Source organism: Pseudoalteromonas sp. SCSIO 43201 (assembly GCF_023716725.1).
Lineage (GTDB): Bacteria > Pseudomonadota > Gammaproteobacteria > Enterobacterales > Alteromonadaceae > Pseudoalteromonas > Pseudoalteromonas peptidolytica.
Genome location: NZ_CP072684.1, coordinates 173015 through 230685 on the forward strand (window position 1 = coordinate 173015; position 57671 = coordinate 230685).

The following is a 57671-nucleotide window of genomic DNA, read 5'->3' on the forward strand; positions in this document are numbered from 1 at the left end:
GAATACTCAGCCAATTTGCCGGTACAACCAACATTAATAAAGCGATTATTTGTAGACCAAGACCAATATTCATTGTTCGGTTCAACCCGATCCGAGCGCCGAGCCAGCCCCCCACCAGATTGGTGATAACGCCGAAAATCTCGTAAAACAAAAACAGCATCGCAATTTCCAACGGGTTGTAGCCTAGCTTATGAAAATGCAGTACCACTAACATTCTTAAAGCACCGTCGGTGAGCGTGAATGTCCAGTAATTGCCGGTAACTATCAAATACTGTCTAATATCTTGAGGTAAGGAACGTAACGTCATCGTATTTATTTACCCAGTGAAAGCCCAACCTTTAAAACCAACTCGGCAGTACGATTTGCATAGCCCCACTCGTTGTCATACCACACGTACAACTTAACCTGTGTACCGTTTACAACCATAGTGGATAACGCATCAACAATACTTGAGCGTGGATCCGTTTTATAATCAATAGAAACTAAAGGCCTTGGCTCATATCCAAGGATCCCTTCAAGATGAGTCTGTGCAGCTTCTTTCATCCACTGATTGATTTCCTCAACAGAAGTGGGGCTTTTTACCTCAAAAACACAATCGGTTAATGAGGCATTTGCCAGTGGGATACGTACCGCATGACCATTGAGTTTCCCTTTTAGCTCAGGGAATATATGTGTAATCGCTGTCGCGGAACCAGTCGTAGTTGGAATGAGGCTCATGCCACATGCTCTTGCTCTGCGCAGATCTTTATGCGGTGCATCTAAGATAGTTTGGGTGTTGGTAATGTCATGGATCGTAGTCATTGAGCCATGCTTAATACCTATTTTGTCTTGTAGTACTTTAACAACAGGTGCTAAACAGTTTGTAGTACAAGATGCTGCAGTCACGATTTCATGTGGCTTTTCATCATAAAGATGGTCGTTCACACCCATCACTATGTTTAGTACCCCATCTTCTTTTACTGGTGCAGTAACGACAACCCTTTTAACACCCTGATCTAAATATTGTTGTAGTAGAGCTTTGGTTTTCATTTTACCAGAGGCTTCTATAACGACATCGCATTGTGACCAGTCAGTATCAGCAATGTCTTTATTTTGGGTTACTGATAACTGATGACCAGCTATTATGATATGGTCATCTTGATGAGAAACTGCGTGTTCCCACTTGCCATGTACCGAGTCAAACTCCAATAAATGGGCAAGAGTCTCGGCGTTGCCCGCAGGATCGTTGATTTGTACAAACTCAAGCTCAGGCCAATCGAAACTTGCTCGAAGCGCTAAGCGCCCCATACGCCCAAAGCCATTAATTCCAACTTTAATTGTCATACGTACTCCTACTATGAAAGTTAATAAATTTAATACTAAATTATTCGCAACATGCAGCAGCCTGACTAGGGCGTTCACCCATTGAAGACAGTCGCTTTAATTCCAATGCAATATAGTTAGGTTGATGCAGAACTGTCGTGTTTATAACAGCCTGCATCCACTCTGGAAGCGTTGGGTTGATTGAGTAAAAAACCCACTTTTTGTATTTCCGGTCACACAATATTCCAGCTTTTTTCAGTTGTGATAAATGCCTTGATACTTTAGGTTGACTTTCTTGCTCTAGCGCAATCATCAACTCACAAACACACAACTCGCCCTCAACGTTCAGCATGGCAAGCGTCTTCAAGCGAATGTCATCCGCTAAGCACTTATAAAATAGCAAAGGTGAGATTTCATCTGGCCTTATTTTTTTTTGATCCAGTAATGCAGTTACTTGTTCGTTTATTTCGAATAGCGTTTGTTGAAGGGCATTTGCACTATGTCGAGCTGAGGGACTGGCTATTTCCCACGGCAAGATGTGTTGACCTTGTAATTGGTGTTCACATTCGGCACGCACTTCATCACAAAGGGTGACCACAACATCAAAATGCTCGCCCTGGTAGGTATCAAGATGCTTACTATAGAGGCTGTCAGTTTTTATGCCTTTGTGCTGCAAAAGCGCTAGCACTTCGGGCTTTATCTCACTCGGTTTAGTGCCAGCACTAAAGGCTTGTACATCAGCGCCACCATGAAAGTTCGCGATTGCTTGGGCGATAATTGAGCGCGTCGCATTTCCCGAACATAAAAAAAGTATCTTCATAAATACATAACAATTTAATTATATAACAAAATTATTATATGATAAAAGTGCAGTGTCAAGCTCAGATTTTTAGTAACGGTGAGGTCGCTCTATGGTTCTTGCCAAAGCCTTAAATTTACAATTTAAAATCAGTAGTTTAAAAATTTTAGAGGAAATGTTTTCTGATACCTTTTCACGTGTGCCGAGCTGATTTAGGAAGACCAGAAGCTTTATGGAACTCATAAATTTGAACACGGCGTGACAGCGTATAGTTTAGGTGAGTCTTGAAGTATTACCTTTGGTCTGACTAGAAATTGCAAGACAGTGCGCTATTTAACCAATGATTATTCGTTGTTTCCAACATCATTTTTTGTGGTACCGCAATAGGTAAGGTTGTAGGATTAATGCCTGCTACCCTACCTATATGCTGTTTTAAAAGTGATTTTAGACCAGCTTCACTGAGGTTGTTAAATGCTGCTATTAACTCGGCTTTTTCTCTTTTTGATAGTTTAGCTGCCGTGAAAATAACGTCATAAAAACGCTCGATCCACAGTGAATAGGCTGATTGAGCGGCATTTTTGTGCTTTTGCACAAGCGCTAACACGCGAGGAGACACACGCTCGTACATCTCTTTTTCACCCCGTAATATATATACAAACAGCAAGTTAAGACCGGTATTTAGTTCACTACTTTCTCTTCCTGCTAGCTGATGCCTAGCATAGGCTAACTTAAAATAGTTAACCGCATCCTCAAAGTGACTTGTTTTAAGTGCCAATACCCCGAGGTTGTTTTCGATAATCCCCATCGCGCGCTGATTTTTAATACGAGTGCCTATAGCCAAAGAGCGCACAAAATAGTCTTTTGCCGAGATGTTATCGCCGTAATTATAGGCAATCACCGCGAGGGCATTCAGCGTTTTAATTTTTTCTTTCGCGGACCGTGCACTTTTTAGCGCGCACAGTAATAGGTGCTCAGATTGGCGGATATAACCACCTTTTCTTAGCCATACACTGGCATCATAAGTAAGTGAAAATCGATGCTCGCTGAAATACGTATTTTGCGGGTTCTGAAACAATACAGCTAATGCGCGCTGCGCCTGCTCTAACTGACCAAGTGATAACGCTATCGATACGCCTAAATGATGGAAATGAGCGGTATGGGCTGGAGTAAAATCCTCTAATTCAATAGCTTGATGTAGTTTATGTGCTTTGTGTGGATCGGACTCTAAAAAATAATTAACCGTATCAAGGCGATATTGAGCGTTGTCGTGTTCACCCCAAACAGCTGCAACGAAGAACAATGTAGGCAATATGACAAAAAGATTACAAATTAGATTACGCATAACAACAAAAAATATTTTATTCATACAAAATACTACATGAAGTAAATAAGATTCGTACCGTAAAATTTGTAACACTTTATTCTAAAGCCTATTGACTTTTGCTGTTTAATTTTCATTTTTCGGAATGGCTTAAGGCGCTTTGCAGGAGCCCTAAGTCTTTACTTTTTAAATCACATAAAGTGACTTTGTTACGCAGGCTCTGATTTGTCTAAATACCAATTAAACCGCAGCAAAACCAACTTCAAAAATAAACTGACTCTAGTTGTGTTTACACAATCAAAAATTTAACTTGTCGCGATTGTTCAATATCGCATTTGCTAGTGAGATTTTTCAGGCGGTTATCATCAAACATATTTGGAAAGAAAAAAGGCCGCAGCGGCGGCCAAACACATCATGGGTAAAACAATGAAGGGATGTATCTGTGAATACGGGAGTTATTTTATGCGAAATATTGTAAATTAAAATCACATTATAATGATTGTTATCATCGCTTTTTTCGAACATTCATTGTATGATCCAGCTCGTGATACACTCTTATATCAATACTTAAAAAATAACACCTATGACTTTACTTTGGACTATCACCTTACTTTGGGCTTTTTCCTTTTCACTTATCGGTGTCTATTTGGCAGGAAATGTAGACCCGTGGTTTAGCGCTTTATCAAGAACGGTGTTAGCAGCACTGGTTTTTCTGCCATTTTTGCGGCCTACATCAGTTACTAAAACGCTAATGCTAAAATTGATGGCCATTGGTGCTGTACAGATTGGCTTAATGTATAGCTTTTATTATCACTCATTTTTATATCTCAGTGTGCCAGAGGTGCTGCTATTTACTGTGATGACCCCCGTTTACATTACACTTCTTAATGATTTACTCAACAAGTCGTTTAATCGTACTTTTTTAACTTCAGCGCTTATCGCAATGTTCGGTGCAATTACTGTTCGATTTACAGAGCTAACGAGTGACTATTTTTTTGGTTTATTATTGGTACAAGGTGCAAACCTTTGTTTTGCTATAGGACAAGTCAGTTATAAGCGCTTGAGTGCACAACACTCGCTAATTCATCGCCAAAGTTTCGGCTTTTTCTTCATCGGTGCATCTTGTGTCTTAGCTCTTGGCCTTGTTTTATTTGGTAATTTACAACAGCTACCCACTACTGGCCAACAGTGGGGGATTTTGATTTACTTAGGCCTCATTGCTTCGGGTATAGGATATTTTGTGTGGAATGTGGGATTAACCCGCGTATCTGTCGGCGAGTTAGCTGTGATGAATAACGCCCTTATCCCTGCGGGAATTTTAGTCAACTTACTTATCTGGAACAAAGAAGCCGATCTCATTCGACTTGGGATCGGGAGTCTAATTATATTTGCTGCGCTAGTGCATAGCAAACGAGCCAGTTCAGGTTAATTTTGAGATACGTTAACTGCGGCTTACACTACAGTCACTTTTTATCACTGAGGCTCTTTCATAAACGGTTTGAGCAGAATCGGCTTTGCTAAACTCAATGCTAATTTGGTGTCCTTCTTCAAATTTGGGCTCAAAATAATCACTTTGGCAAACATAGTTGCGTGCTATGTTACTGTAATATGACTGTAATTCTGCCGACTCCGCAAATTTAGGCTCCAGCCCGCTAACGGCAATACGCACAGTAAAACGCTTTGCCGACTCAGAGACATCTATTAACTCTAACTGCTCTGAGCCGTATGGTTGTAGCTGCTTTACATCGTTACTTACAGTTAGTGCAAATTGATATTTTGAATACCCATAGAATCCCGCAACTAAAATCAATGCAACCAGTAATAGTAGTTTTTTAAAGCTAGAAGAAATTGTTTTCATTTTTATATTCCATGGACCTTGACGTAACTTTCACAACTATACACAGCGCCAAGTAACAATCTCAATGAGAATATGACCTAAAGTGTAACCATCTATGTTATTTAATTAACCTGAGGCTTGGATAAATAACTTACAAACTCTTCACGCCATAGGTATTTTTTAAAAAGTTCGTTAGTATCGGGGTATCAATACATGGTTACCCACTCAAATCAAAACATCATGAAAAAATCTTACAGTTATTTCCACTTTGGGCTATCGCAGCAGCAATGATTGCATACCTTTACCCTGCCTTCTTGATCCCATTTAAAAGTACAATTATTCCTCTACTTATGTTTATTATGCTCACTATGGGGTTGACCCTTACCGCAAAAGATTTTTTGCGTGTTCTCGATAACAAAAAAGCGATTATCGTGGCGGTCTGCCTACAATTTACAGTGATGCCGAGTGTTGCCTACTTTATTGCAACCACAATGAGCTTAGAAACCGACTTATTAATTGGTATGATTTTAGTGGGCACAGTTGCTGGCGGTACGGCAAGTAATGTTTTGTGTTATCTCGCCAAAGGAGATGTCGCGTTATCGATTTCTATGACAGCAACGAGTACGTTACTCGGCGTGCTTTTAACACCATTACTCACTACGGTAATGATAGGCCAAGTGGTTGATATTCAATTTTCTGATATGTTCATGAGCCTGCTAAAAATTGTGCTAGTTCCAGTGGCTGTTGGCGTTGCCTTCAATACTTTATTCGCAAAGCCATTGGCGCATTCTGTGATCAATACAACCCCAATTTTACCTTTACTGTCCATGCTCTCCATCATTTTTATTATTGCAGTGATTGTTTCTCTTAATCAACCTAAGCTTGAAAGCATCGGACTCGTTGTGCTGGTCGCTGTGAGCTTACACAATATCACAGGATTACTTTTGGGTTATTTCATTCCAAAAAGACTCGGTTTTGAAGAAAAAGTATGCCGTACAATGGCTTTTGAAGTGGGGATGCAAAACTCAGGGCTTGCCGTCGCACTTGCCATGAAATTCTTTACTCCTGCGGCGGCTGTGGCTGGTACCCTATTTTCAATTTGGCATAATATCAGTGGCTCAATATTAGCAGGAATATGGCGGCGAAGCGCCACCAGCTCATCTGATGACAACATAGCCTAGTATCAAATACTGGGCTTTTTATAATTGTTTATAGAAGTGAATTTTGCTATCTGATACGCCATTGATCTGTTCACATTTTACAACTTGGTAGTCACGACTTATTAGCATTAATAGCATGTTTTTAAAAAGGTTTCTCGACTTTACTCTGATGGCGCTATAGCCTTGTGCCTTACACCAAGCCTCTTGCATCACCAATAGCTGTTTCGCAATACCATTACCACGATATTCAGGAACAACCGCGCCTAACCAGCTATAAAACTCATTGTTTGGTAGTTCGTGACCTAACTTATACCCTACAGGCTTACCTTGGTCATACGCCACCAGCAATAAATGTTGTTTATCTCGCAGCTTATCTACGACTTCCTCACGCTTTCTTGGCGTTGCAAATTCAGGAATTTGGTTCTCTATCGCAAGGAGGTCATCTACCAAGCCAATTTTATATTCTAGGTTCATATTAATGTCTGTGTAATTGAAAAAGCGTCGTTACATATCACTTCAGCATATACGCCGTTAATAAGCGTTAAATTCGGTGCTTGATGGCCGATATCGACATCATATAGCACGGGGAAGTCACAATCAGCAAATACATATTGCAAGGCATCTACGTGCGTCCAGTCGCTATCTTTTGCTAGCGGCTCGGGGTTACGACCAATTAAGACCCCTGCAACTTTCGAAAACCAGCCCCGTAGTTTAATACTTTGTAGCGCACGATAGTAAGCAGCAGGCGGCATTTCGCCGTTTTCAAAGTATAAAATTATTGATTCGTTGGGATGTTCCTGTAAAAAAGTGTCCAAATCAAAATATTCAGTGCCTGCCAATAACATGTGAATATCTAAACAACCCCCTAATAATCTACCAGCAAACCGCTTGCTGCCTTCGCGGTTCGCTAAAGTACGCCACTGAGTCGTGGTAGACAAGTTAAATCCAGCATCGGGAAAGTCAACAAAATTGAGTGGCTCAGCCTCATGGTGAGTAGAGGGAAACTGTGTGAAGGAGTTATTAGGCGTGCACCTCAAATGGTCAAAAAGCCCTACCGTCAGCGGGTCTTGCTGGTGGCCATTTAACTGCATAAGGTTAGTCCCATGAACACTTGCCCAACCTAGTTTGCAAGTTACGGCACTAAGCAAAGTGCTGACGTCAGAGAAACCGATGATCCACTTTGGCCTAGCTTGTGCTAACTGCTCCCAATCAAGTTGGCTCAAAACATCCATCGCAATTGCCCCGCCCCATGGCGGCATAATCGCGTCTATTGTGTCATCGAGTAAGTATCCCATAAGTTCACTAACACGGGTTTTGGCATCAGCGCTTACATAGTTGTGGTTATCTCGCAGGCATTCACCAACCACGAGATCGAAACCTTGTTGCGTTAGATAACCCAAAGCATTGTCTAATCTCGCGTGCATAGAGGCAGGGACACCTGCAGAGAATGCCGTAATCGCAATTTTACTGCCCACTTTTAACGGTTTAGGATACTTCATCATGATTCCTTCTTTTACTCCATTGTACCCGATCTATTTCTATTTTAATCTGAACTCGTTATAAAGAAGTTAGTTAATCGCCTAACATACCTATGAGCAAAAGCATAATATCGCTCTAGTCTGAAGTTACTTCTTACTACAAGTCAAATTTGTGCATAAATAGCTAGCCTAGCCATGGTCAGCAAATAATAGTGAATGTCAGTGTTGATGCAAAAACTTTGTGGAGCTTCATTAATTGAGGTAACTGAGGAATAGTAAATTGCGAGTCATTCCTCCCTTCGTTCATTGACACTTGAATCGTCCGAAACCGTTTTTTCCACTTTGGTCAGTTCATTAGATGAAACATTCTACAAACCATCAACTTCCTTAGAATCCACCTGCTGACTCTATAGTACTTGGTTTGGCTGAAAATTTGCGTTTAAAAAGCAGTGAAAAACAAGTGTACGTAAAGAGGTTCCAGCGCCAGGAAATAGCCCACCCTTGCTTTTCATTATATACTTCAGCATGTTAACTACGTTCAATAGCTAACCCTGCCTTTAGCGGTGGGTTAGCTATTTTATGAAACGAAGTGAAACCAAGCCAACGGTTACCTGTTCGGCTTTGAGTCTTGGAATTTAAGGTTGCAATAGCATCTTGCTCCATTGCCCATCCGCATTTTTGTATAGCTCACGCAGATGTAAGCGGTTTTCTTTAAATGTCAAAAACTCAATTGATAAAGGCTTTATTATGTAACCACCCCAATTTTTTGGTTTTGGTACGATGTTACCTGCCATTTGTTCTTTTATATCATCAAATTTTGATATTAATTCTAATTCTGAAGATAGAGGTTTACTCTGGTTAAAACACATTGTGGTCAATTGAGCATCCCTTGAACGCGTTTGCCAATATTTAATTGCTTCTTCTTCAGATATTTGTTGCGCAACGCCAACGGCTCGTATTTGAATGCCAATATGATCCCACCATAAAGCTAAAGAAACTTTTGGATCCCTGCGAATATCGTTTCCTTTATTTGAATCAAGATATGTGCAAAATACCAAGCCACATTTACTTACCGATTTTAAATCGACAAAACGACTTTCAGGAAATCCGTCTTCATTTATTGTTGAAACGCAGACTGCACTTTTTTGCTTGAGCGGCGTATCCAAAAGCGCCTGCTCCCATAAGGTATTAAACTTATCTATTGGATCATCCATTTACAACATTCTCCCTTAGGTATAGCGCCTCACTAACCAGCGCAGCTTTTTGCGTCCGGCACCGAAAGCGCGAAGTTAATCGACTTATTATATCTATTCACTAAACTGGACTTGATAGTCAATAAAAAGAGTTACCTGCTTATCATCCTTTTGCCTTACGATCACAGGGTTCTCAAGGCCTGATATAGATACCTTATAGCCTGTTCCTAAGGCTTCCTTTGTTGTGTTAATCTCTAATTTTATTTTTTCAAGTAAAGATGCCCTATATTCACTAGGCGAGCTTATGGCCAGTGAAGTATTGCCCAGCCTTAAGCTAGTGTCTTCAGGCCTTTTGATACGATTTATGAAGGAGTATATATCTTGAGTGGCTGAGTAGACATCCTTTCCTTTGCGTAACTTAGAAAGTATATAAAAGCTAGAGCCTGCACTCCTACCATAGGATTTAGATATAGAGAAAGATGATTTTTCTTGAGGCGAAAGCGAAATAACACCTTGTTGAAAATCTATTCCTTCAGATTTTGATGCCGCTGAGCGTATAGAGTTCTGCAGGCTTTTAATAAGTTTTGCTCTCTCAGAAGGATACTTCGCATCGCTTGACAGGGTCACAGACATCGCTATGTATTCGGCTTCAATATCAATGGAGCCGTTTACTGGAACATCGCCTGTATCGTATGCGATTACAATAGCTGAAAAATCAGCATACGCATTGAATGCAAATAATGATAATACTAAAGTAGCTACTTTTAACATAGTAATTCCTTTTAAGGTGTAACGCCTAAATAACAAGCAAAAAATTTTGGCTAGAATAAGCGACGAAGGAACAAAAGCCAACTGTATTTCGTCCTTATTTAACAGCTTGTTACATGAACATTAAAATCATAATGGCTAAATTTGTGAAAATTTAAGATCTAAATTGATAATTCAACCGTATTGGATCATGAAAAAATGGTTGATAAGGTGAGCATATTATGAAGATGTTTACACTGAGATTATATGAGTGCTACACATATTTTTTTGATTCAAAGAAAAACCCTCTCAGGCATATTCCTGACCCTGTCAGTAGATTCTACATAATGACAATATTAGCGGGTATGTGGAGCTTTTCTTTTGCTATCTATTTTGGAAGTATAATATATTTTGGAATTAGCTTAGCAGCTCATGTAATACTGTTACTGATGTTTTTTTTCACCATGGCAGTGTTTTATGACGCTGAAAAAAATAAGTCTTCATGGCTGTTAAAACTTCGAAGAGGCAATAATTGAGTGTTAACTACCAGACGTTTAAAAATTTCGTTCAATTGGCTAGTAGAGCTTGGCTAAAGCTTGTGAGCCGGGTTTATTAGTTAATGCTTTGATGGTTTTTGACAGTATGGGTTGCACGTAAAAACTAAGATTTCTAGTGGTAAGACCAATACCTGATGTGACAACGTCATAGCAGAGTTGGGTAATCGAACGATGTCAATACCAAAGAAAGGCAGCCGATTCACAGTTCTGCAACCTTGATCCTAGGCGTTTTGGGTAGGCCTAAAAGTACATTGTCACCGAAGGCTGTGTTAAAAGAACGGTGCTCCTAAATCACTCAGGAGTTATGCTTCGCATCCAGCGTAAAAAAGCCTAACCGACAACGCTTACATTATTAATATCCGCTAACCGTGAAGACGTCCCCTTGTTACTAAACCACTTCATATCGTTTATAAAGGTCATCACAATAAGGCCACATTTTTTCCATATAGATACTCATATAGAGTTTCGAATGAGCGTGCGTCGTTATTCTTTAGGTTTAACCAAAACTCATGCTTTGGATAGCGTTTGTAAAACGCCTAGAACTTGGGAATCGCAAGAAACCAAAGACACCCACTGTTAATTTGTGCCTTTTTTAAAAGTCGTCTACGCTCTAACTCTGTACTCAAGGCGCCGTGATTGGGTTGAAGAAAAGCTCCTGATATTGTCTGCCGTCTTTTGTATCGACGTCTGTGCGTATGCGGTGATGAGCAATCACACTCACATTGTATTGCATGTTGATGATAAAAAGGCAAAGCGCTTATCTGACAAAGCCATTGTGATACGCTGGCACAAGCTGTTTAAAGGTAACTGGGTAACGTGGAAGTTTATTGAGGAGGAGCCTCTAAGCGAGTCAGAGCAGTTGATGTTCAGTGAATATATTGCCAAGTACAGACAAAGATTGACAGATATTAGTTGGTTTATGCGGATACTCAACGAGCATATTGCCCGCAGAGCAAATAAAGAGGATGAATGTACAGGCCGATTTTGGGAAGGCAGATTCAAATCTCAACCCTTGCTAGGCGAAGCTGCATTAGCTGCTTGTATGGCATAAGTCGACTTAACCCCCATTCGAGCCAAATTAGCCCCAACCCCTGAGACCTCTGATTTTACCAGTATCAAAAAGCGCATCGACCATGCTAGGCAGGGGAAACAACCAAACAGCCTATTGCGATTTGCGGGAAGCCCCCGGAAGCACATGCCAAAAGGGCTGCCTTTTGAACTCAAGTCTTACTTAGCATTAGTAGAGCTTACGGGTAAATGTATTCGCACCGATAAAAAAGGCGCTATCTTAGAGTCTCAACCAATTTTGTCTCGACTCAATATCGAACCTGATAATTGGATGAAACTCACAACCCAATTTTCTCGTATTTTCCATGGTGCTGTTGGTCGAGAGCAAGTACTCACCGCTTACTGTGAAACACTTAAAAAACGACGGCGCACAAATCTAGCCAATTGTGAACGCTTGTTGGTCTAACGAAATAAAACTTTTCGCGATAACCCCGCAAGCTGCGCGAAACGCAGTCTCCCCCATGCCGTGTGCGATACGCTGATTTTGGCGTCGAGAAATACGTAAACGCCAATAATTAGCTTATTTTAGGAGCATTTTTGATATGGGTGGCGAACACTTTTTTGCAATTCGAAGTCGAAACTGCCGTAACTATGGTGAATAGATAACAGTGGATGTCTGTATTGTTTTTGTAAATCAAACCGTAACACCTTTAATGTTGAGAAGCGTTAAAACATTAGCTTCAGCGGCATTTTTAGTAACTAATAGTAAATGCATTAAAAATGAACCAAGAACCATAGGTGCAGCCATATAGGCACATGAAGGTAATCAAATTCGAAATTTATAATTTAAATCTTAACTCAATGTAACTCCGAGTTATATAACTGCCTTGTTAGAAATAATTTACAGCAATGAAAAACCTTTAGGCGCTAAAGGTTTATTAAATTTGTATAAATTGACGTAAATAATAGCTGGCTTTTCTTGACCTTCGTATGTCAGTTGGTAGCGATCTAATAAACCACCGCCAAAAGGCATGGATTTATCTTCAAATGCACAGCAACTCCCAAGCCGTGTCACTTTTACTTTTTCACCGTTCGGACCTATTAGCCCTTCAAAATATTCTATGTGTGCACTCGCATTTTTAGTACCACGTAAAAAACTGCCCAATTCTATTGGCTTTTTCTCTGTGTAGCCGTATTCAGGATCATTTGACGTTAAGTTAAAGCTATCCGTCGAAATAGATTCTTTAGGTGTAGTGTTACATCCGAAAATTAATAAAGTGAAAAAGACCACTAAGACTTTCTTCATTGCAGATACTCCATTTTATTTCTAACGCCCCAATAAGGAGCTGATAATGCTTGGATAAACTTGTGTAGTGGAACTGAGCCAAGCGTTAGCAGTCCCATACTTAATTAACTTATTTAGTCTTACTTGCTACCTAAATACTTAGCGTGAGCTTTTTCATTATCATCAGTATTGATAAGTAAGTAGTCGTATCCAGGAGACCCCCTATCGGATGTTGCAACTGTGATTTCTGAAATAGGAAGCCATAGCATTGCATCAATTTGCTCTAAAGGCTCTATTTCTCAAATAGAGCCGCCTTCTAGAATTATTAATTTTCCACTATCAATATTTTCTTGTATCCAATGACCGCTGCTTCCTCCCACATACTCAGACTTAGTATTTTCTTTCGGTTTGGAGCTTTCAGTTAATGAAGTACCATTTTTAGCTCATGTTATTTGCCCATTATCAGTGATTACTAGGACATCTTTATTTTTGATATTGTCTAATATACCGCAAAATTTCCAGACTCTCCGTCAAATATGGAGCCTGTGTTGGAAAGTGAATAAAACAGACGAGTTAACACCATATAACTTATTAAAGCTTTAGTTCAACATTATCCAAAGATTGTACATTTGTAGAGTGTTCAACATTCAATAGTGACACATCACCAGATGTATTATACGAATTCATCTTAACCACAGAATATATGAACTTTTTTTCATTCTCTAAAAAATTAATAATATGTCTATTAGATACGCCATATAAACTCATATCAACATCAACAAACTTATTAGCACTAATAATTACATTTGAAACATGCTTTCCAGAAATTAACTCCCCCGCAATATCTGAAACAATACGGATACCTCCTCTTGATTTGAATGCTGTATTTTTTATAAAAGACAACCCATTCCAGTCTATTGCTTCATTAACATTACTGATCGAGTTTGGGAATACATTGAGAATAAATTTATTAACGTTTGAAAAGGAATTATCCTTGATAACAACGTTAGAATAATAATTAATCTCCATTGCAGAACCATGTATGAAATTAAATATATTACCTTCTACTAATGCATTAGATACACCTTTACGTGATGATAGTTTCAACCCTCCTTTCATTTCATAGAATAAGTTATTTTTAAAGATTATATCCCTCGTTCCTCCAAAATCCTTACTCCATGGATGTGTAGTTGTAACTTGAGTTACATTATAGAAAACATTACCTTCAGCACGAAAATTTTTAGAATTAATTTGCTCTCCAGAATAATGACTCCTGGATGAGGTTATACGTAATGCCGCATCACCAAAATTATAGAAATTACTATTTTCAACTGACGAACCCGACGTACCAGAGAATAACACACCCTGCTCTCCCCAGACAATATTGGTAGTGTTTTCATTAATATATTTAGCATCTGTCAAACCATAAAATGAAACACCATCAATTGATACATTATCTGAATCAATGACTGACAATATGTATTCACCATTAAATGAGTTACACTTTCTAATTTTAACCTCACCCACACCAATTATTTTAATGTCATTTTTATTCTTAATATACGCCGTAGAACAAACATCATAATCTCCAGGTTCTATCTCTATGGTAGACCCAGATTCCGCTCGCTCAATCATACTAAGAAAATCATTACCCCCAGAGTGAGCGCTCACAGAAAAAGAAATAAATATTACGAATAAAAATTTCATCCCAAGCATTTAAACACCTTATATATAACAACGTAAAAATAAAAACATACCATTTCAACGGCTTAAAAAACCTTTGAAAACACAATAAAAACTTATTAAACTCGACAAGCTTGAACAATTAAAAATTAGTAAAATGCAATACAAAAATATCTTAGATAAAAATATAACGCCTCGTTTATCCGGCGCAAAATTGTTGGCTAAAATTAGCGAAGAATGAGCGAAAGCCAACTGTTTTGCGTCCACTTTGAGCTACTTGTTAGCAATTATTTACTCCGAACCATCAAAGCCACCAGACCATTCACCAGCTAGTTCGTATTCGATAACACCTAAATCTTGTTGATGGTTTAAAACCTCAATGAATTCTTCATAATCACGAGTCGGCGTGACATTTAATGCATATAAATCATCATTCCATTTTTCAGAGCCTATACCTTCTCCTTTAAATTGTTTAAGTCTAGAAAAGTTACTATCCCCTGACTGCTCGTCTACAAAGAAAACTCTAATCGTGTGATGATTGCTAGATTCCACTTTTTCTATCACTTGTAAAACTCCCTCCTCATCTTCTTTGACAAGTACTACATCATCAAAGTTAACACCATAAGCAAAAATGGGTATATTTTTAAGCTGATATGTATTTTCGGAGATTTTATCTGCCCATAATGATTCACCACCATATCCAGAAGGATGGTCATCTAAAGGAAATCTAATTTTATGCGTAATGAGACTATTCATAATGATTGCTAACGCCTTAATAAACAGCGCAAAGTAGCAGGCTAAAATTAGCGACGAAGGAGCGCAAGCCTGCTGTTTTGCGTCTTTGGTTAAAGCGTTTGTTAGCAATTTATATTTTATATCTCAATGAAGTGGATGCGTGTTAATCAGGGTGTTGCATTTTTCGCAACGGTGACCTTTTACAAAAATAATACGTGTTAAAATGTTATCAACAATTTCGGTATCTGATTCCAAGTATCCCTTACCATTACAGTTTTTTACGGTACATCTAACAGGGACAAACTTTAAAAAACAATATAGCCCGATAACGCTGACAAAGGCGGGTATCAGTATGTTGTATATAATGAACTCACCTAAACTATTTGTTGTAGAATATATACCTAAAAATCTTGGGCTCAGCCAGATACCTAAAACAATCAAAATTGATAATACTTTATGGATGCTTCTATGCATAAAATTTCCTTTGAGCTAGAAAAATAGCTAACGCCTTAATAAACGGCGGAAAATAGCAGACTAAACTAAGCTAAGAATGAGCGCAAGCCTGCTGTTTTGCGTCCACTGTTTAATTAATTTGTTAACTTTCAATTACTGAAACTATGAATCTTTTCAATACTTACACCATTAACTTGCTCTTGGGTTAGCAAGTGCTCTTTATCTATAAAAGTAAACGTAGGTCTCTGAGTTTCGTTTCCTAGCTGAACTTGAACAGTTAGACTTAACGTATTTTCATAACTAGGTATTTTATTAGCAACCACTCCGAGAAATGAAGGTCTAGAGCTATTGTCATTCTCATAATTATCTACATACTCAAAAAAGTTTTGTTCTGAAACTTCCACCCAAACACCCCAGCCATAACTTTTTTCAGAATCTATAACTGGAATATAAGCAACGCCCCTAAGGAGATAGCGCTCATCAAGTCTGCATAAATCAGAATCTATTTGCGTGCGGTTATTCTTTTCAGCTTCAGGTAATGCCCAAGCTTCGTCTGGCATTTTGTAGCTTTTATCAAAAGAAATATCCCCTATATATTTACCACAACATCCACACTTCAATTTGTTCTCCTGAAAGCTAACGGGCTAATAAAGCTTGGCTATAATTGGTGAGGCACGAACCAAGCCAAGCTTTATTAGTTGATGCGTTTGTTAGCTGTTTTGGAAGCCATAACCAAATTTAACGAAGCCTTTTAAAATTAACAAAGCTAAGACCACATATAGTAAACCAGTTATAACACCTATTGGTATAGTAACAATAAGCATTACAGGTAAGAATTCAAAAGCAGCACCAATACCACTATTAAAACCATAAGGGACAAAAACACCTATAAACAAAACCAATAAAAACACTAGCGGTGTTGCCACAATATAATTTGTAATGTTCCCTGTGGGCTTAAACCAAATATAAGTCGCATAAACAGCCCCAAATGGGACGTAATACCAAATCCAAATATCTTGAAAGTGACTTAGCCCAATCGGATAAAATATGATTGGTAGTAAGAAAACAATACTCAAATACAGTGCTTTATTCATAAAACAGCTAACGCCTTAATAAACGGCGAAAAATAGCAGGCTAAACTAAGCGAAGAATGAACGCAAGCCTGCTGTTTTACGTCCACGGTTTAATTAACTTGTTATATGCCAAATGTACAAAACAAACAAAGTAAAATAAAAAGTGGTAGCAAGAAAGATATAGGCCTTTGGACTATTGTGCCTGATAACTTTCGAATGCCACGTACTTTTGTTCGATTAATAAAATTGAAAACATGTTCGGCACAAAACAATACAAACACGCCACCAAAACTTAATGCATAAAGTGCCTTACCAGATAATAAAAACCAACTAAAACCAAATAAAAGTAGAAATCCGACAAACGGAATTAATTTCTTCTCAAGAAGTTTGCTGATGATAAATTCCCTTAGGCATATAGACATAATGACTCCCACACGGTGCTAGCCTCCGCATTTTCGTGGGTTAGCTTAAAGCCAGAGCCATAATTAGTTTGTCAAATAACTAAATAGCAGAGGCTAGCATGACTAAACATAACATACTTTTCATTGGCTTAGATACTCATAAAGAGTTCATTGAAGTTGCTTATATTGAAGACAACCGAGGCGCACAACCCATTCATTTCGGTCGTATTTCTTCAGCTAAAGTCACCATTAAAAAGCTTATCAGGCAATTTGAATCTAAATACCCTAACACTACGCTCCATTTCGTTTATAAAGCTGGTCCCTGTGGTTACTGGATTTACCGCTTAATTACTTCTCTTGGACATTGCTGTTACGTAGTTGCCCCATCGCTTGTTCCTAAAAAACCTGGCGAGCGTATAAAAACTGACAAACGTGATGCACTTAAACTGGCTAAATTACTTAAGTCTGAAGACTTAACCCCTATTTATGTACCTGAGCCGGAAGATGAAGCTATTCGTAATTTATCTCGTGCTCGAGAAGTTGCGATGAAAGATTTAAAAGATGCAAAGTACTAGCTAAAAGCACTGCTTCTTCGAAACAATATCAACTATGCAGGCACGGCAAACTGGTCTCTCAAACACTTACGTTGGCTCACAGAACTAGTATTGCCACATCCTGCACAACAAATCGTTTTACAAGAGTTTATTCAAACTATAAACGAGCGAACTGCACGATTGGAGCGACTTGACAATGAGCTCTCTCATCATGTTTATCAATGGCGTTACTACCCTGTAGTTAAATCAATCCAAGCTATGCGCGGCGTTCGCTTACTCGTGGCCGCTGGTATTGTCGCTGAGCTTGGTGATTTAACCCGCTTCGACCATCCGCGAAAACTCATGAGTTATCTTGGGCTCGTTCCGAGTGAACACTCGAGTGGTGGTAAAAGGCATATTGGCGCAATTACTAAATGTGGCAATGGTCGTGCAAGGCGCTTATTAGTCGAAGGTGCTCACAGTTACCGTCATGCAGCCAACATATCGACCGAGTTACAAAAACGACAAGAGGGTTTACCAAAGTAGATTGTTGATATCGCATGGAAAGCACAATTAAGGCTCTGTAAACGTTATAAAAAGCTCATAAATAAAGGCAAGCATTACAACCTCGTTGTCACCGCCATTGCCCGTGAAATGATCGCTTATATCTGGGCAATCGCAAAACAGATTGTACTCTCGCCGATAAATCCTAAGTTAAGATTATCAAGAGTACCAGCTTAAAATGAACGAATTAGAGTTAATGTATTGGGTCAAGCATCGGGTGTGGCACAACCACCGACGGCGTTAGGATGGCAATGCTGCTAACACAGCATTGAACCACGAACATAGACTGAAAACAGGTGCCACCGATAATCGGCATAGGTCGAGTTAAGTAAGGTCTGCTCTGCTCATGAAAATGAGTAACCAACGAATACCAGCAAGAAAACCGACGAAATTACTTGCTTCACCCTATACATTAACTCTCTCTAATTCGAGTTTAGAAATTATGGCTTAAAGTTAAGCAAGGATCAGTGTGTTTAACTTGACAGTGGAAGTCATACCAACGCCTTAATAAACGGCGAAAAATAGTAGGCTAAAATTAGCGACGAAGGAGCGCAAGCCTACTGTTTTACGCCCATTGTTTGATTAACTTGTTATGTTTCAGTCTCACTGATTTCTTTCTTAACCGAGTCAATATCAACGTGCTTTGCGACCACGGGCCACTGTTTTATGGTTAAATCAAGGTACATAGACAAGCCATATAGGATTCCAGAAAATGATGCTAATGCAGGTAAATACAAACCACGTAATTCTTGAAAATACAAAAGAAAACTAACAAAGAATCCAATCCATGCAACGACAGCTAAAAGCCGACTCTTTTTAATTAGTTTGGATTCATGCTCTTGGGGATGTTCAATTGCAAACTCAATAGACTTTAATGATTTCACTTTTCTAGAATTATCCACAAATTTTCCTTGAAACATAACGCTTGCCGTAAACGGCACAAAATAGCAGGCTAAAATTAGCGACGAAGGAGCGCAAGCCTGCTGTTTTGTGTCCTCTGTTTAATTAACTTGTTAGTATTCATTTGTTCAACTGGTTCAAAGATTTTGTAAAACAATGATGAAGTTGAGAGCTGATATTATTATTTTTATCTATGTAATCGCTGATCATGTCAAAGAAGTCTAATGTATCTTCTATATCGAATGGTCTTACATAAGTTTTGGTGATAGCCCTATGCTCAATTTCATTAAGCCACTTCACGCGATTCAGAATTTCATTCTGTGGCAGAGTCTTATCACAAATTGTAACCCTTATAGAAACTGTCAAAGAGTGAGCCAACCAACGGTAAAAGTCACACCTTTCTTGCTCATTTAAATTTTCTATTCTGGGAATATATTGGTGAAATTTAATGTCAATCTCCATTGAATACTAACGCCTTACTAATGGGCGCATAAATGCTTGGCTAAAATTAGCGACGAAGGAGCGAAAGCCAACTGTTTTGCGTCCACTTTGAGCTACTTGTTATAAGCCTTTACTTTGATCTTTATACTTAGTTTCTAGTAGAGAGATTCTGTTGTTAGTTTTTTTAACGGCATATGCTGCGTAGTGATATAAAATAAAAAAAGCTGCAATTCCAACAAGTATTGCTGTCAGTGAAGGAGGTAAAGCAATAGATAACGTAAGAGCTATTAAACCGATTACCAAAACTATACACATAGTATGTGAGAACCCAAATAGCTTTTTATTTTTTAACGCTAATACCTTTAAGTGTTCGTCAATATTCATTAGTTACTTCCTATCTATAATGAAATTTTCACCAATATGCTTTTCTAATCCGTAAGCTCAATTGGCTTATAACTTCAGCTTAAACCGCAGACAACGCAACAACCAAGTTACCGCATTGCGCCTTAAACACTCAACTTACCGCAAACCAAAACTGCCACGCGTTGGCTGTCGGTTTGAAGCTTTTGTTAGCGTCGGTTTAAAGCCATCAATGTTTCAACTTCAGACAAATACCATGTAGCTTCTTGTCGTTCCAATAATCTATCGCTATGTGTTGATATATTTCTGAAACTTACTACTTTTTGAACATTCACTCTTTCGCCATTCGGCTTTCTGGTTCTAAGTAAGCCTTTCTTTAACAGCACATTTAGGACTACTCCAAGACTTTGCCTTTTCAAAGGTTTCTTTTTGAAATATCCATAACCAAGTAGCTTAACTGATAGATCCTTCGAGTACTTTTCTAACTGTACCGACGCTGTAACAACAGCTTCATTAAAATGACCATCACCAATAAGCAATCTAGCACGATTAAGAGGACAAATAGTTACAGCAGACTTTCGTAACACTCCCAATATCTTTGATACAGTGGCTTCAAGCCCATCGCTAAAGTCAGCCGCGAGCAAATCACCTAAGGTCGGTGAGAATTTAATTACTTCATGTTTCGCAACGTTGTGCCAGATTGGGAGAATGATTTTACCTTCTTCGATCTGCCTTGCTTTTAGACCCTTAAATTCCTCTTTCGTCCATTTTTTATTCATAAAATGTTGACTAATAACAACAGCAGCAAATGAGGACTCGGCAAGTCCTTGGTCGATTGATTCAGAGAGACTGTCACCCAGTGTCAGAGAAAACTCATCATACCAAACATCTACCCCATGATTCCTTAGAGATATAGCTAAAGGGCGAGCTACTAACTCTTTATCTTCACTAGCATGACTAATAAATAGATCCGGCACCTTCAAATCCTCCTATCATTAAGACGCTAACGCCGCATTAAGGTGTGAGCGGCGCTTGGCTATACTTGAGCGAAGCGAAACTGCCAAGCGTTGCGAATCACTCTTAAATGCTTTGTTAGCTATCTTCTCCCAGTAAACGAGGACTAAATGTTGGGTACACCACACTTAAGTCATTTAGTATTTCATTTACCAAAACACACGCATCTTGAAGAGTATCGGGCAGTGTCGACTCCTTAGGGTATCTATGTAAGCGGTGCAGTGGGTTACCACATGTATGAAAGCAAACCTCCCTGATAGCCCCCCAAGTCCCGTGCGAATATGTAGATGACCAAGAGTAAAATTGGTCATAAGAAGACTTTAAACCTGCCTTATCACTCAATTTTCTGAGATCAGAACCACTCCAACTACCAAGTTCTATATTGATGAACTCTTCCCACAAGTCTTCGCCTGCAATAGACTCTAGTGTTTCGGTATTAATAAATTTTGGTGGCTCTACAAGCTCATCAAACTTCAGCGCGTTGAGTTTGGCTTGACCAGCCCCGTAGGTTCTCCATTTGGTCCAAAGCTGATCGTCATTTTTTTGAATCAAATATCTAAGACTGATATGAGTTTCTAAAATGGTTCTCAGCCCTAACCTTGCAAGAATTCCAGTGCCAACTCCAACCGAGACTATCTCACTCAATATCGATAGCGCATAAAATGCTGTACCAAAAACGCCGTCGTGCTTAGCGTCGACTCCAGTTGTAGAGTGAGTTTTTTCCCAGTGTGTTTCCAACTCTCCCCTAAGCTTATGGATGTCATCTAAATCACAACAACGTTCTTGGGAGTTAGTGCTACTCTCGGGAACTAATTCTAAACATGGAGTGTTTTCCCATGACTCAGCCCAAAAATCGTTTGACCATGTTAAATCTTGCTCGACCAGCGGATTAATAGCCATTTCACACGAACGGATGGATGGGCGAACACTTCGCTGGTCTCCCTCGTAAGGGTAGTTAATCCAAGGTTCAACCATTTCTCTTGGTGCATGAAACTTGCCTCCTACAACCATTAACATTAACTTGAGCCAACGGCAATCCGTAGCCTCTTGAGATTGATGAGGTAAGCACATACCAATTGCAGTCATTAGAATATTAAGTTCTGGCTCACTTGGTGGTAAAAACTTCAGCCAAGAATCTTTAGCTGGCAAGTTATTAAATAACTTTAAAACAGTTAAGGCTGACGCTGTTTTGACATTCGACGTTAGAAAGTCCAAAAACTCATCCCGTAGCTCTTCATCTAACTTTGAGATCCCTGTAATAGAGAGATCTGATAGTTTCTCTTTTTCTGAATGCTCTGAAACAAATTTGATAATCCTCCTAAACTCAGCGATTGCCAAATCTTGGTCTTGAATAACGCGGATAATCGCAGCCCACAACATTTCTGGGAGACGCTCATTGGACCAAGAAGAGAACGTCATTTTGTCCCCTAATTGGGCAAAACCTGGCTGTAGCTCAGAACCTACTTTTTTGTGGTCGAGCAAAGCCGTTCTATTCTTACCACTTTTTGAAGGCTTCTTTTTTCGTGTTTTTTTATTTCCTGCCATAACCCACCTAATATTGAAGATTAATCACCCAGATAGCTAACGCCTTAATAAACGGCGGAAAATAGCAAGCTAAACTAAGCGAAGAATGAGCGCAAGCCTGTTGTTTTGCGTCCATTGTTTAATTAACTTGTTATATTTCCAATGAACTAACCTTGGAAATCCCAAGGTATTTCTTTTTTAAATAATTCTATAGAAGCTTCAACAACCTCTAGTGGTATATCTTTGTTATAACTTGTCACTTCACGCGACTTTTTTGTGTCATCACGAAATATCTCAAGTATCAACTTACCCTTGAAGTAAATCTCAACTCCTATTCCGTCTCGACCGTTACTGACATCACTTGCAATCGTGACCTCATACTCATTGTTAAGAATCACGACAGACTCCAAAGGAAATATAACGCCCGCATAAGGCGCCCATTACACGCTTGCTAGTCTTTTTCGGCCTTGTGCCGACCCAGCAAGCGTGTAATGGGTCGGCTTTAATGCGATTGTTAGGTGGTTGATTGCTTTTTCAACCAACGCTTTGCTAGTGCGAAGGCTCTGTGCCTATTTGCTTGAGAATAATGCTTATTTGACGAAAACTCTTCTAAAGTAATGGCAATTTCACTGTCTATTTCCACGCCAGACTCAATCCAGTCCATGGCCTGAGGTGCCCAGCCATCTGTTGGCCAATGAAGAGCAGCCAAAAGAACTGACTTGTATGAATATTTATTCGTGTCCAAATGCTCTTTTGGCTCGATTAGTTGAGACACTAATTCGCTTGGATTCACGTATGACACCTAACGCCCGCATAACGGGCTAATAAAGCTTGGCTATAATTGGTGAGGCACGAACCAAGCCAAGCTTTATTAGTCCATGCGTTGATGCGTTTGTTATGTATTTATAAAAATACAGCTATTAATACAACTATCAAGGGAATTCCCGTTATTAATGCAAGTAACCAAATGTTTGAGGAAAGGTTGTTAATTTTTTCGTTTAGGTTGTCAATTTGTTCATGAATATTATCTTGGCAAATACGTTCGTTAGACATCGAAGACGCCGAAGCTATTAAATTAACACCTAAGGAGATCAACACAACATTTACCAAAATGGAGCATATGACTAGCATTGTTTTGAAATCATTTAGTTCTTTTTCGCTAGACTCTTTTATAGGCTCACATGCTTTAAGTTGCGCGGTATTAATATTTGGATTTGCGATTTTTGTGTAAATATAATTCAATTGGCACGTTTCATACTCTTTTTCATATTTACCTACGGTATCCAATAAAGTCATAAGAAGGGGCGCAATTAAAATGCAATATATTATTAACCCCCCACCGTTTATCAGTAACTTATTCCGGGTGGGGGTTTTGAGAGAAATTGAAGTGTGCCCCATTAAAAGAGCTGGAATGACAACAGTAAAAACGGCATACATAGCAGCATTTAGTGCACCAGACTCAAAAGGAAATAAGTATGTAGAAATGAACTCAACCATGAGCTAGAAACTCCGAAAATACATAACGCCCGCATAAGGCGCCCATTACACGCTTGCTAGTCTTTTTCGGCCTTGTGCCGACCCAGCAAGCGTGTAATGGGTCGGCTTTAATGCGATTGTTAGGTGGTTGATTGCTTTTTCAACCAACGCTTTGCTAGTGCGAAGGCTCTGTGCCTATTTGCTTGAGAATAATGCTTATTTGACGAAAACTCTTCTAAAGTAATGGCAATTTCACTGTCTATTTCCACGCCAGACTCAATCCAGTCCATGGCCTGAGGTGCCCAGCCATCTGTTGGCCAATGAAGAGCAGCCAAAAGAACTGACTTGTATGAATATTTATTCGTGTCCAAATGCTCTTTTGGCTCGATTAGTTGAGACACTAATTCGCTTGGATTCACGTATGACACCTAACAATTTAATATCGAGCGATTGGGTCGTTTGTCTGCCATAATCTGTCTCGCTTTTGTCCTCTGACCATTAATATCAAATTCAGAAAGTATTTACCAGCATTGAAGTTACGCTGTATTGCTCTGAACATATACACGGCAAGATCGACCCAATGGGTCGTTTTCTTGACTATAGGAGAAACGCAACAATACTGTATATAAACACAGTCATTTTGAGGCTGGCTCAATGAGAACGCGTTCACCATTTCTAAACCACATCGCTGAGTTTATGCTGACTAAGCAATATTCGCTTAGAACAGTTGATACATATCTTAAATGGATTTCTTCCTATATTCATTTTCATGATAAGCGTCACCCAGCTTCAATGGGTGATAACGAGGTTGTCCAATATCTCGACTACCTTGTTCTTAAATGTAATGTGTCGCCTAAAACACAAGCGACAGCGTTAAATGCATTATCTTTTCTGTATAAACAAATAATTAAACAGGATTTGTGTCCTAATCTAACGTTTGTCAGAAGCAAACGCCAATCTAAGTTGCCAATTGTTATGACCCCTGAGGAGGTTAAACGTCTCATGTCGTTTTTAAGTAAACGATATTATTTAATTTCAGGTTTAATGTATGGTAGCGGCTTACGTGTAATGGAAGCTGTGCAACTCCGAGTTCAGGATATTGACTTTGACTACAAGTGCATTCGGATCTGGAATGGGAAAGGAAATAAACATCGGGTGGTTACACTCGCCACAGAGCTTATACCTTTGCTAAGAAATCAAATTGCTCAGGCTGATGAATACTTAAAATTAGATTCCCAGAATGAACATTATGCTGGAGTTTGGATGCCAAATGCACTAGCAAGAAAATATCCTAACGCCAACAAATCAATTGCTTGGCAGTATCTATTTCCCTCATATAAGTTAAGTGCTGACCCTGAAACTGGCGAGATCCGCCGACATCATTTTCATCAAACAGGAGTAAGAAAAGCGGTTAAAGAGGCAGCCAAAAAAGCACAAATAACAAAGCCTATAACGCCCCACACTTTTAGACATTCATTTGCTACTCATTTACTACAAAGTGGTGCAGATATCAGAACCGTGCAAGCTCAACTTGGTCATTCCGATGTGAAGACAACGCAAATATATACCCATGTTTTACAGCAAGGCGCAAACGGTGTAGTTAGCCCTTTGAGCAAAATTTTCTAGCTTGTTTTGGGGCATAAATAAGTTAGTGGAACGTGCGCTTCGTGGAACAAAAGTAACGTTGATGACCGTCTTTTATTCGCTCAAAACGCCTGTTAGGTAAAATCTAATCCCGTTCTTTTTAAATGGTGAGATTCGGGTATGGGCTACTACGTTTTATACCTGGTAAAAAGTGCAAATCCTGCTAAACAATAATGATCACAGCAATCAAGTCGCGCCGGTTACTGGCATATCCGAATCAAAGCCAACACTGGTAAACAGGCTATCTAGTTCAAGCTCAAAATCTTTGCGATTCAAATCCAAAGATTTTAGTGTTGTCCCACCAAGTACGGTTTCTTGGCCTCTTTCTAATCGTGCATGTAAACTTGCTATTACCGTACGGATGCGATCTCTATCTTGCTGTGCTAGCGCTTTTTGACTTTCGGTTTCATGGTCGAGCTTGGCTAACATTTCCAACCGTTCCGAGAGTTCTTTATATGCCAAGAAGTCCAGCTCTAAATTTTTAAACAGTAGTAACTGAGATTGATCTTTACTGCCGATCGTGACTTTTATCGGGTTGACCATAATGTCCGCTAGCAGTCGTTTAAGCTCCTCAAAGGCAGCTTCATCTTGTTGTGCGAGACTTGCAAGATCAAACAAAACCTCATGCTCTGCAAACTGGAATTTCAGTGGCTCTTGCTCATTTTTATGGTTTTCTATCTCAACAGCAGGCTTAGCTTGTACCGCCTCTATCAAATTTTGTTCAAACGATGCTGTCCGTTGTATTTTTGTATTTGCATCAAATTGGTAGTCTTCACTGCTTAGAGCAATCTCAGGCGTAGCGCTAATTGTAGCCTCGCTAAGCCCAGGGGCTTGTGATCCTATAAAAAATATCTGCATGAAATAATCAAGGTTTAGTTAGCTAGATAACTAGTCTTAGCAAGCACTATTCCACCTCAATACCAACTAAAAACAGGTCAAAAGAAAAGCAATAGGTAGTTCCACGCTTGATATTTCAGATAAAAACCTAGCTTCACAGGCAATTCATTGCCACTTTGGTACGTTTTATTGCCTCAAGAGTAATGGTTGATCAAGTGACTGCTTAATCTAGCCATGCTTTGCTTCATGCTAAGTCGCGACGGCTAGTAATTTGGTACAAACCTTGCTGGATAAATATCAACCACCCAATGGATGTGTTAAGCCATGAAACTAACAAAGGAAGAGTTATTGTTTATTAATCGAACGTTGACTAGTCATCCCACTGAGCAACAACGGCCATCAGACAATATTCCAAAGCAGGCGCAGCAAACTTATGCGGAAATTAAAAAGTTACTGGCAAGTATTTCGAGTCATTCACAGTTTTGTATCGTGGCTAAAAACGACAATGAGCACGTTGAGTTTCCACTTACCAATCTATCGAGCCTGATTGATTTACTCGAGCATAATGTCGAGGCTCCGAGTATTCTCGAAGCCACACAAGCAGGCTCAGCGCGCAGTTGGCGAACTTGCCCTTCGACCCCTGTTAGATTGAGAGTCTCCTCTCAATACATGCCCTTTAATATCGTTTCTATTTCACAATCTGGTGGGCTGCTGAATACTTTTCCCTTCAAAGCAAGCGCGATCCAAGCCAATTTAGCCCGTCGGATCGCAAAACTATACCTCGGTGATCCTATTCCATTACTTGCAAAGATAAACTCCATAAAAGTGATCACTCCGCTGGAGCTTGCCATCTCTTTTACTATGGATAAAGTAGACAATAGCAGGCTCAAAGCATTTATCCTACATAACTATATACAGCGAAAAGGTTTTGATAAGACGTGAGTTAACCTCATCCAAATCGATTCCCACGTACTGTCGGACGGATACTAACTATCTAAAGTTCAGATCAGTTAACCGAGTCACGACAGCATTATCATGTAACGTTCGTAGTAATGTATAAAAATCATGGTTTAATTTAAGTTTTATCCCATCAAGCTCCGCGATGGGAACACTGGGCGTCCAAGAGTTTAGTAGTGCAAGCCCATCTAGCTGCTCTATTTCACTTAACGAAATATCAACACAGCTTTGCTTTATTCCAGCTTGTTGCGCCATTGCTTCTATGATTTGCATCATGGTGCCGTGTAACTTAGGCCCTTTCGGCCAGACTAACCCTTCCCCATCCCACCCCACAAGATTCCAAATGCTGCCTTCCAATACTCGGTTATTGTGGACAAAGATGGCATCATCAAAACCAGCGTTATGTGCTTCACGCATAAAGTAAGTCTTTGCGATTTCACCCACATGTTTAGTGTCGGCTAGTGGGCGCTGATATTCAAAAGATTTCAAACGCATAGGCCCAGTTGGACCATTATGTGCTGCGCTTGTTTTAATCATAATATTGAGTTCTGCATCTTTAGATTTTTGCGTAAATTCACCGTCCGAACTAAATACTGTGATTAAGATTGAGCTGTCCTTTGGGGCCTCTCTTATAGCGGCTTGTAACTGCTCTATCACATCACCCTCATTTAATTCCATTGAAAATAATTTTTGTGAAGCTTGCAGTAATCTTGTCATATGGAACTCGAATCCTTTCACTGCATAATCTCGCATCTGCATCGCAGTAAAATGTGCATGACCTGCAAATGCCAACTGCTCTAATACCTCTTCTTTGGCAACATTACCATTAATAAAAGTAGTAAAATTATTTTTCATTTCATTAGTCCAAATACCTCTGTGTGGTATTATTCTCGCCAAAGTAGAAGGCTTTGAAAAACGAATTGTTTTTTCAGCGTTACAAATTAAATTTGCAGAGATATTAAATGAAGTACTTAAGTGGCTCTCTCTTTCAAATCTTGGACGCGAGTTTGCGGCTCAAAAACTTTTCAAAAGTAGCTAACGAACTTGGACTCACACCTGCAGCCGTGAGCTACCAGATCAGACAATTTGAAAGTCGACTTGGTTTTTTATTATTTACGCGACACCCTGGAGGTCTCGAAGTGACCAAAGAGGGTCAGATCATTTGTCAACAAGCTTGCGAGTCGATTACACAAATGCGTTCGGTAATAGAGCAAGCAAAACGGCTCAACCAAGATGCTAAAACATTACGCATTACAGCAAGCACACGCTTTGCTACTCAACTGCTTTTACCTAATTTAGCTCGCTTGAAATCAATAACCCCTGATACAGACATTGAGATTGATATTTCAGATAAAATACGACCACTGGTACAGAGCGATTTTGATATAGCAATACGCTTTTGTGATGGTAAGCCGCAAGGCGCGGTTCGAGTAAAGAAAGTAATGAATACCAGTCTAGTCGCTGTTTGTAGCAAGGCTTTATGGCAACAACATCAAGCCTTATTAGCAAGTCCTAAAGCATTTCCACAATTTTTATTATGCTCAGTTAAGTGTCGCGTCGGTACGTTAGAGTGGCCAAGTTGGTCAACTTGGTTCGAAAGCTTGGCAAGCGTCGATTGGCACAATGCTGAGCATCTTACATTTGACGAAATGACCCAAGTGATCCAATTTATACAAGACGAAAACGCAATTGGCCTAGTCGAGCCCAAACTGGCTGAGAAAGAAATTTCCAACGGTCGATTGGTTCAGCTGAGCAAACACGAGCTCACTATTCCTGCGCCTTACGCATATTATGCTGTAATTCCTGATAGGCGCGAAAATAGTGCGCCTGTCCAAAAATGTGTTCAGTGGCTACAGGGATTGGTAAATAACTCGTATCGCGAGCAGTAAAAAGGCGCAGCCGAGTATTTTATCAATCACCGCACGCTTTGCTGTTAAATCAAATTTATCCCTTGCTGAGGCACTGGCCACCGAGACAAAAAAATACCACAAGGCGTCTATCGTAAGCACTGTGATACACATGACAAATCCGACGAATAGTGTCATTTTTTCGGGGTCTATAAACTGTGAGAAAAGTGCGACAAAGAAAATGGCAAGCTTTGGATTCAAAAAGGCAATTGCGAACCCGTCTTGAGCTGCTTTTCGGTATGAGCTAGCTCCATCAGCATTTGACACACTGAGACCCTCACTTTTACTTGTTAGGATTTTAATCCCCATCCACGCGAGGTATGCAGCCCCCCCATAAACCAAAAACTGATATATAATTGGAAATTGGTGGATCAACCCAGACAAGCCTAAAATGGCTAAACTTGCATAAATTCCCACACCAACACCATGTGAAAGGCTCGCCACAATGCCGTGTTTAGCACTATGAAATAAGCTGTAGCGCAATACAACAGCCAAGCTAGGACCCGGTGACATCGCACCGAAAGCACAAATAGCGGCCAAACTTAGCCAAGCAGTAAGTTCCATAATATTTCCGTAGAGAATTTCAAAGCGCGTAGAATAACAGAATTAAGAAAATAGATGATAGTTTACAAGTAAAAAGGAGCAGATTGCTCCTTTTTTATGTTGATTATGCAGATTGAGATTGTAGCGTTTGCTCAGCCTGCGACTGACCAATAAACCAGATGCTATTAGGCTCACCATAAAGTGCTCGAAGCCTTGTTTTATCAGCCATTTTCCAGAAAATGACACCAAAGATCGCAGCACTTAGCTCCAGAACCACTGATGACCAACCTGATGCTGGCCAAATACCTAGGCTTGGCAACATCATCGCAATAATTGAAGATAGCGGCAGTGAAAAGCATAAAATCGCGATGCTTCTTTGTGACCAAATTGCGGTTTTACTTATGCCAAAAATAAATGCAGACATTAGCGTAATAAAGAAGCAGAGATAGTAAGCCCACATATAGACTACATTTATATTTAACGCTGTCAGCGCCACCCATTTAGTCACCGCAAAAGCCGCAGCGACCCCAAGCATCGCACCCATTGCGACGCCAATAGTGAGTTTACCCATAATCTGAGTAGATTTAGATTGCTCGGCCTGCTTTTGTTTACGCCGCTTTTCGAGCCAGAGTAAGTTACCAGTGTAAAATAATACGGCTCCCAGCACGCCTAGGAAAAAATACACCCACCGTCCTATCTCGCCACCATAGCTTCCAAAATGAAGACCAAATAGTGTGGTAACTACCGCTCCCCAAATACCTTGATCGCCATTAATTACACTGCTCGTTGAGATTTCAAACGTATATGGATTCATAAACAAGAAGTCTGTTTTTGGTCCACGCATCAGATACTCATCACTTACCAGTTGCACCGAAGCTGATGGGCTTTTACTGTTTAGGCGGCTAAGTGTGATCTCTTTGATTGAGTGTTCTGGTGCATAAACTTTCGCTCTTGCCACTATTTCTTCAATGCTAGGCAAATGCGCTACGTTAAATTCAACCTTGGAGGGGGCGTCACGCGCGAAAAGCGGTTTATCGCCATATAGCTTACTTAAGCCACCATAAAGAATGTCGTGAAATGCAAATACAATGACGGTAAGCGCTATAATAATATGAAATGGTAAGCTAGTGATCCCAATTAAGTTATGAGTATCCAACCAAAAACGACTTGCCCCTTTATTATCCCTAAGTGCAAAGAAGCTTTTGACCAATGTAGGTAATAAAAATATCACCCCAGAGATCAACGCGATGAAGTACAAAATAGCAGCAATACCGAGCACATACACACCCGCTTGATCATGGCCAATTTCCCCTGCAATGCCCGCGCTTCGATGTAAATAATCAACCAAAGCAGAGAGCTCGTTGATGTAGCTCGTATGCGCCTGCAACTCTCCAGATTCATCCAATGTGCCATGCCATAGCTGTTTATCTAAGCTTAGTCCTCTTGCACTCCCTTGCTGATACCAAGTAATAGGAGATTGCCCCTCCTCAAAACTCACTTTTAGTCCATTTTGAGACTCGGGATATTGTGCTAACACACTGTGAATTAATGTATCATATTGAGTCGACTCGACTTGTGGTAATTGATGAGAAGGTGGCGTCGCCCATTTATCTATGGAGCTTGCAAACATCGTAATGGCACCAGCAAAAAAACCTATAAACAACAAAAGTCCTGTCGTGATCCCGGTCCACGTATGAACAGCCTGATAAATTCTTAGAATGTCTGCTCTTACCTTCATGCTATCCCTCTCACAAAATACAATAATACATAAACCAGTATGTTTGCTCCACCTAACCAAATTAGTGCTTGCTTTGCGCTTCGAAACATAAATACAAAGCTCAGAATTAACAGCCAAATAGGTGGTATGATCCACATATTAAACTGAGTACGCCAACTATGTTTTTCTACACTAATGGTTTGGGTAAGGCCATCACTACCAAGCCATGCAAATAACCCTACCATTCCAAAACTCAACGCAAGTCCAAATACAGCACCAGCGAATATTTTCCCCCACCAATCAGGTTGGACTTTTTCTGTCGTGGCTAACCTACTCATTATGATTTCCTGAAAAGCATCAAAATAGTCAGTGGGATAAGTGCAGTCAGCGCCATTACAGCAACTAGCCAGCTAAATAAAACAGCAGCACCAACAAATAACTGAAATGCACATGTGAAAGAGATAATCATCAAAACATAGCCTACGACCCTAGCTTTTTTGGGTAGACGTTGACTCAACAAGCGTTGGTGTTTGCTGGTGCAATAAATCAGCGTAATGGCAACAATCAAGAGAAGGACAAAAAACAAAATTACCAAAGTAAAACTCCGTTTCACATCAAAAAAGGATGAATAAAGCATGAGAATTATAGCGCGTGTTTTTATTTCAGCAACACAAAATGCAATTGATATGATAATCATTTTTGTTTAGAATAAAACCGAAAATGACAACAATCTGTGTCTCTAGCCTATTCGTAGCCTAGCGTGTAGATGTGTATATCTTGATTGCTCAGGCAATTATCTTAAGAAAACTACTATCAGGTAAGAAGGATCACCTCGGTGAATAAATACTCTCCAAATAAGTCTCTCATAGCGCTTTGTGTCTCAACCGCACTACTCTCTCCTCTTAGTTACGCCGATGATGATAAAGAAATCGAATCTATTGAAAAAATCATCGTATTAGGCGAAAAAACAGCACGTAGTCTAAAAGATACCGCTTCTTCCGTATCTGTAATTGATGAATCTCAACTCAAAGATCTAACGCACTTAAGCTTAAGTAGTGCAGTTTCTGAAATCGCCAATGTAGTTGTACTTTCAGGTGCAAAGCCAGATATTCGCGGTGTATCAGGCAATGGTTCGGCAACCGGGTTCAACGGTGTTTCTGGTGGTGCTAAAGCAAGAGTTTCAACCATTACCGACGGTGTGGCTGAGCCATTTATGGCTGATTTAACCGGTGATACGGGAATGTGGGATGTAGAACAAATCGAGGTATTTAGAGGACCACAATCTACTAGCCATGGCCGAAACAGTATCGGCGGCGCAATGTTTATAAAGACCAAAGATCCCTCTTTTGATTGGGAAGGTGCAGGTAGAGTTGCATATAGAAATAAAGATAGTTATATAGATAAGTCGATTATGCTATCTGGGCCGCTTATTGATAATGAGCTGGCATTTCGTATTACTGGTCAGCGTGTTGACGGTGAAGACTACGACAACAGCATTGAGTACAAAGATAACCCACCTAAATTTGACCTAAACGAACTCAATACAGAAAAAGCCAGATTTAAATTATTGTGGCAACCTAGTCAATTTGAGGGAGTAACGGCACTGCTTAGCCATTCAATTGCTTTTGAAAAAGGTAACACAGGCCGTACAAACTATATTGCAAAGGATCCTCGCGCTTTCATCCCAGCTTGGGAGCGTTATATGGATACCAATTCAAAAACAACTAGTTTAAAAATCAACCACAAGCTAAATCAAAACCTTGATTACGAAATTTTGATGGCAGCGATGGATTACAATTTCGGCTTTGATTCTTATGAAGCTAATCCGAATTTTGAACAAATCATGAGAATGAATGAGGACAATGTAAACGTCGAATTCAAACTCAATTACAACGCAGACCTTTTATCAGGCTTCATTGGTTTAGCATATTATGATAGAGAACAAAGTTATCATAGTGACGGCTTCGCTAACTATTTTGGCAGTGATGACAGCAAATCAAAAGCCATATATGGGGAGCTAAGCTATAAACTAAACCCTGATTTTACGATCATCACTGGGGCACGTATTGAACAAGAATCACAGTGGCGTGATATTCACTTTACTACTGCTCAGGGGGTACTAAACTCCCTACTCGATCAAGACAAAACAATTCGCTTACCTAAACTGGTTTTACAATACAATGTAAATGATAAAACCACAGCATCTTTTAGTGCTAGACGAGGGTACAATGGTGCAGGTGGCGCATTACAATGGGAAACTGGAGAGTATTATTATTACGACTCAGAAACCGTTAACACGTATGAACTGGGTCTAAGATCGGCATTGAGTAATGATGTGAATATCAGCGCTAATTTGTTTTATAACAATTACGATGGTTACCAAGCAAATGATCCTCAATATCGTATCTCCAATATGGATACTGTGATCACCTACGGTGCTGAATTCGAATTTTCCGCGATGTTAACACCTGATCTTCAGGTTCGAGGCGGCGCGGGGGTATTAAGAACCGAAATACAAGATACCAGCGTAAAATTCTCCGCATTTGATGGTAACGAGTTAAGCTCAGCGCCAGGCTTCACAGCCAATTTAGCAATTAAGTATTGGCTCACTGATGAGCTGCATGTTGGCCTTAGCACCGTTAAAGTAGATGAGTACTACGGTGAAATCGGCAATACTCAAGAGCGGATCGCAGGCGATTACACGCTGTCTCGCTTTAATATCGATTATGAAATTGACAATTGGTTGATTGCTGCCTTCGTAAATAATGTTTTTGACAAAGAAGCATACACTCTGGTTTCACCGAGCAGTCGTCGCTACGAATACGGTTATGTTGGTATTGTAGACCCTCGCAACATGGGTATTTCAGCTACTTACCGCTTTTAACTGTAAATCGACTAAATCTCAATGATATAAAGCGCAACATCATCATGTTGCGCTTTTTCTTATCTCAAATTAACCTTAGAGGAGGATAGTTAAGATAGTTTATTAAATGCGGGTCTTCTTCTTTTTGTTCGCTGTGTTTGTGTGTACAGTGTCCCAAGCAAAAACAAATGAACACATAATCAATATATGCTTTGAGCGTTGGTGGCCTTATAGTTTTTTTGACCAACACAAACAGGCGCAAGGTATTGAGGTTGAAATCATAAAAGCAGCGCTAATCGATAGCGACTACAAATTGGTTTTTCACGAACTTCCTTATCGCCGTTGCTTGGCTGGTGTTGCCAATAACACGTTCGATTTTACGCTACATGTTGATAAAGCTGATGGCTTTGCTACTTTGAATATGTCTTTCACTACATGGCAGCTTTCTCTTGCAGTCACCCGTGGCCGCTTTGCATCGCCAGATGATTTTTATCAGCTCGCGGCACCACGAGTGATGATTTCAGAAGACTATAATTATCCCGAGCAGGTCATTAACAGTCTCAAAGCTATCAATGCAGCCATTGTTGAACGCTCATTTTACGAACAAATCCATGAAGACGGCAAAATATTTTTCTCCGTACTAAATAACAATAGAGTTGATGCCGTGTTAGTTGACAAAGTGTGGGCGTTGGAGATGATCAAACACCATCAGCTCGCAGTCACATTTTTACCCAGTCCATTTCACGCTGAGCCCCAGTTTATGGGCTACAAAAGCAGCAATCAGACGCTAGCAGATTACGTAGGAGCAAAGCTCCATAGGGTAACACCTGAGCAGATCCAAACCATAAAAACAAAGTATTTAGGAAACTAGACGCGGAATACCTGTAACAAGCTTAGGCATTTTAGCTATCAACTTTTAGCTTAGTTACACGTATTACAATTTAATGAGTCAACATCATACATATGCACCAACATTCTGCTTTATATAACCTTTTTATTGCTGTGCATTTTATTTATGTTCAAATAACAAACAAATAACCACACTTCATTTGAGCCGTTCTACACTTAAGATATACGTCTTATAAGCGTTTGCTCATTGAATATGGTGCCTACTTAGAAATACAGAAACCGTACCGATAATGAGATGAAGATTATCCCAAGTGGTCGTGAGTACGTGAGAAGTATTAGTGCCAAAGCAATAGTGTTGATACCCATTTTTTCGATCTATGCGGCTTCAAGATACCCATATTTATATGGTAAATACCACTGATGTTATCGCGTGCTTCAAAAAAGAAGTCTGGACAAAAGGTAAGTGTCTTAATTTCAAGGAATGAGCTACGTCAATAACTTGAAATCAAGAGGAGCGAATAACGCGCTTCGTAGTGCGATCTGCATTTCTTTAAACGACGCTAAAAGTAGTTTGTTTATCCAAAACATGAGGAGCGACTTATGAAATCACCAAAATTATGGCTCTTTATCGCACTTCTGATTGTGCTTATTACAGGCTCAGGATACTGGTATTGGCTGGAGAGTGAGCGTCAGCAAATCTTAGGCGTTAAGGGGATTGCCAGTAGTGAAAATACAGCAATTCTGGACTTTTATCCTCATATTTCCAAAGCAGAAAGACCCAAAGATCCCTTTGAATTCCCTATTTCTGTCGGTAAAACCGGCCCAACAACCAGTTTATATTCTGGCCCTAATCAGTATCCTTTTTACTGCATGACAGTGGATTCTGGCCTCGGCCAACCAGACGTTGATAACCATGATGGTGTTGGTGTTCCAGTGCTTAGCGAGCAATCTGGTAAAATAATTGGTTACAGCAAAGACTGTACAGTTAAAACGCGACTACAATACTTTCAAATAACTGAAGATGAGCGTATTACCCCCGTAGACGCCACAGCAGATCTATCACAATCTGGGCTACTGCTGCGGGTAGAGCAAGGTACAATTAACCGCTTTATCTACACCATAGTGATGCCAATAAACGCAGAAGAAATTGGCAGCCAGCATGGTAAAGCAAAATGGAACCAACGGCTAATTTACCAATTTAATGGTGGCTCAGGTATTGGCTATCGCCAAGGGAGACAAAAAGCAACTCGGGTAATTGACAGGCAACTAGAGCAGCTAAAGCTGGGCTATGCCGTGATAAGCTCAAGTGGTAACAAAACCAGTTATACCTATAACATGTTATTAGCTGAAGATACTGCTAGACGGGTCAAAAAACAGTTCACGAGTTTATATGGCGAACCACTTTATACCGTTGGTATTGGTGGTTCTGGTGGTGGATTAGCTCAATACCTCATTGCCCAAAATAGCGATGGGATCTTAGATGGTCTAATTCCATTGTATAGTTACCCAGATATGATCACACAAACCACTTATGCCCTTGATTGTGATCTGCTAAATAACTACTTCACCTTTCGTGCTAATGACCGTAACGCATGGCGCGATTGGACCCGGCGTCGTCATATAGAAGGAATGAATGCCATTAACGACTTTCCCCAACGAGCTGGCTTTTTACAACCACTAAACCAGTTGATGTCGGGGTTCGTTCCCTCATTTCCTGATGGCAACAGTGAGTGCATTAATGGATATTTTGGCTTATCTGCTTTTATTAATAACCCAAGGCAAGGATTTTTGAGGCCTTTTTTCGCAGACTCGGTTGTAGAAAATACAAATTGGAGTTACTGGCAAGACATGGCTAACCTATTTGGTACCGACGACTCTGGAATGGGGCTGAGTACGTGGGATAATCAAGGTGTCCAGTATGGTCTGGAAGCGTTAAAAGCGCAGCAGATCACCCTAGCGGAATTTATTGATATCAATAAAAACATCGGCGCGTGGAAGCCACAAGCGCAAATGCAGCAAGAAAAGATAGCCCTGCCCTTTGGTCATAACCTACCAATTTGGTTAACACTTTGGGGGAATCACAATATCACAACACCGGATGACACCGGTGTAGCACCTCGGCACCAAGGCAGTCTGCAAGCAATGGAAAAAGCTTATCGCTCTGGCCAAGTATTTATCGGTAAAGTCAATTTACCCATTATTGATGCTCGGCATTATCTAGAAAATGAGTTAGATATGCACCATATGTCAGCTTCATTCTACACTCGATTACGAATGGAAGCTGCAAACTCAACCCCTAGCAATCAAGTGATTTGGGTAGCCCATCAATCATTTAACCCAACAAAATTGGCATTTGAGAAAATGGACGAATGGCTGCTTAACCTAAAAGAAAACCCGAGTTTATCAGTAGCAGACGCTAAACCTGCAACCCTTTTTGACACTTGCTATGACGAACACGGCAATGTTATTGCTAGCGGTGACACTGTCTTTAATGGGATCTGGAATAATCAGCCTCAAGGTACCTGCACAGCCAAATACCCGATGTTTTCTACCAGCCGAATTCAAGCTGGTGCAAGCTGGGCTGGAGATATTTTTAAATGTCATCGCATTTCGATTGACCAAGCTATCGCCAAAGGGCTATACACAGGTATCGATATCGCACCAGCGGTTCGCGAATTAAAACAGATTTACCCGGATGGTGTGTGCGATTACAGTCAACCTGACATGGGAAGACCGCAAGATCTGCATTAATGACACGTAGGAGGTATTATAGCCTGATACCTCCTTTGCTAGTTGGTGTTGTGATGCTGCTATTATTCTCATTCTTCACGTTTTGCGATACGTATACTTGAAGTAAAAAGATACTTATGTTTTTCTGCTAATTTGTAACCTTGAAGATAAAGTAGCAGGAACTTGTCTTTTTCGATAGCCTGAGGTTTGGATAATGGCATAAGCGAATGAGGTCAAGCCGCAAGGCATATAGCCGACAAGCGAGTCTCTGCTTGCTGAGTTGCCACTTAGAAAAACTCTACTGAATTTACACCGCATCAGCGCATGCAAAGACCGCTATAACTTACTAATTCTCCATATACCTCAGATATATAGTATTGCTTTTAATTACTCTCCACCATAATATGTTACTACATTGTTGCGATTCATTACTCTCAAATTTCGCACCATACTGTTGATTAAGCGCACGCGCTACCAAAACTAGAAGAAAAGAATGTCTGCTAAATACCAACCTTTGCCCACTGACTTTGACGCACTAGCCGAAGAAACTTACACAAAATTCAACAAACGAATAGCTATATATCACCAATTACACAAGTTAACTCGTCGGCTTGCTGTCATTTCCACCATGTTCATTATCCCAAGTTTTGTCTACTTTTTATCTTCGCTTGACGTATTTTCTGGTACATCTTTTGAGAACATCAGCGATATAGGCGAGACCGCTATTATAGGCTTAGCTGCAGATAGTTTCTTAGGCTTGTGGTCAGCTATTTTAATCTGTACGTTTTCACTTTTCTTCATACTTATTTTATTCAAAGCGCTAGTAACGGATAAAAATACAGAAAAAGATACATCACCAATAAAAATTATATTAAAAGATTTCTATCGAATTTATTATCTAATTACCACTCTCGCACTCACCACCCTGATATTTATCGATTTTAAAACACTGACTCCATACTACTTTATTTTAGGCTCCACCATTTTCATTGTAAGTTATTCTGTAAATCGCAAACTTGGCTATACCCGTGCTTGGTCGAGAAAAAGACTTTATATCGAGCGATTGCATGTGATTGTCGCTCGCCATAAATCAGGCGTGATCTTTAGAGATAAGGCAATGGAAGAGCTACTTAAACTAATAGAGCAATACGAGATACAAACGCATCAAGATATTGTTAACGACTATATCCGTTATGGTGACTCTGCATTAAGTTCATTGAAAGGGTTAAGGAAGTAAACCATGAGCAGAAAATATAAATTAAATTTAGATAAAAATGAGTTCAGAGATGACTATATTGCTGGCAATAATCTAGATGAGTTTTGGCAAGACGATGCAAAAAATGCGCTGCTAAGTCGGTTAAAAAATTGCTTGGGCGAAGCAAAAGAGTATCACTCATTTAGGCAAGGGAGCAGTAAAACATGGTTGTCTCATAATGCGATTTTGGTCTCGGGACAGCGCGGAACAGGCAAAACGGTATTTTTAAGAAACAGTAAAGCAATGTGGGAAAGCGCTCATTCAACTGGCGAAGATGAAAAGTCACTGTATTTTCTTGATGTCATTGACCCCACCATGTTGATTAATGAAGACACCTTCGCCAATGTTATCGTGGCGCAGATATACAGCGAAGTAGAGAAACAGCTCCTTAAACACACAGAGTTTGCATGCTCAAGTGCAAAGCAAAACGACAAAAATAAGTTTACTTATGCGTTAAAAAAACTTGCAGATTCACTAGGAAAGTCTAGCGAATTTAACGGCTATACCGGTATCGATAAAATCCAACAATATAAATCCGGTATACATATCGAGTCTTTTTTTCATCAATTTGTTGAAATAGCGATTAACATACTTGGTTGTAAAGCCTTAGTGCTACCCATCGATGATGTTGATATGGCATTGGATCGCGCGTTTGAGGTTGTCGATGACGTCCGCAGATTGTTAGGTTGTCCTTATATTATCCCTATTGTCAGTGGCGATATGCGTTTATATGAACACATGACTCACGTACATTTTGATGATAAAGCGTATAAAAAACACGTACACAACAAGGAGCTAACAAAGGAAGGGTTGGCTGTTGCAGAAGAGCTCACCACAGCATATCTAACCAAAGTCTTTCCCAATCAAATGCGTATTTCACTGCAGCCTATTAGCCGCTTAATACCTAACTTAACGATAGCCGAGCGCTCAAGTAAAGAGAGTTTCCAAGAAACAACCGTTGGTGACTACGAACAATTGTTGTTTCAGGCCTTTTACCCCTTATGTCATAATGACGAAGCGCTGCATCACTGGCCAAAACCTGAATCTTCACGGGAGCTGGTGCAACTTATCCGTTCAATTCCTCCTAGGTATATTAATAATTCACACACATCTAACCAATCAGCAAAGCCTGACCTTCATACACTTTGGAATAATTTTATTACGTGGGCTGAGCAGAAAAAAAATGGCGTTGCATTTACAAATGCCGACTCCTATCTAACACTGCTCAACCAAAATAATAGTAAAGAGTTTAATATTCAGACATTATTGGCTTTTAATCCTAGACAACAAATTAATAAAGAATTATACCCATGGGCAAAGAAAGACTTTTATCAAAATCAATTAACGGTTCTTGAGCCACTAACACAACAAGCTCGCGCTTATAGTGGCAACACATCCATTTTAGACTCAGTCTTCAAAGCTAACTCGCATACGCTAAGAAGCATGCCACCGCTGGAGTTTTACGACGAAAGAATATTTATTTCGCAAAAAGCCATAGTTAACGCGAAAGACAATCCAGAACTCAGATTAATTGAAACAGAAGACCGTGGGGTTATCGAAATACCACTACATCAATTATTGTTAGATATTTATACCCACGGTGAAGTCTACTCATCCATGGCTAATACCTATCAATTTATCTTTTTTAGCCGAGCCTTTGAGTTAATTGCTTACTCCTGTTTAAAGCCTACAGCAGAGTTAACCATACTGGAGCGCAATATAGCGGCCATACTCAACCGCGTACCGTTTTATTCAATCTTTAGTATCAATCAAACCAAGCCTGTATTTGGTTCAACCGATCAGGAATCAACAGAAGAAGAGCAGGCGCAGTTAGATGAGGACTCAGATAAAACGCTAAGTGCAAAAATACTGGCGATACAAATTGCTAACTGGCAAAAGGCACACGAAAATACGTTTAATACACTAGACAGTAAAGCTCTGGTGGCGCTGCTCTCGTATATGTTTAACAAAACCTTCACTGCTTTTGCGGTATTTAAGTACCAAAACTTACTCAAATCAGACCGCTATGACGATGAGCATTTATCTGACTTGGTTAATCGCTTTAGTTATATGTTAGTTAATTCAGCTTACACCGCTGGTATTCAGGGGGAGTCTATACCTGCAAACGTCGCAATCTCTGGTGAGTACACAACCTTCAGAGACCGGGCGAAATTTGAGAGAACGGAACGTACATTAAGTCGTAATAAATCGTTTCTAGAAAAGGAAGCTGAGGAGAGTGAGTATTCCGTACTTGCACTTAACTTCTGCCGTGCCTTAGAGCAACATCCCGTTTTATTTGCATTTACCGATACACCGCAACTGAAATTAGGTAAAACACAAAGTAATAGTGCTAACACCAAAACTACCAAAACGGCTTGGAATATAGATCCAGAGAATAACGCCGGTTCATGGAAACCCAGTAAAGGTGCAGAGAAAAGCTCATTTTCGCCAGTGAGAAGTAGTAGAGCGACAAGGGCTGATAATAAGTCAGCTGCGTCTATAGACTCAAAGAGCACTAGAGATAATCCAGAAATAGCAGCTACCAAAGAGCCTAACTTTACCCGTAATGATCAAGATAAAACTAAGCCTGTAAACCCTAAAGTTATTAAAAATAACGAAGAAATAGACCAAGCTATAAACGCGATTTTGAGAGAGTATAAAGCCGCAACAAGCGCCAAACCCAGTGTTGGAAAGCTGCGACTTTACATGCGTAATAACAAGCAAAAAATTGTATTAATTGGACTAGGGTCAGATTTTTCAACAGAGGCTATAGATAATTATGCTGCCGCCAAAGGTTTACATAATCGAAAGGGTGATATATCCGGAAGTAAATCTGAAGGTAAAGTGATCATAGCACTTCGGCGTGAAGAGTTTATCCAATGATCTGTGCATCAGATAAGTCTATTGTCGCTGCAGCTGCGTTAACATCTGATCGGTTGCTCGCTTCTCCTTCTGAGCATGGCTCATTGCTATCGAGCACCTCGACAAAGCCCATCACAGAAGCGCTCACGGCTGCGGTATCAGACTACCAAGCCTATACCCGCCACACACTTCGAAGCGATGATATTTATCATATGCTAAAGCTTAACTTTGTTTCTTTTGACAACGAAGACTATGAGCAAGTATTAAGTCACCTCAGTGACTATTATTTACAGTGGCAAGGAAATAGATTTGAAGTTAAGCCTAAAAAACTGGATCAATGGCTTGAATTATTAACGCTGCTTGACCCAAGCTGGGTAATTGCACAGGCTTATAAAGATTTATCCTCACGCCATGGCGTGAGCAAACATGATGTCATCAGCGCGATTACGCGCACTCAATGCCCTTTCGCATTATCTAATGACAGATATGACAAAGCATATGCTGACAACCATGTACATTTGGGAGGTCATGGCTATATCGGCCCTTCCCTATTGGGGTTTGCACTTTATGGCCAATGCCTAGATGACAAAATTGTGTGGCCGAGGCGAGCAGAATACACTTTGTTTGAGAGCGGCGCTTATAAAAAGCAACACCTACCAGCGTGGTGTCACCAATTAGGCACCACCTTGATTGAACACACTTTTAACTATCAGGCTTCCACTTTGCGTGAGTTTGACCCAAGCGAGGATATCGCCAAAATACACAACGTATTACCATATTTACACCAAGATAAAGCCGATCTGGTTACACAGCACTACTTTGTTGCCGCACACAATCGTTTTGCTCCATCGTCAAAACGCTGGCTACTCTTCTGTCTTGGGGTATTACACTGTGATAAAGCGCTCAGTCACCAAATCAATGCTTTTATTCGTGTTAGCGCTATCTTTCGAAACTATATGGTGGTGTCGGGTGTCGGTTTAAGTCAATTCGTTAGTCACTCTCGCTTTCAAGCTCGGAGTAAACGAGCGCTTGCGTACCAAAGTCACAGTGGGATAGATGCACTCAGTGCTGATATGCAAAACACTTATCGTGAATTTAGGACTACACCGCAAGTACTACTGGGCACTGAGCAATTCCCAGCCGATCCAGAGTCCTTAACCCAAGCACTGCGGGTACTGTACGAGTCTTCCTTAGCTGAACAGGTGCATTTTGTGTTGCACTTTACGCGCTCAGGTAATAGAGCAGATAAATACCAAGAACAAATTAGAAAGGCATTGAAAGCGCAAGTAAACATGCTGCAAGCGTTTGCATGCTCAACGACCTTTTCAAGTTACGAGATAAAAGAGTTTGGTATTGCTGACAATACTTGCCCCCTTACTTTTGACTTGCGCAAGGCCATTCGCGGCTTTGACGTAGCAGGCAATGAAAATGAGCTACCGATAGAAGTATTTGCTCCCGCACTTCGAATACTCCGCCAGGCCAAATATAGTGCCTCTGGGATATTTTCAAATCGGATGCAGAGACCTTTTTTAACCGTCCATGCTGGTGAAGACTTTAGCCACCTCCTGAGTGGACTGCGCGCAATTGATGAAGCGGTGTACTTTTGTGATTATCAAGCTGGGGATAGATTGGGACATGCGCTGGCGCTAGGTGTGCTACCTCGTAAATGGGCAAAGCGACAACGAGTTGCCTACCTCTCTATCGACGAGCATCTAGATAATCTCGTGTGGTGTTATCAAAAAGCCCTAGAAGTTGTTCAGCAAGTACCTCAATTTACAGGTGTGCTGCAACTACTTAATGAAAAGATCCAATACTGGTCAGGGTTACTTTATGATGACGAATATAGTTGTAGAGCGTTATATGAAGCGTGGAAACTACGCAGAAATTGCCCGTACGCTGTGCGCGAAACCAACTTAATGGAGCCAGGCTGGGCAGTTGACTTTGAGCAAGGTGAAGCCGTTAACAGTTCAAAAAAAGCGCTAGCGCTTTGGCAAAGCTACGTAGATAGGGACGTACTTGCACCACATCAGCAAAAATCGGTAATGATACATTGCATTCCTAAACCTGCGGAAGAGCCATTTGGCGTGGAACAAGGGGTATATTTTGATTCTATTTCTGCAGCAGAACTGGAGTTATATGAGGCTATCCAAGATTTGCAAATGGAGAAGTATGCCGCTGATGAAATCATGATTGAGGCATGTCCAACTTCAAATATTTATATTGGCCGATTCCATCATCATCATGAGCATCCCATTTTTCGCTGGGATCCACCTGAACAAGAGTGGATCAAAGCCGGTGAAAAGTATAACCGCTTTGGCCTCAGAAAGGGTTCCGTTGCGGTATGTGTGAACACAGATGACTCAGCATTAATGCCTACTACCATTCAAAATGAACACAGGATATTGCAACAAGTTGCAATTGAGCATTATCAAATAGGTGTTAATCAAACCGAAGTTTGGATTGAAAGGATCCGACAAAAAGGTATCGAGATTTTCCAAAGCAACCACTTATCCTGGTTAAAACCCTGAGCTGCCTTGGTGGAATATCAAATTCGTCTTAATACTTGGCTAATTTGAGAGAGTATTAAGACGATAGCTATATTATACCAATTTGACTTAATACTTGCTCAATTTGAAGGAGTAAATCTGACGCTAACAGTGTTAAAAATTTCTCATTTAGAACAACTAAATAGCAAAATTTTTGCCTTGCCTATATGGATGTAGGTACCTTAGCGATAGCAGGACGCGGTAGCGGAGTTATCGACAAGATTTTCTCGCCTCAAAATAGACCACTTAATTAAGCAAATTGGTATTAGATGTTTCTTGTTCGCCACTTTTTACATTGCGCACATCGCATAGACACCTCATTGATTGCAATAGTCACAAGTAGTATTTTCACCAGAGTTTCAGCTTCAAAAAAACGGCTCATTAACAAGTGGATACTGTAAAAAATGTAAAAAAATGTCTTTTACTATTGTGTACTATTTTAGAAACTATTTACAGCATGTATACTGAATACGTATTCTGACAATCAAAGGAGATGAAATGAAATACATTTATGGGTTAACAAGTTTACTGTTTATTTTGGGAACCAGTGGCTGCTCTAGTGAGTCCACTACTTCAGATATTGTCGCGACCGAAAAAATTTGGGCAGAAATTCGTCTTATCGCAGACGGTAATCGCGCGCGAGTCGTTACTGAATTTAATAAAAACAGTAGTATAGGCGCAAATATTATTCTTAGCCCCAGCGACAAAGTACAAGCCACCGTTGGTAATGAAGTAAAAGTGTTAGAGATGGATGAAGATATTTTAGATATCGACTACCAAGGATACTTTAGCCAACCGGCTAAAAATACTGAATTTAAACTTGAATTAATAAGAAGCAAAGAAAACAAAACACTAACCTCAAAAGTGGTCTTACCGGAAGAGGTGTTGTTATATTCACCGGTCGCTGCTACATATCGCAAAGATAGCCGGATAGTTGTTGAGTGGAAGCCAGTCAATGAGCCAGACACCACCCTCACCCTATCTTTTAACGCAAGTTGCACTTCCAATACAGGTGATCCTTCATCAATCAATCACTATGTAGAGTTGGATGATAATGACGGCAGCTACACTATTTTACTTGGAAGTATAGAAGGACTACATGACGATAGTTTGAACAAGAAAAAACCTTGTAAGTCACATATTACCCTATCACGCTTAAAAGAAGGCACAGTCGATAGCCAATTTAAATCTGGTAGCTCAATACATGCTATTCAAGAAAAGGGATCTGAAGAGTTAACTATCTTACTCAACTAACCTAAACTTGAAGTCACAAGCTGTATATTTATACCAATTAGCCTAAATACTTGCTCAATTTGAAGGGGTAAGTCTGACGCTAACTGCGTTTAATTCACTTCCAATAGCCAGCTATTGGAAGTGAATTCGCCTTGCCTACAGGATGTAGGTACCTTAGCAAGAGCAGGACGCGGGAGCGGTGTTTTCCCTATGGACAAGGAAAAACTAAGTTTTGCTTTAGCAACAATGAGTTGAGACATTCCTTATCCAAACCTCAGGTTCATTGGCAAGATTTTCTCGCCTAAAAATAGGTTACGTAATTAAGCCTATTGGTAATAGCTGTTTAGATTGGCCGTTTAGCAGTTCAATAAATATCGAATTGCTAAACGGCCAATAACAGTAGCGCTAAAACTGATAACTCACGCTAATCGCTACATCTTGAACATCGTTTGCTGAAATAAAGTAATGACTATAATCAACACCAAGCGTTAACTCATTCGAAAGTTGATAATGTACCCCTCCACCTAAGTAACCACTTGTACCACTGTCTTCAAAACGTGTGGAAAAGCGCTCTTCTCTCACACTGTTGATTTTGTAGTCCCAATTAAATGCACCTAAAAACATTTTTCCAACAAACTTATCTGCAAAGGTTTTTGTGTAATTAAATTGCAGCGCTGGCCCCTCTGGTAATACCGGTGCGACACGCGAAATTAGATTTTGACTTTGTTCTGGGTTGCCACTTAAGCCTTCAAACTCCACGCTTCCCTGACCGAGATCAACATAACGAAGACCAACATGCCAGTTAGGGAGCAACTCATAAAATGCCCCAATAGACCAGCTGCTACTTGTATCATCTAAACTGATAAGGCTCAGATCTGGGCTAGTTAATTCACTATCCGCAGTTGATTGTCCAACTGACGCTTCAATGTTCCAACTACCCGCTTGCACTTGAGTGCTTAACACACATGTACTACTTATCAACGCAAAGGCTGGTAATAATGATTTCCTGCGGCGGATCACTATTGCACTAATTAACAGTACCAACATACCTCCCATCGTCCCTGAAGACGTATTTTTAACGGATGTTACCTCTTTGATCGATACAGTAACACGAACTTGTCCTTCAGCTAAAGCTCCTAGCTCATCTCTTACCGTGTAGAGTATGGTATCTACACCTTCAAAGCCAGATTTTGGTGTATAGCTCAAAGTACCATCAATATTTATTGCAACCGTACCTTGACTCGCAGTGGCAGAGACAATACTTAATACTCCCCCTTCGGGATCAGCGTCGTTTGCTAATACATCTATCGTAATTTGTGTACCATATGATGTCGCCGTGTCATTCGCGGCTTGAGGTGGCTGGTTTGCAATAATTGTCACTGTTGCAGTGCTACTGCTAGAGCCTCCCTTGCCGTCGGTGATACCGTATTGAATAGTCGCGTTGCCAATGAACGTGGCAGGTGGGGTATAGCGAAGTTTGTTATCTTCTATTGTAACATCACCAAAATCGACAGATGCACTAGTAATAGAGAGTGTGTCGCTATCAGCATCAGTGTCATTTTCTAGCACGTCAATTAAGAGTGTTTGACCCGAGTAAATAGAAGCAGAGTCAGTATTGGCAATTGGCTGCGTATTATCACTAATTGGGACTGCAATACCACCTGGGTCAACAATGCTACCATTTGCTAGACCATCATCATCATTGGGACCACCGTCGGCTATTCGAAGCTGCACACACCAATCTCCTTCATTTAGCCCAGCAACCCACTCATTGCTGCCAGGGGGCGGACAAAAACCTGGTTCTCCCTCTGTTGAAAGTAGTTCATTACCGTCGCCTAACACAAAGTCTTGCCACTGACCGCCAATCAGCTTTCGATATACCGCATTTAGCGGGATTGGCTGACGTTGTGGTAGCACGATGCTGTATACATCACCTGGCTGTGGTAAACCCGTTGCAATGAAATCAAAGATCCCACCAGCGTTATTAGCTGTCGGATCAGAAGGTAACTCCTCCTCTAACAGCTGCAAACCACCTGTGTCATTTTGTGGCACTGTCGCGCCTTTACGTAGACAAACTCCAGGATCTCCCTCAACTAAGAACTGAGTCGACTCCAAGGCTTGTTCTTGAATAACATTACACTCGGTAATGGCATCCAGAAAATCAGGGATCCCATCGTCATCCTCATCAGCATAGCCTTCTTGATCATCGGGAATTAAATCGCCATCACTGTCATCCCCAGTTAACTCAGCCAAGGTAGAGACAACCTCAATAATGATATTTCGAGAAGTAGATAAACTTGGCGTGGCATTATCTTCTGCTGTCACTTTCACTTTATAGATACCAGCAGAGATATTGGTAGGGTCAAATTCAAACACAAATGGGTCACTCGAGATATCTGTTATCGGTGAGTCTGGGATCCAAGATACACTCACTTGATCATTTGGATTTGGATCTGAAGCTGTCGCTGTGATTGTGACTGAACCGCCAGATGTTGTAACTAAACTACGTTCTTCGCCACTCTGCGATACCAATGTAGTAAGGCTAGGGGCGACATTTTGCTCAACAATCGTCACAACTGATGTCGATTTAGCCCCTTTGTTTACTGAATCATCAAGACTTACAATGATTGTTTCATCGCCTTCGGCTACCCCATCGGCAAAAATATTGAAATTAATACTGGTGCTGGTGCCAGAGTTAATAACCACCTCTGCTGAGCGCAAATCATGATCTGAGCTATCAGCAGTGCCCGATACCGTATAAGGAATAGTGACAGGGTAACTCGGTGCAGGACCATTCAGATATACCGCTATTGAATGACTTCTATCTTCTGCAACTCTGCTATCTTTTTGCAATGATACAAGTGGGTTTACAGTTAAGTTTTGGCTGGCAGTCGCCACTTGACCTTGGCTATCAATAGTCTGCCAGTAAACTATATGTTTACCAGGTGCAAAAATCGGAGCGCCCCCAACCAAAGAAACTGGCAAGGCATTTCCTGCACTGTCTGTCGCAACAGCCGTTCCAAGGTTCACTTTTGTATACAAGCCTGTTGCATTAACTGTTAAATCATTAGGTGCGGTGATTTCAGGAGTATTTCCAGTACCCGAACTACTTATGGTCACATTGGCCGTCGCTCTTGCCCGCGCTTTACTGTTATCTTCCACCAAGTAAGTAATGACGATTGGTACTTGTGAGTTTGGCACGGCTTGATACGTCAGCGTATCATTAGAAACAAACACATTACCGATTGAGGCTTTAGCACCCACGATAGTTAATGCGCTGCCATCTGGATCGGTATCATTTTCTAAAACGGGTAACACATATTGATTAGACGCTACAGGGTCAAAGCTAAAGTTATCGTCTATAGCAATTGGTGCGTCATTCACAGATGTTACAGACATAGAAACCGACGCCACGGCAGACGTCAACTCACCGTCAGATGCTCTGTAGGTAAACGTATCTGAGCCGTTAAAGTTTGGTAATGGAGTATAACTAAACACATTTCCTTGAACTCCAACTACACCGTTTTGTGGCTGTGAAACCAGTTCTACTGTTAATGTATCTCCATCTTGGTCACTAACGTCCGCTAGGAAACTTGTTGTTCCATCTTCGGCAACGCTTCTTTGCATATTATTGGCAATGGGTGCCGCATTGACTGCCTCAACATTGATATTAAATGCAGGTAGACTTGCACTCAAAGAACCGTCACTGACACTAATAACAATATTGTTATAACTGCCTACACTCTCTCTAGATGGTGTACCAGACAGTAGACCACTAGCAGTATCAAAACTTGCCCATACAGGCTGGTTTGTGATGGAGAAACTCAGCGTTTGAGAATCCACGTCCGTTGCTGAAGGCGTAAAGCTATATCCTTCGTCTTGTTTTACTGATGTACTCGGTGTGCCCGAGATAGTTGGTGCATCATTCACTGCATTTACAATGATACTGAATGCCGTCAGTGAAGATTCGGCTTGGCCATCAGACACGCTAATCACAATGCCACTATAAGTGCCGTCTTGTCCTTCTGTCGGCGTACCGGAGATTGTGCCTGACGTGCTATTAAAGCTTGCCCAACTCGGTAAATTGGCAACACTAAATGTCAAACTATCGCCATCAACATCGGAGGCACTAGGCGTAAAACTATATGTGTTGTCTTCATTCACTGATGTGGGCGGCGTTCCAGAAATTACCGGACTGTCATTAACTGATGTTACGGCGATGTTAACCGTCGCAGTATTGGATGTCAGACCCTCCGCATCATTCACGGTATAGGTAAAGCTATCATTACCGAAGAAATTAGCATTCGGTGTGTACACTACTCGCCCAGTCGTTTGCACTTGCACCGTTCCGCCCTGAGGTTGGCTAACGATTGCAACACTTGTAACGTCCAGCTGGCTGTCTACGTCTGTGTCATTTCCAAGTATATTGATCTCTATATTGCCATCTTCTTGGATTTGCTGAACCGGATTATCTACCGCCACAGGCGCATCATTTACTGCATTAATTGTGACAGTTACAGTTGCAGGATCTGATCTCAACCCTTCACTATCAACAATAGTATACGTGAATCTAAGCTCACCATTTTGATCTTGTTTTGGTGTGATAGTCAGTAGACCATCGGTCCCCACAGTTACCGTTGCTAAATTATAATTACCAACGCCATCCCCTTTGTCTTCCAGAGTAATATCTGAACCATCAAAACCTTGATCTTCTACATCTGAGTCATTAGCTAAGATATTTATGGTTGTAACAGTATCTTCATTGGTTGAGCCAGAGTCATTTGATGCCACAGGTCGATCATTAACCGCGCCGATGTTGACGGAAATGGTCGCGATGTTGGACTTTCCACCTTCACTATCAAGGATTGAATAAGTGAAACTATCATCACCTGTCTCATTAGCATTTGGGGTATAGGTAATAGTGCCGTTATTTAAATCAACGGCAGTTTGCCCTTTGGTTGGCTGCGATTCAATTGTAATTGCACCAGATGGATTGGTATCTTCCACATCGGTTGCACTAGCTCGTACCGTCAGGGCTGATGTCGGCGTATCTTCATCAATATTAGGCGTAAAGTTTGCTGCTACTGGTAAATCATTAACCGGTGTGATGGTGATATTCACTATCGCAACATTTGACTCAGCATTGGTCGAGTCTTTCACTGTGTAAGTGAAAGAATCAGAGCCGTTTGCATTGGCTGTTGGGGTGAAAGTAACAACACCATTGGTATTCACACCTAATGACCCTTTGGTCGGTTGTGTTTTAATCGTAATGGATGACGCGACTAAATTATTTTCAGGATCACTGTCATTGGTGGTGACATTAATCGCTTTTGCAACATCTTCCAATGTTTCTAACGCATCGTTCGAAGCCGTAGGAGCATCCTCAACCGCATTCATATTAATAGTTACGGTATAAACCGGTGAGCTGGCACTTGAATTATCTTCGACATGATAGGTAAAAGTATCTGTATGATTTTCACTACCATCATGGATGTAGCTAAAGCTACCATCAGTATTGAGTGTGAGCGTGCCATATTGAGGATCTGTGTCCTTGACTATTGTTAGGCTATCACTGGAATCTAAATCGTCATCACTGGCAAGCGACAATAGGCCATTGTTCAAATCACGAGATAGTGTCCCTCCTTCATCGATCGTATAGCCAATACTCTGCCCTGTGGGGGCATCATTCGTATTTATTACTTCTATGCTAAATGCCGTCAATGAGTCGCTGTCAGTGCCATCGTTAACCGAAATCGTAATATTTGCAGTTGTCCCTACATCTGCATCAGTTGGCGTGCCAGACAGCTTACCAGTTTGAGTATTAAAACTTGCCCAACTAGGCGAGTTAGTAATACTGAATGTATGGGTATCATTTGTGTCAGAGTCCGTCAGAGTTGGTGTAAACTCATAAAGGCTGTCTTCATTTACACTGGTCGCTGGTGTGCCAGAAAGTACAGGCGCAACGTTGTACTTTTTCGTTACCGTATCAGTAAATGGTGCGCTTTGGTTTCCAGCCGCGTCAGTAATAACAGCGCTCAAAGTCAAGGTTCCCTCTGCCAAGCTCGACACATCAACAGAATTAACTTGAGCAGTCGTACCTGTAATAGTAATACTTGCTGAGCTACTAACCGTATTAGTTCCATCCGATATTGAATACGAAAAACTGCCCGAACCATCCAAACCAGACAAGGCGAAGCTTAATGCCGATTCATTTGCCGCGTTGATTACGCTTTGGTCTATCGCAGCAGTTACGCCCGTAGGCGCGCTGGCATCAATGGTCACCGATAATGCACCACTGTCAGCGGTGTTACCCGCGGTATCAGTGGCTCTAGCTGAAATAGAATGCCCACCTTCTGACATCGCGGAGCTGGGTGTGATAGTCCAGCTACCGCTAGACACCACAACACTGCCAAGCGTACCGTCCACGCTAGAAATCAGTGTAACCGTGTCACCATTAGTCCCTGAGCCTGTAAATGTTGGCGTTGTATCATTAGTGATATTATCCGTATTTGACGAGCCGCTATCTGTAGCAGCAGTCATATCAGGTGTTGTTGGAGCATTGGGCACGCTTGTATCAATTGTGACGTTTAATGCACTAGAGCTGTTGCTAACGTTATTCGCACTGTCAGTGGCAGTGGCAGTAATGGCATGTACTATTCCTGCGGTTAGTGCAGAGGTGGTAATTTGCCAGTTGCCGCCTGTTGCAGTACCAGTGCCAATTACTGTGTTTCCGCTACCAACTTGGCTACTGTAAAGTTTAACTGTCGTGCCATCTTCCGCAGTACCAGAGAACGTTGGAGTGGTGTCATTTGTGATGTTATCCGTGTTAGATGCACCGCTATCTGAACCTGCTATTAAATCGGGAGTAGAAGGAGCGTTTGGCGCAACGTCGTCAATAACCGTAATCGTGAAGGATTTTTGTAGCGTATTAGTTGAATCATCAGTTTGAATACAAACCGTATGTGAACCTGCATCTAAGTCATTTTTTACAGACAGCAAGGAACCACTAATTTCAAAGTTCGCATTGTCAGTACTCGCTGTACAGGCTCCTGCATCACTGCTACCCACAGTAACCAAGGAATAAGCATGTGAAGAATCGTCGACATCGGTCGTGGATAAAGTGCCAATATTATACCCTGTCGTAGCAGCAGACTGATTTAAGCTGTTCGAGCTGAGGGTCAATGTCAGTAGTGTGGGGGCATCATCATTCGCCGTAATAGTGACAGCAGCTTGATTAGTCCCCGAGCTATTAGCTTCCCCATCATTAAATACATAATCCAGTGTCACTGAGGATGGCGGCGCTTCCGAACTATTTTGATAAGTAATACTTTGTAGTACAGAATCAACAATGGCAGAGGTTGCACTAGTGTTAAAGGTTAACACTAAGGTGCCAGCAGAGTTTGTCGTAACAGTGCCAACAGTGGTTGAGTTATAAACAAATGTATTCCCCTCAGTAAGCGTTCCCAATAATCCGCCGTTACCAAATATATCTTGCGAACTTGCACCACCATTTCGTGAAATAGTCAGGCTTGCGTTGTTGTAATTACCAACTCCGCTATCAAGTGCATCAAGTTCGGTATCAGCAATCACTACATCAGAGTCAATTGCTACCGCGGAGCCATTTTCCAAGAAGGTTGCACCGCCATTTAAATTACTAAATACCGGCACATCGTTCGGGCTAACAAAGGTGATATCAGTATTTGCGCCGTTGTCAGCAACCGTAAAGACAAGCGAATTACTCGGTGCATTTGACAGGGTAATAGCCACTTCAACCGCACTGAAATCCGTCGCATCTGTATCAACCTGAAGTGTACTGGTGCCATTAAAACGTACATTACTTGTCGTTAAACCGGTAACGCCAGTGATGGTAATAATATCTCCGATGCTTAAGTCCGTGATAGTATCACCATTGAGATCTGAGGCACTGCCCACAAAGCTATCATTGCCAGCGTTACCTGTCAGTGAATCCGTACCTCCGCCAGGTCTAATGATGTCTGCACCACTACCACCGGTTATGGTATCGTTGCCATTAAAATCCGTTGCCGTCATGTTAATTGAATCGCCGCTGAGCGCACTTGCATTCAGTGTAAGTGCAGCAGAAAGCGGAAAACCCAGTGAATTAGAAATGGCAACTGTACCGCCATCTGAGTCAAAGTCATCAGTTAGGGTTATAGTAAATATGTTTAGGGAACCAATCGCGATGTTCTCAATTTCAGATACGCTAGTGTTTGCAAAGTTGAATGTTCCGCCATCCATCAGCTTAAGTGTTTCTGATCCAGCAGCCCCCGTAATTGCAGTGGTAAAGTTGTTACCAATATTAGCCGCGTCCAAAGTCACTGTTGCGCCACTTAAAAGCGTTAATGAACCTATATTCACAAACCCGCCGCTGGTCAAGTCTGCGCCATCAGAAGCGCGAACAGAGTCGGTAACGGTGGCATCCCCAGTTAATGTTCTGGCATATGCGCTGCCGCCAATATCAAAAATAATGGCATCATCAGCAGAAACAGCAGACACATTTGTTGTCGCACTGCCAACTGTAATGGTTCTGGTATTTCGAGTATCGTCGCCAACGCTATAGGTTTCAACGCCTGTAAAAGTTGTAAAGTCTCCATCTCCGGTCAGGTTGATGGTTTCTGAGCCTGCTGCGGTGATGGTACCAGTAAAACTATTATGCTGTGCCACAGACATAGTTACGGTACTGTTTGAGGCAAGCGTTAAATTTGTAACTGCGTTAATCGTCGCAGCGCTAATGTCCGCACCAGAACTTAACGCAAGCGTATCCGCTGTTGTGTTATCACCTGTAATGGTTCCTGTGTAGCTCAATGCACCAACATCAAATGTAATGGCATCGGTACTTGAAGTGCCAGTAACTGAGTGCCCAGCACCGCTCACCGTCACGGTTCTTGAATTACTACTATCATCTAGAAGAGTGTAACTCTCAATGGCAGTTATGGTTGAAATATCACCATCTCCAGAAACCGTTAGTGACTCTCCCGTTCCACCCGCAGTGACCGTACCTGTAAACCCAGAGATCTGAGATGCGTCTACAGTTATCGCGCCATCGGTCGCAACCGAGAGGTTTTCAAAACCGCTAACACTTGCACCCGCGATGCTGCCACCATCGCCGATATTCAGCGTGTCTGTCCCTGACCCCCCAGCTAATGTCCCGCTAGCACTTATGGCGCCAATATTCACGGTGTCATCACCACTACTACCGGTAACACTTTGCCCAGTTGCACCAAGCGTAAAGGTGTTTGCGGTTGACAAAACGTAAGCCTCAACGGCTGCGTTACCTGTTAATCCATCGGAAGTATTACTAATGGTTATCGTTTCAGAGCCTGCTGCGGTAATTGAAGAAACAGCGTCATGCTGTGATTCTGTCATCGTTACTGACGCACCACTTGCTAAGCTTAGCGTTTCAAACCCAGTAATTGACGTCGCCCCGCTTATATTGGCACCATTACCGAGCTGTAATGTATCCGTTCCAGTTCCCCCTGATAGCGTTCCAGTTGCGCTAAATCCTGCGACATTTACAGTATCATTACCCGTGCTACCTGTAATATTTTGACTCGCAGCGGCGAGTGTAATTGTAAACGCAGCATCTAAAACATAAGTTTCAATATCTGCATCGGCGGTAATAACACCATCTACAGTGGTGCTTGATAGCGTGAAAGTATTGGTACCTGAACCGTTAATCGTGGTAAAGCTATCATGCTGTGCCTCTGATAATGTCAAATTACCAGAAGAAACCGGAGAAAGCGTCTCAAACCCACTAAGTGAGGTAAGCGCTGTTAAGTCCGTGTTAGTCGCAACAATGAGCTCATCAGTACCAGCACCAGCTCCACCATCAGCGCTCGAGCCTGTTGCGTGGGTTGCATCAGCGATGGTCAACGTTTCACTTTCTGTAGTGAAAGTAATCGCGGGTGATAGGTTAGTACCACTATTTGTATTAAACCCTGCAGCATTGGAGCTTGCCGCGGTGACATTACTCACTGATATGGTTGCCGTTCTTGATACGCTGCTTGCAGAGCCATCATTAATAACAACCGTCACCGTTCTAGCCGTTTCATTTGGTGCGCTGGAGGTATTGTTGTATGTGATTGCTTGCAGAAAAGTTTGCACTTCTGAAGCTGTTGCTGAGGCACCTGTTATTGAGATGGTATCTTGTAACGTAATATCAGAGGCGCCAGAAACCCCTGTTAGCGCATTTTGTGCCGCGGCCGTTACATTCAACCCTTCAGCAGCACCGTCTTGATCATTAGTTAATGACACAGTAACCGTGGTTATCGTATCCCCATCAGCCTCGGTGACAGCCGCATTTGTTGCAATATTAACAGCCCCTCCACCTTCTGAGAAAGCCGCGCTGCTGTCATCTGAGCCAGAGCTCGAATCTAAGTCAACCACAGGCAGGGTGTTGGCTGTTGAAAAATTAAAAGTAGTATCGTCGCTAATGCCTGCAAAGCTAAAGCTTGCATTATCATCAACTGCCGTCGCGTCAATTCGTATCGCGTAGTTGCGGTTGCCGGTTAAATTTGTGGTTGGGTTTAAATAAATTTTGTCACCCGAAATACCGATACCACCCGCACCAGGAGTTGTTGTTGCGGTAGCAGACGTCACATCAAAAACCTGAAAATTACTACTACCTGTCACGTCTCTAATGGTAATGTTGCCAGTCCCAGCCACAATATTTTCACTGAAGTCGATAACAATATCATTACTGGCTGTCACGTTAGTGGCATTGTCATTTGGCGTAGAATTAGCGCCATCAAATGTTGGCGCTGCTGTATCGACAGTAAACGCAGTAATTGCTAACGGTGTGTTGGTATTACCTGCAGCATCTTGGACTGTAATAGTACAGTCACTATAGGTACCCTCTGCGAGTGGCGAAGTGTTGTCACTCTGGGTTAGGGTTATTGTTTGGTTTCCAGTGCTGCTAATCGTTGTAGAAGTTGATGTACCGCAACTGCCACCAACAGATAATGTGCCAGTTTCAGTAGTACTAAACGTATAGTTTGGCGTTGTATCACTCGTTGGTGTCGACACTGCTGTGACTTCAGCCACCGTTGGCGCGGTGGTATCCACTACAAAAGATGGAATATTGAGTGTATTACTAGTATTCGACGCATCGTCCGTAACCGTGATTGTACAATTACTGTACGTTCCATCTGCTAAAGGCGATGAGTTGTTTGTTTGTGTTAACGTGATGGTCTGGTTACCCGTACTACTTATGATGGTGGAAGTTGACGTACCGCAACTGCCTCCAACAGCTAACGTGCCAGCTTCATCTGTAGTAAAAATATAATCTGGTGTGTTGTCTTGGGTTGGCGTAGTAACCGGTGTCACTTGACTGATAATAGGGGCTGTCGAGTCTGGGTTTTGGATATTAGTCAACACGAAATCATCGAACCGGCTGTAGTCTATATCTGAATTATCATTTTTACGAATGGTGATCTTTGAAACACCAGTCCAATTCAAGTCAACCTGCTGATTACTGTTTACTGTAACGTTCTTTGAATCGCCATTATTAGATTCAATCGTGAAATACTGTGAGCTCGAGCTATAAAGGTGCACACTGGTGATATCAAAGATCTGCCCGGTACTGAAATAAAAATACAGTTTTTTATCACCCGTACTAGTTCCGGATCTATCTACCAAACATTCTCGAGTACCACTGTACACGTAACATGACAAATCTCCACTATCTAGTTTTAATTTCGCTATATACCCACTACCAATATCGTACGTTTTAGCATTTTCATAAATATTACTAAAGGCATCCATATTGATGGTTTTATCAACAGCTAATACATCACTAAAATCTTTTAATGCAGTCTCAGAGAAAGGGATAGTGGTATTCACTTCACCTTTATGTATTTCTAGCTCC

40 protein-coding genes and 2 pseudogenes (2 of these 42 running past the window's edge) are annotated in these 57671 nt (G+C 41.0%); 14 read left to right on the forward strand and 28 right to left on the reverse strand.

The genetic code is table 11. From position 1 onward, the window contains the following. The 4 genes from arsJ to J8Z24_RS17605 all read right to left on the reverse strand — a co-directional run. Positions 1–307 carry the 5' end (the start) of an organoarsenical effux MFS transporter ArsJ gene (gene arsJ / locus J8Z24_RS17590; protein ID WP_176033339.1) on the reverse strand. 887 nt of this gene lie to the left of the window's left edge, so the window shows 307 of its 1194 coding nt (coding positions 1–307); the start codon lies at positions 305–307; its stop codon lies off the left edge, out of view. A 5-nt stretch (positions 308–312) separates the two neighbouring features. Beyond that, the gene (locus J8Z24_RS17595; RefSeq protein ID WP_252095859.1) at positions 313–1323 is read right to left on the reverse strand and encodes an ArsJ-associated glyceraldehyde-3-phosphate dehydrogenase; all 1011 of its coding nucleotides are present in this window, start codon (positions 1321–1323) and stop codon (positions 313–315) included. A gap of 40 nt (positions 1324–1363) precedes the next feature. Continuing rightward, complete coding sequence (locus J8Z24_RS17600; protein WP_252095860.1) at positions 1364–2122, reverse strand: metalloregulator ArsR/SmtB family transcription factor; 759 nt, start codon at positions 2120–2122, stop codon at positions 1364–1366. Between the two features lie 286 nt (positions 2123–2408). Beyond that, positions 2409–3467: a hypothetical protein gene (locus J8Z24_RS17605; protein WP_252095861.1), complete on the reverse strand. Its 1059-nt coding sequence runs from the start codon at positions 3465–3467 to the stop codon at positions 2409–2411. A 538-nt stretch (positions 3468–4005) separates the two neighbouring features. Between J8Z24_RS17605 and J8Z24_RS17610 the strand changes: the two genes are divergently transcribed. After that, a complete protein-coding gene (locus J8Z24_RS17610; RefSeq protein ID WP_176033336.1) occupies positions 4006–4851 on the forward strand; it encodes an EamA family transporter in 846 nt (281 codons plus the stop codon). A 12-nt stretch (positions 4852–4863) separates the two neighbouring features. On the opposite strand, the gene J8Z24_RS17615 is transcribed toward J8Z24_RS17610, so the two are convergent. Continuing rightward, on the reverse strand, positions 4864–5280 hold the full coding sequence (locus tag J8Z24_RS17615) for a hypothetical protein (protein WP_176033335.1): 417 nt from the start codon (positions 5278–5280) through the stop codon (positions 4864–4866). A gap of 188 nt (positions 5281–5468) precedes the next feature. On the opposite strand from J8Z24_RS17615, the gene J8Z24_RS17620 reads away from it, so the two are divergent. Then, the gene (locus J8Z24_RS17620; protein WP_286037156.1) at positions 5469–6440 is read left to right on the forward strand and encodes a bile acid:sodium symporter family protein; all 972 of its coding nucleotides are present in this window, start codon (positions 5469–5471) and stop codon (positions 6438–6440) included. 18 nt (positions 6441–6458) lie between these two features. On the opposite strand, the gene J8Z24_RS17625 is transcribed toward J8Z24_RS17620, so the two are convergent. From J8Z24_RS17625 to J8Z24_RS17640, 4 genes are all read right to left on the reverse strand, one after another. Further along, entirely contained in the window at positions 6459–6893 is a 435-nt protein-coding gene (locus tag J8Z24_RS17625; RefSeq protein ID WP_176033333.1) for a GNAT family N-acetyltransferase, read from the reverse strand. Further along, positions 6890–7921 carry a S66 family peptidase gene (locus J8Z24_RS17630; protein ID WP_252095863.1) on the reverse strand — a complete coding sequence of 344 codons (1032 nt, stop codon included), beginning with the start codon at positions 7919–7921 and terminating at the stop codon, positions 6890–6892. Before J8Z24_RS17630 ends, J8Z24_RS17625 begins: the two co-directional genes overlap by 4 nt. Positions 7922–8532: 611 nt before the next feature. Continuing rightward, positions 8533–9111, reverse strand: coding sequence for a pyridoxine/pyridoxamine 5'-phosphate oxidase (locus J8Z24_RS17635; protein ID WP_176033332.1), 579 nt, complete (start codon positions 9109–9111; stop codon positions 8533–8535). Between the two features lie 93 nt (positions 9112–9204). Beyond that, positions 9205–9861 (reverse strand): hypothetical protein, encoded by a 657-nt coding sequence (locus tag J8Z24_RS17640; protein ID WP_128731705.1) that lies wholly within the window; start codon positions 9859–9861, stop codon positions 9205–9207. A gap of 1116 nt (positions 9862–10977) precedes the next feature. Between J8Z24_RS17640 and J8Z24_RS17645 the strand changes: the two are divergent. Continuing rightward, positions 10978–11868, forward strand: a pseudogene (locus J8Z24_RS17645) (transposase). Positions 11869–12303: 435 nt separating this feature from the next. Here the strand turns inward: J8Z24_RS17645 and J8Z24_RS17650 are convergent. The 5 genes from J8Z24_RS17650 to J8Z24_RS17670 form a co-directional block, all read right to left on the reverse strand. Then, a complete protein-coding gene (locus tag J8Z24_RS17650; RefSeq protein ID WP_176033331.1) occupies positions 12304–12708 on the reverse strand; it encodes a hypothetical protein in 405 nt (134 codons plus the stop codon). Between the two features lie 570 nt (positions 12709–13278). Continuing rightward, complete coding sequence (locus J8Z24_RS17655; RefSeq protein WP_176033330.1) at positions 13279–14403, reverse strand: right-handed parallel beta-helix repeat-containing protein; 1125 nt, start codon at positions 14401–14403, stop codon at positions 13279–13281. A 258-nt stretch (positions 14404–14661) separates the two neighbouring features. After that, entirely contained in the window at positions 14662–15126 is a 465-nt protein-coding gene (locus J8Z24_RS17660; protein ID WP_176033329.1) for a DUF4265 domain-containing protein, read from the reverse strand. A gap of 581 nt (positions 15127–15707) precedes the next feature. Beyond that, positions 15708–16178: a DUF2199 domain-containing protein gene (locus tag J8Z24_RS17665; RefSeq protein WP_252095864.1), complete on the reverse strand. Its 471-nt coding sequence runs from the start codon at positions 16176–16178 to the stop codon at positions 15708–15710. A gap of 90 nt (positions 16179–16268) precedes the next feature. Then, entirely contained in the window at positions 16269–16652 is a 384-nt protein-coding gene (locus J8Z24_RS17670; protein ID WP_252095865.1) for a hypothetical protein, read from the reverse strand. A gap of 499 nt (positions 16653–17151) precedes the next feature. Here J8Z24_RS17670 and J8Z24_RS17675 point away from each other — a divergent pair. Further along, positions 17152–18306 (forward strand): annotated as a pseudogene (locus J8Z24_RS17675) (IS110 family RNA-guided transposase). A gap of 413 nt (positions 18307–18719) precedes the next feature. On the opposite strand, the gene J8Z24_RS17680 reads toward J8Z24_RS17675, so the two are convergent. The 8 genes from J8Z24_RS17680 to J8Z24_RS17715 all read right to left on the reverse strand — a co-directional run bounded on the left by J8Z24_RS17680 (position 18720) and on the right by J8Z24_RS17715 (position 24263). Then, the gene (locus J8Z24_RS17680) at positions 18720–19031 is read right to left on the reverse strand and encodes a hypothetical protein (RefSeq protein ID WP_176033326.1); all 312 of its coding nucleotides are present in this window, start codon (positions 19029–19031) and stop codon (positions 18720–18722) included. A 559-nt stretch (positions 19032–19590) separates the two neighbouring features. Then, positions 19591–19854, reverse strand: coding sequence for a hypothetical protein (locus J8Z24_RS17685; protein WP_147391507.1), 264 nt, complete (start codon positions 19852–19854; stop codon positions 19591–19593). A 185-nt stretch (positions 19855–20039) separates the two neighbouring features. Continuing rightward, positions 20040–20807 (reverse strand): toll/interleukin-1 receptor domain-containing protein, encoded by a 768-nt coding sequence (locus tag J8Z24_RS17690; protein ID WP_176033428.1) that lies wholly within the window; start codon positions 20805–20807, stop codon positions 20040–20042. 115 nt (positions 20808–20922) lie between these two features. Next, positions 20923–22389, reverse strand: a complete 1467-nt coding sequence (locus J8Z24_RS17695; protein ID WP_252095866.1) for a DUF5677 domain-containing protein — start codon at positions 22387–22389, stop codon at positions 20923–20925. 146 nt (positions 22390–22535) lie between these two features. Further along, the gene (locus tag J8Z24_RS17700; RefSeq protein ID WP_252094775.1) at positions 22536–22766 is read right to left on the reverse strand and encodes a hypothetical protein; all 231 of its coding nucleotides are present in this window, start codon (positions 22764–22766) and stop codon (positions 22536–22538) included. A 116-nt stretch (positions 22767–22882) separates the two neighbouring features. Further along, entirely contained in the window at positions 22883–23161 is a 279-nt protein-coding gene (locus J8Z24_RS17705) for a hypothetical protein (RefSeq protein ID WP_252095867.1), read from the reverse strand. 110 nt (positions 23162–23271) lie between these two features. Next, positions 23272–23865: a hypothetical protein gene (locus J8Z24_RS17710; RefSeq protein ID WP_176033379.1), complete on the reverse strand. Its 594-nt coding sequence runs from the start codon at positions 23863–23865 to the stop codon at positions 23272–23274. 119 nt (positions 23866–23984) lie between these two features. Then, complete coding sequence (locus tag J8Z24_RS17715; RefSeq protein WP_252095867.1) at positions 23985–24263, reverse strand: hypothetical protein; 279 nt, start codon at positions 24261–24263, stop codon at positions 23985–23987. Positions 24264–24498: 235 nt separating this feature from the next. On the opposite strand from J8Z24_RS17715, the gene J8Z24_RS17720 reads away from it, so the two are divergent. After that, a complete protein-coding gene (locus J8Z24_RS17720; protein WP_147390939.1) occupies positions 24499–25470 on the forward strand; it encodes an integron integrase in 972 nt (323 codons plus the stop codon). 204 nt (positions 25471–25674) lie between these two features. On the opposite strand, the gene J8Z24_RS17725 is transcribed toward J8Z24_RS17720, so the two are convergent. Further along, entirely contained in the window at positions 25675–26346 is a 672-nt protein-coding gene (locus J8Z24_RS17725; protein ID WP_252095868.1) for a hypothetical protein, read from the reverse strand. A 303-nt stretch (positions 26347–26649) separates the two neighbouring features. Here J8Z24_RS17725 and J8Z24_RS17730 point away from each other — a divergent pair, with 303 nt between their 5' ends. Further along, positions 26650–27267, forward strand: coding sequence for a hypothetical protein (locus tag J8Z24_RS17730; RefSeq protein WP_147390938.1), 618 nt, complete (start codon positions 26650–26652; stop codon positions 27265–27267). A gap of 48 nt (positions 27268–27315) precedes the next feature. Here the strand turns inward: J8Z24_RS17730 and J8Z24_RS17735 are convergent, their stop codons facing one another. Next, positions 27316–28137, reverse strand: coding sequence for an aminotransferase class IV (locus tag J8Z24_RS17735; RefSeq protein ID WP_252095869.1), 822 nt, complete (start codon positions 28135–28137; stop codon positions 27316–27318). Positions 28138–28244: 107 nt separating this feature from the next. Between J8Z24_RS17735 and J8Z24_RS17740 the strand changes: the two genes are divergently transcribed. Beyond that, complete coding sequence (locus J8Z24_RS17740; RefSeq protein ID WP_147390936.1) at positions 28245–29171, forward strand: LysR substrate-binding domain-containing protein; 927 nt, start codon at positions 28245–28247, stop codon at positions 29169–29171. On the opposite strand, the gene J8Z24_RS17745 is transcribed toward J8Z24_RS17740, so the two are convergent. The 3 genes from J8Z24_RS17745 to J8Z24_RS17755 form a co-directional block, all read right to left on the reverse strand. Further along, on the reverse strand, positions 29133–29753 hold the full coding sequence (locus J8Z24_RS17745) for a LysE family translocator (protein WP_125253422.1): 621 nt from the start codon (positions 29751–29753) through the stop codon (positions 29133–29135). The genes J8Z24_RS17740 and J8Z24_RS17745 overlap by 39 nt on opposite strands. 103 nt (positions 29754–29856) lie before the next feature. Further along, on the reverse strand, positions 29857–31470 hold the full coding sequence (locus tag J8Z24_RS17750; RefSeq protein WP_252095870.1) for a PepSY-associated TM helix domain-containing protein: 1614 nt from the start codon (positions 31468–31470) through the stop codon (positions 29857–29859). After that, entirely contained in the window at positions 31467–31787 is a 321-nt protein-coding gene (locus J8Z24_RS17755; RefSeq protein WP_147390934.1) for a hypothetical protein, read from the reverse strand. Before J8Z24_RS17755 ends, J8Z24_RS17750 begins: the two co-directional genes overlap by 4 nt. A gap of 497 nt (positions 31788–32284) precedes the next feature. Between J8Z24_RS17755 and J8Z24_RS17760 the strand changes: the two genes are divergently transcribed. From J8Z24_RS17760 to J8Z24_RS17790, 7 genes are all read left to right on the forward strand, one after another. Then, positions 32285–34333: a TonB-dependent receptor gene (locus J8Z24_RS17760; RefSeq protein WP_125253419.1), complete on the forward strand. Its 2049-nt coding sequence runs from the start codon at positions 32285–32287 to the stop codon at positions 34331–34333. 148 nt (positions 34334–34481) lie between these two features. Then, complete coding sequence (locus J8Z24_RS17765) at positions 34482–35183, forward strand: substrate-binding periplasmic protein (RefSeq protein WP_252095871.1); 702 nt, start codon at positions 34482–34484, stop codon at positions 35181–35183. A 578-nt stretch (positions 35184–35761) separates the two neighbouring features. Continuing rightward, entirely contained in the window at positions 35762–37912 is a 2151-nt protein-coding gene (locus J8Z24_RS17770; RefSeq protein ID WP_252095872.1) for a DUF6351 family protein, read from the forward strand. 472 nt (positions 37913–38384) lie between these two features. Beyond that, a complete protein-coding gene (locus tag J8Z24_RS17775; RefSeq protein ID WP_176033435.1) occupies positions 38385–39128 on the forward strand; it encodes a hypothetical protein in 744 nt (247 codons plus the stop codon). 3 nt (positions 39129–39131) lie between these two features. Continuing rightward, the gene (gene rdrA / locus J8Z24_RS17780) at positions 39132–42029 is read left to right on the forward strand and encodes an antiviral RADAR system adenosine triphosphatase RdrA (RefSeq protein WP_252095873.1); all 2898 of its coding nucleotides are present in this window, start codon (positions 39132–39134) and stop codon (positions 42027–42029) included. Beyond that, positions 42026–44536, forward strand: a complete 2511-nt coding sequence (gene rdrB, locus J8Z24_RS17785) for an antiviral RADAR system adenosine deaminase RdrB (RefSeq protein ID WP_252095874.1) — start codon at positions 42026–42028, stop codon at positions 44534–44536. The genes rdrA and rdrB overlap by 4 nt, the downstream gene beginning before the upstream one ends. Before the next feature lie 516 nt (positions 44537–45052). Continuing rightward, positions 45053–45808 carry a hypothetical protein gene (locus tag J8Z24_RS17790; RefSeq protein ID WP_252095875.1) on the forward strand — a complete coding sequence of 252 codons (756 nt, stop codon included), beginning with the start codon at positions 45053–45055 and terminating at the stop codon, positions 45806–45808. 384 nt (positions 45809–46192) lie between these two features. Here J8Z24_RS17790 and J8Z24_RS17795 read toward each other — a convergent pair whose 3' ends face one another. After that, a protein-coding gene (locus J8Z24_RS17795) for a tandem-95 repeat protein (RefSeq protein ID WP_252095876.1) crosses the window boundary here: on the reverse strand, positions 46193–57671 show its 3' portion. It continues 638 nt past the right edge of the window; only the last 11479 of its 12117 coding nucleotides appear in the window; its start codon lies off the right edge, out of view; its stop codon occupies positions 46193–46195.

Coding starts and splice junctions, on each gene's coding strand:
- J8Z24_RS17775 (WP_176033435.1), top strand. CDS start 38,385: ATGTCTGCTAAATACCAACCTTTGCCCACTGACTTTGACGCACTAGCC.
- J8Z24_RS17745 (WP_125253422.1), bottom strand. CDS start 29,753: ATGGAACTTACTGCTTGGCTAAGTTTGGCCGCTATTTGTGCTTTCGGT.
- J8Z24_RS17600 (WP_252095860.1), bottom strand. CDS start 2,122: ATGAAGATACTTTTTTTATGTTCGGGAAATGCGACGCGCTCAATTATC.
- J8Z24_RS17650 (WP_176033331.1), bottom strand. CDS start 12,708: ATGAAGAAAGTCTTAGTGGTCTTTTTCACTTTATTAATTTTCGGATGT.
- J8Z24_RS17725 (WP_252095868.1), bottom strand. CDS start 26,346: ATGCAGATATTTTTTATAGGATCACAAGCCCCTGGGCTTAGCGAGGCT.
- J8Z24_RS17610 (WP_176033336.1), top strand. CDS start 4,006: ATGACTTTACTTTGGACTATCACCTTACTTTGGGCTTTTTCCTTTTCA.
- J8Z24_RS17735 (WP_252095869.1), bottom strand. CDS start 28,137: ATGAAAAATAATTTTACTACTTTTATTAATGGTAATGTTGCCAAAGAA.
- J8Z24_RS17605 (WP_252095861.1), bottom strand. CDS start 3,467: ATGAATAAAATATTTTTTGTTGTTATGCGTAATCTAATTTGTAATCTT.
- J8Z24_RS17770 (WP_252095872.1), top strand. CDS start 35,762: ATGAAATCACCAAAATTATGGCTCTTTATCGCACTTCTGATTGTGCTT.
- J8Z24_RS17670 (WP_252095865.1), bottom strand. CDS start 16,652: ATGAATAAAGCACTGTATTTGAGTATTGTTTTCTTACTACCAATCATA.
- J8Z24_RS17730 (WP_147390938.1), top strand. CDS start 26,650: ATGAAACTAACAAAGGAAGAGTTATTGTTTATTAATCGAACGTTGACT.
- rdrB (WP_252095874.1), top strand. CDS start 42,026: ATGATCTGTGCATCAGATAAGTCTATTGTCGCTGCAGCTGCGTTAACA.
- J8Z24_RS17695 (WP_252095866.1), bottom strand. CDS start 22,389: ATGGCAGGAAATAAAAAAACACGAAAAAAGAAGCCTTCAAAAAGTGGT.
- J8Z24_RS17630 (WP_252095863.1), bottom strand. CDS start 7,921: ATGATGAAGTATCCTAAACCGTTAAAAGTGGGCAGTAAAATTGCGATT.
- J8Z24_RS17635 (WP_176033332.1), bottom strand. CDS start 9,111: ATGGATGATCCAATAGATAAGTTTAATACCTTATGGGAGCAGGCGCTT.
- J8Z24_RS17720 (WP_147390939.1), top strand. CDS start 24,499: ATGAGAACGCGTTCACCATTTCTAAACCACATCGCTGAGTTTATGCTG.
- J8Z24_RS17740 (WP_147390936.1), top strand. CDS start 28,245: ATGAAGTACTTAAGTGGCTCTCTCTTTCAAATCTTGGACGCGAGTTTG.
- J8Z24_RS17640 (WP_128731705.1), bottom strand. CDS start 9,861: ATGTTAAAAGTAGCTACTTTAGTATTATCATTATTTGCATTCAATGCG.
- J8Z24_RS17685 (WP_147391507.1), bottom strand. CDS start 19,854: ATGAATATTGACGAACACTTAAAGGTATTAGCGTTAAAAAATAAAAAG.
- J8Z24_RS17625 (WP_176033333.1), bottom strand. CDS start 6,893: ATGAACCTAGAATATAAAATTGGCTTGGTAGATGACCTCCTTGCGATA.
- J8Z24_RS17595 (WP_252095859.1), bottom strand. CDS start 1,323: ATGACAATTAAAGTTGGAATTAATGGCTTTGGGCGTATGGGGCGCTTA.
- J8Z24_RS17790 (WP_252095875.1), top strand. CDS start 45,053: ATGAAATACATTTATGGGTTAACAAGTTTACTGTTTATTTTGGGAACC.
- J8Z24_RS17750 (WP_252095870.1), bottom strand. CDS start 31,470: ATGAAGGTAAGAGCAGACATTCTAAGAATTTATCAGGCTGTTCATACG.
- J8Z24_RS17660 (WP_176033329.1), bottom strand. CDS start 15,126: ATGAATAGTCTCATTACGCATAAAATTAGATTTCCTTTAGATGACCAT.
- J8Z24_RS17755 (WP_147390934.1), bottom strand. CDS start 31,787: ATGAGTAGGTTAGCCACGACAGAAAAAGTCCAACCTGATTGGTGGGGG.
- rdrA (WP_252095873.1), top strand. CDS start 39,132: ATGAGCAGAAAATATAAATTAAATTTAGATAAAAATGAGTTCAGAGAT.
- J8Z24_RS17655 (WP_176033330.1), bottom strand. CDS start 14,403: ATGCTTGGGATGAAATTTTTATTCGTAATATTTATTTCTTTTTCTGTG.
- J8Z24_RS17710 (WP_176033379.1), bottom strand. CDS start 23,865: ATGGTTGAGTTCATTTCTACATACTTATTTCCTTTTGAGTCTGGTGCA.
- J8Z24_RS17615 (WP_176033335.1), bottom strand. CDS start 5,280: ATGAAAACAATTTCTTCTAGCTTTAAAAAACTACTATTACTGGTTGCA.